Consider the following 57396-nt stretch of genomic DNA (forward strand, 5'->3'; position numbering starts at 1 on the left):
GTAAATCAGCGATTGCAGGCAAAACCTCGTGCGCATTGGCCACTGACAGTGTTGTGAACCAAACCACTACGGCGCTTGACAAAACCCGAAGAAAAGCCACCTTTGCGGCAGTCAAAAAGGAAGTTCTCATGCGTCTTCTTGCCCTCATTTTTAGCATTGTTGCTCTGCCAGCGGTGGCCCATGAATTTTGGATCGAACCGTTGCAGTATCAGATTGAGGCGGACGGTAGCCTTGAAGCCAATATTGTCAATGGGGAGGAATTTGCAGGCGGCGATTTAGCCTTTCTGCCGAACCGCTTTGTGAATTTCGTCCTGTTTCTTGGTGATGATGCGGAGCAGGTCAGCGGCCGCCCCGGTGATATTCCAGCATTGCAGCAACAACCGCTTGGCGAGGGGCTTCATATCGCGGCCTATCAGGCGACCAATGCAACGGTTACCTATGAGGAATGGGAGAAGTTTCAGAAGTTTGTCGATCACAAGGATTTCGGTGACATCCGCAGCCAGCATATCGAACGCGGCATCTCGCTTGATGGCTTTCGCGAGGTCTATTCGCGCCATGTCAAAACCCTGATTGCCGTGGGCAACGGTGAAGGCAGTGACCGGCGCGTTGGCCTTGAGACAGAGATTGTCGCCCTCAAAAACCCATATACTGACGATCTGTCTGAAGGGATGAAGGTACAGGTTTATTACCGTAACGAATTGCGCGCCGATGTGCAGGTCGAGGTTTTTGAAAAAGGGCCCGATGGGCGGGTTGGCATTGGCCTTTACCGGACCAATGCCGAAGGCATTGCGACCTTCCCGGTGCGCCCCGGCTATCGCTACATGGCTGACGCGGTTGTCCTGCGTGCCCCAAACATTGAACTGGCGGCGACGTCCAATGCGTCCTGGGAGACGCTTTGGGCCAATCTGACGTTTGCTGTGCCTCAGTAACGGGTATTGCCCTTGTCTAGGCGCTGCGCCAGAAGGCCGGAATGAATAAGACACCTGATATTATATGCATTGGATCGGTCCTGTGGGATGTGATCGGGCGTGCGGCCAGCCACATGCGCGTGGGTTCAGACGTGCCAGGCCGGATCACCCGCCTGCCCGGCGGAGTGGCGATGAACATCGCGATGACGCTGCGCCGCTTTGGAATGACCCCTGCCCTGCTAACCACAATTGGGCGCGATGCCGAGGGCGAAGAACTGATTGCCGAAGTGCTGCGCATGGGCATGATCTGTGATCATATTTACCGCTCGGAAGATCTGCCCACCGACGTCTATATGGCGGTTGAAGGTGCCAACGGATTGATTGCGGCGATTGCTGACGCGCATTCGCTTGAGGCAGCGGGCGACAAGATCTTGCGTGCAATGTCAGATGGCGCGCTTGGCCGTGAAGATGCACCCTTTGCCGGACCAGTCGCCTTGGACGGCAACCTGACCGAGGAATTGCTGCAACTGATTGCCGCCTCGCCTCTTTTTGCGGCCGCTGATTTGCGCGTGGCGCCTGCCTCTCCGGGCAAGGCAGAGCGTTTGCTGGCGTTGCTGGGTCACCCGTCCGCGACACTTTACGTAAACCTCGAAGAGGCGGGTTTGCTGTGCCAGACGACATTCACTGCCTCTGCGACGGCAGCAGAGGCGTTGATTGCACGCGGCGCGCACCGTGTGCTGGTTACTGACGGCGGCCAATCTGCCTCCGAGGGCACCAAAGGCGATATCATCACCCAAACACCGCCCTCTGTTATGGTGACCCGTGTGACCGGCGCAGGCGATACCTTTATGGCGGCCCATATCGCGTCAGAGGCGCAAGGCATGGATCGCACCTCAGCCTTGACCCGCGCGCTGAATGCCGCCGCCACCTATGTTTCCGGAGAGACCCCACTATGATCCCTATTCGCTATAGCGCCGAAGTGACCCAAGCGCGCAACGAGGGCACAGCCATTGTCGCCCTTGAAAGCACGATCATCACCCACGGTATGCCGTTCCCCCAAAACGTGGAAACCGCCCGATTGGTCGAAGCCGATGTGCGCGCCGCAGGGGCCGTGCCGGCCACGATTGCGGTACTGAACGGAACACTGCACGTTGGTCTAGAAACCGGCGAGTTGGACCTGTTGGGACAGGCGCAGGATGTGGCCAAACTGTCTCGGGCAGATATGGCCGCCTGCATTGCCACGGGCGGCACAGGCGCGACAACCGTTGCGGCCACGATGATTGCCGCACATCTGGCGGGCATCCACGTCTTTGCCACAGGTGGTATCGGTGGCGTGCATCGCGGCGCGGAACACAGCTTTGACATCTCCGCCGACCTGCACGAGTTGGCGCAAACACCGGTGACGGTGGTGGCAGCGGGTGCCAAGGCGATCCTTGATCTGTCAAAAACCTATGAGGTGCTAGAGACGCTTGGCGTGCCAGTCATCGCCTACGGGCAAGACATGTTGCCTGCGTTCTGGTCTGCGACCTCTGACATGGCGGCCCCGTTGCGGATGGATAGTGCGGCCCAGATCGCCAAGGCGCAAATGACGCGCACAGCGATGGGGCTTGCGGGCGGGCAGTTAGTCACAAATCCAATTCCCATGGCGGATGAAATACCCGCAGATCACCTGCAACCCATCATTGATCAGGCACTGGCCGAGGCAGACGCACAATCCGTCAGCGCCAAGGCGGTCACGCCTTTCCTGTTAGGGCGCATTTTTGAGCTGACAGAGGGGCGATCCCTGACTGCCAATATCGCACTTGTACGCAACAACGCCCGACTTGCTGCACAAATTGCGGTCGCAATGGGGGAATTGCGCGCGGCATCATGAGCTTGCGCTTGCTGTGTGCCTCACCAGTGCATAAGTGTGCGTTAACGAAACACTTGGAAATGCGCGATGCTTGATCCCAACGCACCTGACGGCAAACGGCGCAATAAGCCGGGCATGATTTCGCGGATGCGGAGTAACTTTCTGGCCGGTCTGATCATCGTTGCCCCAATCGGGATGACGGTCTGGCTGATCTGGACGGTTGTGGGCTGGGTTGACAGTTGGGTCTGGCCGTTTGTGCCGGACGCCTATCAACCAACCGAATTGCTGAACCGGATCATGGGCCGCGAGCCGGGCAATGAGATCAACGTGAACGTCCGTGGCGTTGGTGTTGTGATTTTCCTGATCTTCACCATGCTTGTCGGCTGGGTTGGTAAAGGCCTGATCGGGCGATCATTTCTGGGCATGGGCGAACGCCTGGTGGACCGCATGCCGGTTGTTCGGTCGATCTACAATGCAGTCAAACAGATATCCGAGACCGTCTTTTCGCAGCGCGACACCTCATTCGACAAGGCCTGTCTGGTGGAATACCCGCGCCGGGGCATCTGGGCGATTGCCTTTATCTCGACCAATGCCAAGGGCGAGATTGACGCAAAGTTGAACGATGGCGAACCCATCGTGACGGTGTTCCTGCCCACAACGCCAAACCCCACGTCGGGGTTCTTGCTGTTCTTGCCGCAGCGCGATGTGCAAGTGCTGGATATGACGGTCGAGGATGCGGCCAAATTGGTGATCTCCGCGGGCCTTGTTTATCCCAATGGGGTTGAGGCCAAAGACCCGCCAGCGGTCGAAGACTAGACGATGATTGCGGCAGGACTGACCGGCTTTGCTACGGCCTTTGCCCTGATCCTCGCCATCGGCGCCCAGAACGCCTTTGTGTTGCGCCAAGGGTTGGCCAAGGCACATGTGTTTTGGCTCTGCCTACTTTGTGCGGTGTCCGACGCATTGCTGATCACCGCAGGTGTGTTGGGCTTTGGCATCATTGTAGAGCTTTACCCCCTGTTGCCCCAGATCATGGCCTGGGGTGGTGCTGCGTTCCTATTTGTCTACGGGGCGATGCGGCTTTGGGCGGCGTGGCAGGGCAATTATGCGATGCAATTGTCCGGGCAATCTGCCGGGCTATGGGCGACGCTGGCGACGGGGGCCGCGTTTACTTGGCTCAATCCGCATGTCTATCTGGACACGTTGGGGCTGGTTGGTGCGGTATCCACGCAATTTACTGACATCGCTGAAAAAACAGCCTTTGGAATTGGCGCGGTGACATCGTCATTCGTCTTCTTCTTCAGCCTTGGTTATGGCGCGCGTCTGCTTGCCCCCGTCATGCAATCGGCGCGCGCATGGCGCATACTGGACGTGTTGATCGGCGTTGTGATGTGGGCATTGGCGGTCAAACTGCTTAGCTGAACATCTCGGTCAGGTTAACTGAACTGCGCTTGCCAATGTCCTTTTTGTGGTCTTTGAGGAAAGTATCCGCCGCAGCCTCGCCCGCTTGCTTTAACCGCGCGAGGATGACCGGCGATGGAATGGTCTTTGTCGCGACATTGAGGTCATTCATCAGATCATCATCCGCAATCATATGGACCAGAACATTCTTCATCGTGCCCCGTTTGATCGCGCCGTCTTCAAGCAGCCGCCTGACAAATTCAATCGCGCGCAATTCGCGCAAGAGCGAACTGTTAAAGCTGATCTCATTGATCCGGTTCTGGATCGATTGGCTGTCCCTGGGCAAGGCATCACGATGAAGCGGATTGATATTTACGACTAGAATATCGTCTGGTAAATTACTGACAAATAAAGGGAAAAGTGCAGGGTTTCCTGTATAACCACCGTCCCAGAACGCCTCGACCTTGCCGGTCTTGGGGTCCTCAAATTCCACCGCCTTAAACAGGCTGGGCAGGCAGGCAGAGGCCATAATGGCGTCTGGCACGATCTCTTCACCTGCAAAGACGCGGATCTTGCCAGAGCGGACGTTGGTAGCGCAGATGTGCAACGCAGGCCCTTCGGTCGCGCAGACAGCATCATAGTGGAATTTCTCGACGATCCGGCTGAGTGGGTTTTGCATTGCCGGGCCGTAGGCATAAGGCGACATCAGGCGCGTTGTCATGTCCAGGGCCGCGTAGATTGGCGAAAATTCCATCGCCTTGGCCCAAAGCTGGGCCGTTGGTGTTGCCGCACTCATCCACGGCGCAAAAAGCGGGTCAGTGATTGCCCCGATTTGTGTCCACAACCAATCAAGGTTTTCGCGCGCACCCTCGCGCCCGCCTGCAACCCAGCCGGATTTCAGCGCGGCAGCATTCAACGCACCCGCAGATGTGCCTGAAATCGCTGCGATTTCAATATCTTCGTCTTGTAGAAAGCGACACAGCACACCCCATGTAAAGGCGCCGTGCGCGCCCCCACCCTGCAGTGCCAGATTGATCCGCTTCACAGTGCTGTCCAGCCGCCATCAACCGAAATCGTCGTACCAGTGATCTGTGCGGCGGCGTCAGAAGCAAGGAAGGCAACGGTGCCACCCAATTGTTCGACTGTGGCAAATTCCTTGGATGGCTGGCGTTCCAGCATGACGTTCTTGATCACGTCCTCGCGGGACATGTTGTATTCTTTCATGGTGTCGGGGATTTGCGCCTCGACCAATGGGGTCAGCACATAGCCGGGACAAACCGCGTTGCAGGTGATCGGTTCCTGCGCGGTTTCCAAACCGATGGTCTTAGTCAGGCCGACGATACCGTGTTTGGCCGCGACATAGGCGGATTTATAGGGCGATGCAGTCAGCCCGTGGGCAGAAGCAATGTTGACGATCCGGCCATAGCCTTTTTCGCGCATGCCAGTCACTGCAGCGGCGATTGTGTGAAAGGCAGAACTGAGGTTAATCGCAATGATCGCGTCCCATTTGCCTGTTGGAAAATCCTGCACCGGGGCCACGTGTTGGATGCCCGCGTTATTCACCAGAATATCGCATCCACCCGCAGCGGCGATCAGGCGCCGGCAGTCATCCGCCTTGGACATGTCGGCTTGCACGTACTTCGCATCGACCCCGGTCGCCTTGGCGATTTCGGCGGCCAAAGCGTGATCTTCTTCGGTGTCAGTGAATGAGTTGAGCACCACATTGGCACCCGCCTTGGCCAATTCACGGGCAACGCCCAGACCAATGCCAGAGTTGGATCCGGTGATAACGGCGGTTTTTCCTGCAAGTGACATGATTTAGCTCCCGATTCTCTTGCGTTCGACTCACAGTATATGCTGCAACTGCGAAAGCCACGTTACGGTTCCGTGAGCCATAAAAAAAACGCCCGCACAAGGCGGGCGTAAAGTTATTGAGGCAGGTTTCATACAGGCAAGAAACCTATCGAGCAGTGACCTCTTTATAAGCAATGACTTGCCCGTCTCCAAGCTAAAAGTTTGAAAAGGCTCAAAACCCTCTTTACGGTTATGGCCAACGAACAAACAATATGCAGGGGCAACTACCGATGAAGGTTAAATTTTCATTAATGCTGAAGGCATCGGCGACGATCATCGCCCTAGCCATAGGCGCGCAGGGCGTGTTTGCACAGCCCCAGCATGGCATAGCTATGTATGGCGACCCGGCCCTTCCACCTGATTTTGTGTCCCTGCCCTACGCCAATCCTGATGCGCCAAAGGGCGGCCAGATCGTCACGGCAGAGGTGGGCAGCTTTGACAGCCTAAACCCATTCATCCGCAAGGGGTCGGTGCCGTGGCAGTTGCGGTTTTTTCTGGGCGAAAGCTTCATGGGCCGCTCACTGGACGAACCGTTTTCGCTCTACGGTGTTTTGGCCGAATCGATTGAAACCGGACCGAACCGCGAATGGGTGGAATTCACCCTGCGCGAAGAGGCCCGGTTTTCCGACGGCAGCCCAGTCACGATTGAAGATGTGCTGTGGTCATATGAAACCTTGGGCACTGTCGGGCACCCCCGCTATCTGGGTTTCTGGGCCAAGGTGGACAGCCTAGAACAGACAGGTGACCGCTCGGTGCGTTTCACCTTCAATGTCGAAGACCGCGAATTGGCCTTGCTGGCTGGTCTGCGCCCGATCCTGAAAAAAGATCAATGGGAAGGCGTCGATTTCGCCGAAAGCACAACAGAGATCGTGCCGATCACGTCCTCGCCTTACGTGATTGATGATTTTGATCCCGGTCGGTTTGTATCCCTGCGCCGTAACCCTGACTATTGGGGTGCGGATGTGCCGTTCCGGGTTGGCACCAACAACCTTGACGAGGTCCGGCTGGAATTCTTCGGCGATGAAACTGCCGCGTTTGAGGCGTTCAAGGTGGGTGAAGTGAATGCCACCCGCGAGTTCAACGTCGTGCGTTGGGACACACGTTACAATTTCCCGGCGATTCAAGACGGTGAGATCGTCAAGGAAGTCATCGAACATCAGCGGCCCTCTGGGATGACAGGGTTTGCGATGAACACCCGACGCGCACATCTGGCCGACTGGCGTGTGCGCGATGCGCTGATCCATGCGTTCAACTTTGAATTCATCAATGAGACGATGACCGGATCGGCCCAACCGCGCATTACCTCTTACTGGTCGAATTCCCCGCTGGGGATGGACAGTGACCCCGCCACAGGCCGTGTTGCTGAATTTCTTGAACCCTTCGCGGCTGATCTGATCCCCGGAACCATCGAAGGCTACGCCCTGCCCGTCAGTGATGGTAGCGAGCGTAACCGCGCAGGCAGTGCGGCCGCGTTCGAGATGTTCGAGGCGGCAGGCTGGACCATTCAGGATGGCGCAATGCGCGATGCAGATGGCAATGACTTTGCGCTTGAAATCCTGCTGGATCAGGGCGCAACCGAAATGCAGTCCATCATCGACCTCTATATGGAATCGCTGGCGCGGATCGGGATCACGCCGGTGATGACCGTGGCAGACAGCGCGCAGTTCAAAGAACGCACCGACGCCTTTGATTTTGACATGGTTTACTATCGGCGCGGTCTGTCGCTGTCGCCGGGCAATGAACAGTACAACTACTATGGCACGGAACGCGCCAACGAAGTGGGTGGTCGCAACTTGATGGGTGTGCAATCTGCCGCTGCTGACGCCATGATTGGCCGCTTGCTGACGTCGGAAAGTCAGGATGATTTTCTTGCCGCTGTCAAAGCGCTGGACCGTGTGCTGACCGCCGGTCGCTATGTGATCCCGATTTATCAGTGGAATATCAGCCGGATTGCCCAAGCCAAAGAGCTGCAGCATCCTGACTATGTTCCGATCTTCGGGGATTGGCCCGGCTGGCAGCCCGATGTCTGGTGGTACGAGCAATAAGCGCGTCGAAGGTTCGCCTTGTCGTTGAATTGTTACATTCAACGACTAAGCGGGCCTGACATGACGCAAAGGGCCCACTATGAATATCCTTGTACTGTGTACCGGCAATTCTGCCCGTTCTATCCTGCTTGAATCCATACTTTCCCACCGCTCTGACGGGCGGATCAATGCGTGGTCGGCGGGGTCCAAACCTGCCGGCAAAGTGCATCCGCAGTCGTTGGAACTGCTCGCCAAAGAAGGCTTTCCAACCGATGGGCTCAGCTCGCAAAGTTGGGATGATTACGCCAAACCGGGCGCGCCAAAGATGGATGCGGTGATCACCGTTTGCGGGTCTGCTGCCGCCGAAGAATGCCCCTATTGGCCGGGTACGCCCTTGCGCGCGCATTGGGGTGTCGATGATCCCGCCGCTGCCGCACCGGACAATCAGCCCGCCGCTTTTGCAGAAGCTATGCGCTTTTGTCCGACAAAGCCCGCATCTTGCTTGCGCTTCCTTTCGAGGAAATGACACAAGAGGACGTGCAGGCGATATTCAACCGGATTGGGGCATAAGATGCAGAAACTATTGGCCGAAGGGTTAGGAACGGCGTTTCTGCTGATTGGCGTTGTGGGCTCGGGCATCATGGGGGCCGCGCTTGCGGACGGAAACGTGGCGATTGCGCTTTTGGCGAATGCGATTGCGACGGGCTGCATTCTTTATGTGATCATCACCACACTTGGCCCCATTTCCGGCGCGCATTTCAACCCTGCCGTCACGCTGGCCTTTCTGCTGCGAGGCGAGATCAAGATCAGCGACGCCATACCCTATGTCATCGTGCAGATCATCGGAGGTATCCTTGGCGTCTGGGCCGCGCATGTGATGTTTGACCTCACCATCTTGCAGGCCTCGACCACAGACCGGAACGGCGTGTCGCAATGGTTCTCGGAAATTCTGGCCACCTTTGGATTGCTATTTGTGATCTTTGGTGGGCTGAAAAGCCGTGCCGATGCGGTACCGACCCTGGTGGCGCTTTATATCACCGGTGCCTATTGGTTCACGTCGTCCACCAGCTTTGCCAACCCCGCCGTGACTATTGCGCGTGGGTTCAGCGATACATTTGCAGGTATCAACCCCGCCCATATCCCAATGTTCATCGTGATGCAGATTGTGGGCGTTGGGGTTGCGGCTGTGATCTTGCCCCGCGTTTTCAAGGACTAGCTTAGCGATGTGACCCAGAGGATCATGGCATCCTCGGCACTGGTCGAAATCACGTTGTGCCCCATGGTGGCGTCATAATAGGCGCTGTCGCCACGCTTGAGCGTAACGGGTTCGTAAAACTCCGTATACAGCATGATCTGGCCGGTAAGCACATAAAGGAACTCTTCGCCATCGTGGCGGACCCAGCCCTCAAAATCCTCGATCCCGCGAGCGTGGATCCGAGCGCGATAGGGCAGCATCTTTTTGGTGGTCAGGGCTTCGGCCAGCAAGGCGTGTTCATAGGTCGTTGTGACCTTGGTGGCCTCTTGGCCGCTGTGGGTTACGGCCATGCGGCCATTCACCTGGCCCTTGGAAGGCGGCGTAAACAGTTGCGGCACCGAGATTTGCAACCCGACCGCCAGTTTTTTCAGTGCGTCATAGGTGGGCGACATCTGCCCATTTTCGATTTTGGACAGGGTTGAGCGCGCAAGCCCTGCCTGCTGCGCGGCTTGTTCCAACGTCCAATTCTGCGCTTTGCGCAATTCCCGGACGCGCGCGCCCAGATCAAGGGGTTGCGCGATATCGGCATCGCCGTCTTCGCGGGCGATACGGATCAGGTTTGAGGGGTCGCTGTCGGCCATGGGCCTGTCATAGGCGGCAGGGTTTCATCTTGCAAGCTGAGTGCAGACGACCATGTGCGCCCGCGCACAGGGATTTCTGACGCCTTGGGCTTTCACCTTCGATCAGACGTGGTAGAGGATAATGGTAACCCCCCAGTGTCGGAGCCTTCTATGGTCAAACTTGATATCATCTCTGATCCTATTTGCCCTTGGTGTTTCATCGGCAAAACCAATCTGGACAAGGCGCTAGAGCAGTTCCCCGATCACCCGTTCACGATCGAGTGGCATCCGTTCCAGTTGAACCCTGACATGCCAAGCGGCGGGATGGACAGGCGTGCCTATCTAGAGGGCAAGTTTGGCGGCAAGGACGGTGCGGTAAAGGCCTATGCCCCTGTTGTTGAGCATGCTGAAAAATCCGGGGCGCATATCAACTTTGACGCAATCCAGAAAACGCCCAATACCATCGACGCGCACCGCCTGATTCATTGGGCAGGGATTGAGCAGCGCCAGTCCTTTGTCGTTGATCTGCTCTTTAAGGCGTATTTTGTCGAAGGCCGCGATATTGGCGATCACGAGGTTCTGGCCGATATCGCCGATACCGCCGAGATGGACGCGACCATGGTTACCAAGCTTTTGGCCTCGGATTCTGATGTTGACGATATCCGAAAGCGTGACAAACACAGCCGTGAGATGGGCGTGAACTCTGTCCCGACATTCGTTGTGGCCCAACAGCACGCCGTACCCGGCGCGCAGCCGCCCGAAATGTGGGTGGGTGTGATCAAGGAAATCATGGATCAGATCGCGGCAACTGAATGACAACCACGACAGGGCCACGGCAGCTGCCGCAGACGGAATTCATCGCCCTCATGGCGATGGTCGCTGCAACGGTGGCCTTTTCCATCGATGCCATGTTGCCCGCCTTGCCAGAGATCGGGGCGGCCCTTTCCCCCAACAACGTCAACAATGCCCAATTGATCATCACCAGCTTTGTGTTTGGGATGGGCATTGGCACGATGTTCACTGGCCCCTTGTCTGACGCCTTTGGGCGCAAACCGGTGATGGTGGGCGGCGCCATTGTCTATGTGATCGCCTGTGCCGTGGCCTGGGCCGCACAATCGCTTGAAGTTATGCTGGCGGCACGTGTCGTTCAGGGGCTGGGTGCCGCCGGGCCGCGTGTGGTTGCGATGGCACTGATCCGCGATTTGTATTCTGGTCCCAACATGGCGCGCATCCTGTCGTTTGTGATGGTTGTCTTTTCGCTGGTGCCGGCACTGGCACCAACCATGGGGCACTACATTATCGAAGGCTTTGGCTGGCGCGCGATTTTTGCGGCTTTTATCATCTTCTCGGCGATTTCACTGATCTGGCTGTTGGCCCGGCAGCCAGAGACACTCACCCCCGAAAACCGCCGACCACTAAGCTTGATTGCCCTGGGTGCAGCCATCAAAGAGATGTTCGCCCATCGCACAGCACGCCTGTCGATCTTTGTGCAAACGCTGACATTCGGAATGTTGTTTATGGTGCTGTCATCGACGCAACAGGTGTTCGATATCACCTTTGATCAGGGCGACACGTTCCATTTCTGGTTTGGTGGCATTGCCATTGTCGCGGCCTCGGCCAGTGTGCTGAATGCACGGATTGTGGTGCGGTTGGGGATGCGGGCGATTATTCGAGCGATGTTCACAGTGCAGATTGCAGTGACCTTAATTATGATTGCTGTCACAGCCGCCGATGCGCCCTATTGGCTGGCGTTTGGCACTTATGTCGTCTGGATGACGTCGAATTTCTTTCAGGCCGGGCTGGCGATTGGCAACCTCAATGCGCTCGCCATGGAAGAGATGGGCCATATCGCAGGGATGGCCGCGTCAATCATTGCCGCTGTATCCACGATTGGTGCTGTTGTTCTGGCGGCACCGGTCGCCTTGCTTTTTGACGGCACACCGATGCCGATGGCCATCGGTACGCTGATTTTTGCGTCGCTGGCGTTGTGGCTGACAACCATGATCAAGCGGCCGGGTGATCTGCTGGATTAAGCCGCTCTGATCGTTAAGCCTTGGCCTTCTTCTCTTCCGCCAGTTTCTGCGCCAGATCCCGTGCAATGTTGAACGCACCCTGGATCTTGTCGCGCTCCTTGGCCCAATCACGCCGCACGACGATCTTATTGTCTTTGACCTTGGCGAGCCCCTTTTGCGCTTCGATGAATTCGACCAGCCCCTTGGGTGACGCGAATTTGTCGTTGTGGAACTGAAGGGTTGCGCCCTTTGGTCCGGCATCCAGCTTGGCAATGCCTGCGCGTTTGCACATCGCTTTGATGCGCACCACCAACATCAGTGTGTTCACCTCACGCGGCAGTTTGCCAAAGCGGTCGATCAGCTCGGCGGCGAAACCTTCCAGTTCGACCTTCGTGGTAAGCTCTGACAGGCGACGGTAAAGGCCCAGACGCACATCCAGATCAGGGACATAATCGTCGGGGATCAGGACCGGCACACCCAGGTTGATCTGTGGCGCCCATTGGCCGTCATCAATGATGCCCTCGGCCTGGCCTGATCGGATCGCGGCGATCTGATCCTCCAGCATTTGCTGGTACAACTCATATCCCACTTCGCGCATCTGCCCTGATTGTTCTTCACCCAGCAGATTGCCCGCCCCCCGAATATCAAGGTCCTGACTGGCCAGTGTAAACCCGGCCCCCAGCGTATCGATGGACCCCAGTACCCGCAGACGTTTCTGGGCCGTGTCCGTCAGCTTCTGACGCGGTTTGGTGGTAAGATAGGCATAGGCACGCGTCTTGGAGCGCCCGACCCTGCCCCGGATCTGATAAAGCTGGCTGAGGCCGAACATATCCGACCGCCAGACAATCATCGTATTGGCCGTTGGGATGTCCAATCCGCTTTCGACAATCGTTGTGGCCAGAAGCACATCAAACTTGCCGTCATAAAACGCGTTCATCCGATCATCGAGCTCGCCCGCGGCCATCTGGCCTGTGGCCGAGATATATGACACCTCCGGCACCTCGCGTTTGAGGAAGTCCTCCATCTCTTCCATGTCGCTGATCCGTGGCACAACAACAAAGGACTGCCCGCCGCGATAGTGTTCGCGCAAGAGCGCCTCTCGCACCGTAATCGTGTCGAACTCACTGACATATGTGCGGATCGCCAAACGGTCGATGGGCGGTGTGCCAATGATCGACAGATCGCGCACGCCGGAAAGGGACAGTTGCAGCGTGCGCGGGATCGGCGTTGCCGTCAGCGTGAGCACATGCACATCCGTGCGCAGTTGCTTTAGCCGTTCTTTGTGCTGCACGCCAAATTTCTGTTCTTCATCAATGACTAACAGGCCAAGGTTCTTAAAGCGCACGCCTTTGGCCAAAAGCGCATGGGTGCCCACCACGATGTCAACTGTGCCCTTGGTCAAACCGTCGCGGGTCAGATTGGCATCTTTCGCCGATACAAACCGCGACAGCGGGCGCACATTGACCGGAAAGCCGCGGAACCGTTCAGCAAAGTTCTGATAGTGCTGACGCGCCAGCAAGGTCGTCGGGGCGATGATCGCCACCTGCACACCTGACAAGGCGGCAATAAAGGCCGCACGGATCGCGACCTCTGTTTTGCCAAAGCCCACGTCGCCGCAGATCAGCCGGTCCATGGGTTTGCCCGCCCCCAAATCGGTCAGTACGTCCTCAATCGCGGCCAATTGATCATCAGTTTCCACATAGGGAAAACGCGCCAGAAACTGATCCCACAGCCCATCAGGCGGGTCCAACGCCGGTGCGGTGCGCAGCTCGCGCTCTGCCGCGACCCGGATCAGGCGTTCGGCAATCTGGCGGATACGTTCCTTGAGCTTGGCTTTTTTGGCCTGCCATGCGCCGCCGCCCAGTTTATCCAACAACCCGGTCTCATGACCGTATTTCGACAGCAGTTCGATATTCTCGACAGGCAGATAGAGTTTGGAGTCTTCGGCATATTCCAGCAGCAGGCATTCATGTGCCGCACCCAGTGCCGTTACAACCTCCATGCCTATGTAGCGCCCGACGCCATGGTCTACGTGAACCACCAGATCACCGGGGGATAGGCTGTTGGCTTCGCTTAGGAAATTCTCGGCCCGCCGTTTGCGCTTGGTCTGGCGGATCAGACGGTCGCCCAGCACATCCTGTTCGGATATGACGGTGACACCGGGGGCTTCGAACCCGTGATCAAGCGCCCAGACAGCCAGATGCACACCACGCTTGCCGACCCGGCTGAAGTCAGACACCGGGATAACCTCGGCCACGCCTTCGTCTTCGATCAGCCCTTCCAGACGCTCGCGCGCGCCTTCGGAATATGAGGCGATGACAACAGGTCCGTCGTTCAATTTCGCGCGGATATGATCGGCCAACGCGCCGAACAAGCTGATCTGTTCCTGCTGCCGTTCGGGCGAGAAGTTGCGGCCGATCCGCCCGCCTGCATCAATCACTCCCGGCCCGGTGGCTTGCTTGAGCGGGGAAAGTTGCATGATGCGACGGTCAGCAACCGCCGCTTCCCAGGCCGCGTCGTTCAGATAAAGCAAGTCGGGTGGTGCGGGTTTATAGACACTGTCCATGCGCCCCTTTTGACCAAGGGCGTGCATGCGCGTGCCATATTGATCGGCAATGCTATCCCAGCGGGTCAAGCGCATCGGCGTTGTCTGATCATCAAGTGTAACGGTGGCCTTGGGCAGATAGTCAAACAGCGTTTCCAGATCGTCCTGAAAGAACCCCAACCAATGTTCCACACCGGCATGTTTGCGACCCGCCGACACGGCCTCGTACAGCGGATCATCCGTGCCTGCGGCACCAAACTCCAGACGGTAATTCTGGCGAAACCGGGTAATGGCGGCCTCATCAAGGATCACCTCAGAGACCGGGGCCAGTTCCACTTCGGTCAGTTTTTCGGTGGTGCGCTGTGTTGCAGGATCAAAGCGGCGGGCGCCGTCCAACACGTCACCAAACAGGTCCAGCCGTACCGGCCCGCTTTGACCGGGTGGAAAGATATCAATGATGCCGCCGCGAATGGCATAGTCGCCAGGTTCCATCACGGTGGGGCTTTGGGTAAAACCCATACGGACAAGGAAGTGACGCAAAGCATCTTCGTCCAACCGCTTGCCCACGGTGGCGGTAAAGGCCGCTTCACGTAGCAAGCGACGCGCGGGCACACGTTGCGTGGCAGCAGACAGCGTTGTCAGCAGGATGAACTGTTCGGGCATCCCATGGACCAGCCCCGCCAGCGTGGCCATACGTGCGGCAGAGATGTCAGTGTTTGGTGAAACCCTGTCATAGGGTAGGCAATCCCATGCGGGAAACACAAAGACGGGCGTGTTAGGTGCAAAGAAACGCAAAGCGGCCTGCATCGCGGCAAGCCGTTTGTCATCGCGTGCGACATGCAGCACCGGCTGACCCTTGGCCAGTTCGGCAAGGATCAACTGCGCGTCATATCCCTCGGGCGCGCCGGAAACGGTGATGTGTTTGGGATTAGCCATTGCGCTCATCTATCCTGCGGGCCTTGAGTGTCAACAGACCTAGAAGAATTGCAGCTTGGCGAGGCTGAAGTACATCCCGTACATCGCCGTGAAAAACATCGTCACCATAGCGATGATCTGGGTCCACAAACGCACTCGAAACAGGCGATGGACCAAATCCTTGCCCGCCAGCGGCGTCTGGTTCAGTTCCAGCGCAAGCCGGACATTGATAGCCCCAATCAGGCAAAGCGGTGCGCCCAGTACAAACAACCCCTGCCCCAGTTCCAACCCATAGTAAAAGCCGGCAAAGCCCACACCACTAAGTACAAATGCGATAAGACCGATCAACCAGTGCCCAAAGCTGTGGTGATAGGCCGCGATCCGCCGGACGTGAATATCCACCAGCCCTTCGACGTCGGCAAGCTCTGCCGTGCCATAGCGGCGCGCGCGAAACAGCATGTCGAAGGGCACCCCGATCAACCAGTTGCTGACCACCGACCAGATGCCGACCACGATCAGCCAATACCAGACGTTTGAAAATGTATTCAGTTCGATGATGCGAACAATGCCATCGGTCCAGTCCAAACCTGTGTCTTTCCAATTGGTTCCCAGTTAAGCCGGAACCTAGCGGCCCGACAGCCACTTGCCCAGACTTGTGATGTCGCAAAATCCATGCAACCAAGAATAAGTGACGCGAAAAAGGCCTGCACGATGAAACCGACCCTTGCCCCCTTCCCCGCAACCCGGCTGCGCCGCCTGCGCAAAAATCCTGCCATGCGTGCATTGGCCCGGCAGAACACATTGACGGTCGATGATCTGATCTGGCCGGTTTTTGTGATGGACGGCAAGGATGATGAAACGCCAGTCGCCTCAATGCCCGGCGTAGTTCGGCGCACGGTTGATCGTGTGGCCAAAGCAGCCGTTGAGGCGCAAGCCCTTGGTATTCCCGCCATTTGCATCTTTCCTTACACCGGGATGGACGCACGCACCGAAGATTGCGCGATGGCATGGGACCCCAACAACCTGACCAATCAGGCGATCCGTGCGATCAAGGATGCAGCCCCTGATATCGCTGTGATGACCGATATCGCGCTTGATCCCTATAATATCAACGGCCACGACGGCTTTGTCGAAAACGGTGAGATCGTGAATGACCGCACGGTTGAGGCGCTGGTTAAAATGGGCCTCGCACAGGCCGAGGCTGGCGCCGATATCCTTGGCCCCTCTGACATGATGGACGGGCGTATCGGGGCGATCCGTGCCGCACTTGAAGCTGAAGGCCATCAGAACGTCGCGATCCTTAGCTATACCGCCAAATACGCCTCCAGTTTTTATGGTCCATTCCGCGATGCGGTCGGCGCGTCCTCGGCGCTGACGGGCGACAAAAACACCTATCAAATGGATCCCGGCAATAGTGATGAGGCCTTGCGATTGGTCGAACGCGACCTGCGCGAGGGCGCTGATATGATCATGGTCAAACCGGGCATGCCTTATCTGGATATCTGCCGACGGGTCAAAGATAGCTTTGGGGTGCCAACCTACGCCTATCAGGTGAGCGGCGAATACGCGATGATGCAAGCGGCGGCGCAGAACGGCTGGCTGGATGGCGAGAAGGTGATGATGGAAAGCCTCTTGGCGTTCAAACGCGCGGGCTGTGACGGGATATTGACGTATTTCGCGCCTGAGGCGGCGAAGGTGTTGCAGGGGTAGCAATACGCATCGCGTCTGGGTCGATTTTGCGGGACTTGCTGACGTGGTTCGCGCACAGCCTCACCTGCACCGACACGCTATGAACGGGGTCATGGTCCAATGAATAAGCACCATGACCGAATAACCTGCTAAGCCTCACGACTTGTCAGATTGCATTTTTTGAACAACACTTCTGCATATGTTGTGTTGGCTTCGCATTATTTTGGCGATGGAACACGCAGCAAGATGCAATTCGGAGGGATTTCCTATGACGAATTCGGTCTTAGTAGCAGTGGATGGTAGCGATGGTGGCGCGCGCGCGCTCCAATACGCAACTGAACGCGCAAAACTGGGAGGGGCGAAACTGATTGTGACATATGTCATCGAATGGTCCCCATACTCATTCAACACACCTGAAGAAAACGCAGAGCGGCACAAACGCAGAGAGGAAGAAATCGATAGGGCGACATCCGGTGTCGTGGAGCCGGCCGCCGCTCAGTTGGCTGCCGCCGGCATCGAATATGAAACGGTCGTGCGCCACGGCCCACCTGCCGAAACACTGATCAAACTCGCTGAAAAATTTGGCGTGCAGCAGATCGTGATCGGACGGCGTGGTCAGTCGGGTATCAAGAACCTGTTGTTTGGAAGCGTCGCGGGCAATCTGGTGCAAACCTCTCCGGTGCCTGTCGTCGTCGTGCCCTAATACGGCGCACAAAAGTTTGCCCCTTGTTGATGGGTGAACCAACAAGAATATGAAGGGACATGTTATGATGAGATTCTTCACAGCGCTGACAGCCATGCTGTTCTTTGCGTTGCCAGCATATGCTGGCTTTGACGATACGATCAATGAAATCACTGCACCCATCGCGTCAGCGGTCGGCAGTTTTGTGTTCTTTAAGATAAACGTTTTTGGTGCTGCGCTTCCGCTGGTTGTCTTGTGGCTTGTCATCGGTGCTGTGTTTTTTACCGTCTACCTTGGCTTTGTGAATGTCAGCGGTTTCAAACATGCGATCCAACTGGTCCGTGGGGACTATGCCGACCCAGACAGCCCCGGTGAGGTGTCGCACTTTCAAGCACTTGCCACAGCGGTTTCAGGCACGGTCGGCATTGGTAACATCGGTGGTGTTGCTGTTGCGGTGACCATCGGCGGTGCGGGGGCGACGTTCTGGCTGATTGTGGCCGGTTTCCTGGGCATGTCGACAAAGTTTGTCGAATGTACACTGGGCGTCAAATACCGGCAGGAAAACCCAGATGGGTCTGTGTCCGGTGGTCCGATGTACTACATGCGCAAAGGGTTCGAAGAACGCGGCATGGGTGGCTTTGGCAAGTTCATGGGCACCTTCTATGCGATTGGTATCTTTATCGGCGCCTTGGGCATCGGCAATATGTTCCAATCCAATCAGGCCTATGTGCAGCTTAATACCGTTGCCGGTGGCCGGCTTGATGGGCTTGGCTGGCTCATCGGTCTGATCCTTGCGGCGGTCGTCTTTATGGTGATCATCGGCGGTATCAAATCCATCGCCCGCGTGACCGAAAAGATTGTGCCATTTATGGCGATCTTTTATTGCGTGTTTGCGATCATCGTCATCTTGATGAACTTCTCCTCGATCCCTGCTGCAATCGGCAACATCTTCTCTGGTGCCTTTACAGGCGCGGGCGTTCAGGGTGGTGCAATCGGTGCGCTGATCATCGGGTTCCAACGTGCTGTGTTCTCGAACGAAGCTGGTATTGGTTCCGCATCCATCGCGCATGCCGCAGTAAAAACGCCAGAACCGGTGACAGAGGGCTACGTTTCGCTGCTGGAACCTTTCATTGATACCATCGTTATCTGTACGATCACGGCGCTGGTCATTGGCACAAGTCAGGTGGCCGATCCAAACTTTGCCGGAGACGCGACAGGGGTTGCAATGACGTCGGCGGCCTTTGAACGTCAGATTGGCTGGTTCCCACTCCCGCTGGCCTTTGGCGCACTGCTCTTTGCGTTCTCGACCATGATCTCTTGGTCATATTACGGGCTGAAGGGTTGGACCTATCTGTTTGGAGAAGGTCAGATGGGTCAGACGATCTACAAGCTGATATTCTGCGCGTTCGTGGCGTTGGGTTGCATGGTACAGCTTGGGCCAATTCTGGATATCTCTGACGCGCTGGTCTTCTTGATCTGTGTGCCGAACATTCTGGGTCTGTATTTCCTTGCGCCAATCGTGCGCCGCGAAATGATCAGCTACAAAGAACGTTTGGACCGCGGTGAGATCAAGAAATACAGTCACTAAACAAAACAGACAGCAGCGAAATGCTCCTTCGAACAATTCGCTGCTGCCGATGACTGATTTCACAGCCGTGTGGGTTCAACCCGTCTGAACCTTCCCACGTGACACAGCTGCCCCTCTCACCTATACTGCAGGCATAAAGGGCGGCAAACGTCCCAAACAGGCATATAGGCGGATATCAAATGACCGATTTTTCACGGCGCAGCTTTGCGCTTGGCGCGCTGGCGACATCGACGCTCGCAGCATGTAGCAATGGCATTGGCAGCGGTGGTGCAGCGACAATCGACGCCCGTGTCGATCGCACGCTCAACACGATGTATTCAGAGTTTCCCGGCACGCGTGACCTGTCATCGCGCGCCGCAGGTGTGCTGGTGATGCCACTGGTTACCGAAGTGGGCTTGGGCCTTGGCGGCTCTTATGGCCGTGGCGCGTTGCGCGTTGGCCAGTCCACGGTTGACTACTATTCGGCGACCTCTGGCAGTGCCGGTCTGCAGATTGGGGCGCAGCAGTTCAGCCATGTCTTGTTCTTCCTCTCATCAGACGCCTTGCTTGAGTTCCGCCAGTCCCCCGGTTGGGCCGCAGGTGCCGACGTTGAATACGCTGTCAGCAACAACAGCGAAATGCTGCGTGCTGAGACAACGACATCGCTTTCGCCCGTGGTCGCAGTGGTCTTTGGCCAAACGGGGTTGCGCCTGGGTGCCACGCTCGAAGGCACAAAATACTCGCGCATTATTCCTTAAGCGCGCAGCTTCTCTCCGGCGGGGTCAAACGGCGGCTCCGCCAGAACCACACCACGATGCGGCTGGCCAAGGATCATCACGTCCACAGCATCGCCAGCCGCAACCCCTTTGAGATATCCAAGGGCCAGTGATTTTCCGACGCTATAGCCATATGTCCCCGACGTGACCCGACCAACCGGCGTGCCATCGGGCAGAAAAATCGGCTCACCTCCGGTCGCGTCAGCGTTGGTCACTTCCAGTACCTCGATCAAAGACAGCACCTCGCGAGGTACATTATCTTTGATCTTCAAGTATTTGTCTTTGTTCAAAAAATCCTTTTCAAGCTTGATCAAACGGTCCAATCCAACCTCTTGCGGCCAGTATTCGGGTGAATACTCCCGGCTCCAACTGCCATAGCCTTTTTCAATCCGCAGCGACATCAGCGCACGTGATCCCACCGGCCCCGCATTGACCGCCTGACCAGCCTCTAGCAAGGCCTCGTAAAGGTGCTGCTGATCGCCCGCATCGCAATGCAGCTCCCACCCCAGATCACCGGTAAAGGACACACGCAGCGCGATGACATCGACCCCCGCGACGGTGATGCGCTGCGAGCGCATGAAGGGGAATGCATCGGTGCGCAGGTCCGCATTCGTCAGGCGCGCCAGCAATGCACGCGATTGTGGGCCCGCAACGTTGAAACCACACATCGTGTCGGTCCGGCTTTCAAACGTGGTGCCTTCTGGCAAGGGTACGTCTTTCCAGAAACGCTGGTGATAGCGTTCTGCTGCCCCGCCCCCGATGATCATGAATTCGTCCTCGGCAAGGCGCGTCACGGTAAAATCACCCGCAATCCCGCCATTGACGCCAATCAGCGGCGTCAGACAGGACCGTCCCACTGCCTTGGGCATGTTGTTTGCGAAAACGGCGTTCAGCCAATTCGCTGCCCCCGGCCCGCGCACGAAATACTTGGCAAAGTTCGAGATATCGATGATCCCAGCAGTGTCACGCAGCATGCGCGCCTCCTGCCCCACCGGTTCAAACCAGTTCTGACGCGTGAACCCGTTTGTATCCTGCGTACCCGGCGTGTCGGCAAACCACGCAGCGTGTTCCCAGCCGTAGTTCAAGCCAAAGACAGCGCCCATCCCTTTTTGCGTCTCATAAATGGGCCGTGTGCGCACTGGTCGCCCTGCCTCGCGTTCCTCACTGGGAAAGTGAATGGCAAAGCGTTTCGCATATTGGTCGCCCACCCGCGCCTTGGTAAATTTCGCGTCGGCCCAAGGCCCAAAGCGGGCCACATCCCAGGCGAACATGTCATAGTCGCTTTCGCCATTGATGATCCATTGCGCGGCCATCAGACCCATGCCGCCGGACTGACTGAACCCTGGAATGATCCCGTTGCAGCAAAAATAATTGCGCAGATCAGGGTGTGGGCCATAAAGGACGTTGCTGTCGGGCGACCAGATCATCGGGCCATTGATCACCCGCTTGATCCCGGCCTCGCCGACGGCGGGTACACGGTCAATCGCCCGCATCATGTTGTCTTCGATGCGTTCCAGATCATCGGCGAACAACTCGTGACCAAAGCCCTGCGGTGTCCCGTCTTCGGCCCAGAACCGCACGTCTTTTTCGTAGGCCCCAACCAGCAGCCCCTGCCCCTCTTGGCGCAGGTAATACTCACCATCGCGGTCAGCGACAGACGGCAGGCGGCGATCCATCGCCGCAATCTCGGCAATGGTTTCTGTCACAAAATACTGGTGTTCGGTCGGCAAGAGCGGCAGTTCAATCCCTGCCAGCCGCGCCACCTCGCGCCCCCAAAGGCCCGCCGCATTGATCACCCATTCGGTTTTGATATTACCTTTTGGCGTCTCAACTATCCACGACCCATCAGGTTTCGGCACGGTGGCCGTCACAGGCGTGAACCGGTAAATCTCTGCCCCCCGCTGGCGCGCGCCAATGGCGTAAGCGTTCGTGACCCCCGAGGGGTCCACGTTGCCGCCGTCAGGTTCATACATGATGCAGCGGATGCCATCATAATCGACCAGTGGGTGCAGGCGTTCTGCCTCGGCCCGGTCGACCTCATGAAAATTCATACCGTAAAACTTGGCTTTTGCAGCCTGCAAACGCAGTTGATGCTCGCGCTCTTCGGTCTGTGCAAGATACAGCGAACCGGGCTGGAACACCCCACAGGATTGTCCCGTTTCCGCTTCCAGCGCGTTGTAAAGGTTCATCGTATAGTGCTGAATGCGGCTGATATTGGTGCTGTCATGCAGCCCGTGAATATTCGCCGCAGCGTGCCACGTGGATCCGGACGTGAGTTCATCCCGCTCTAGCAGCACCACGTCCGTCCAGCCCAGTTTTGCCAGGTGATAAAGGATTGAGCAGCCGATGACGCCGCCTCCGATGACAACGGCCTGGGCATGGGTGCGCATCTGGAAAAACCTTTCGTTTGATGACGCTCTCACCGTCTGCAATGGTGAACCGAAGCGATAGCCATTCACCGACACCACGTGTCGTTTTTTGAACCGACCGCCAGTTTTTGAACGCCATATTGGCGAAAGCAAGACAGGAGTACGCAGCAATGAAAACCACCACCCAAGCCCTGATCATCGGCGGCGGCGTTGTCGGCGCGTCGGTGCTTTATCATCTCACCAAATTGGGCTGGTCTGATGTGATGCTGGTGGAACGCTCAGAGCTGACGTCCGGGTCCACGTGGCACGCCGCGGGCGGGTTTCATACGCTCAATGGCGATACGAATATGGCGGCGTTGCAGGGGTACACGATCAAGCTGTACCGTGAATTGGAAGAAATCACGGGCATGTCTTGCGGGCTGCACCATGTAGGTGGTGTTACCCTCGCCGACAATCAGGACCGGTTTGATATGCTGGTCGCAGAGCGGGCCAAGCACCGTTACATGGGGCTTGAGACCGAAATTGTCGGTCCATCCGAAATCGCGAAGATCGCACCAATCACGAACCTCGATGGCATTGTGGGTGGGCTATATGATCCGCTGGATGGGCATCTGGACCCGTCCGGTACGACCCACGCCTATGCCAAGGCGGCCCGCACGGGCGGGGCCACGATTGCATTGCACACCAAGGTTATCGAAACAAACCAGCGCCCGGACGGCACATGGGATGTGGTGACGGACAAGGGTACGATCCATGCGGAACACGTTGTCAACGCCGCTGGCCTTTGGGCGCGTGAGGTCGCGGCAATGGCAGGCAGTTATGTGCCTCTGCATCCGATGGAACATCAGTATATCGTCACCGATGATCTGCCCGAGATTTATGAACGTGATGCAGAGCACCCGCATGTCATGGACCCCGCAGGCGAAAGCTATTTGCGTCAGGAAGGGCGCGGGCTGTGCATTGGGTTTTATGAACAACCCTGTGAACCGTGGGCCGTTGACGGCACGCCATGGGATTTCTGGCACGAACTGCTGCCCGATAACCTTGATAAGATCACGGATTCGATTGATTTCGCTTACAAGCGGTTCCCTGTGTTGGAACGCGCCGGCGTGAAATCCGTGATCCACGGGCCCTTCACATTTGCCCCGGATGGCAATCCGTTGGTTGGCCCGGTGCCGGGTCTGCGCAACTATTGGTCTGCTTGCGGCGTCATGGCAGGCTTTAGCCAAGGCGGAGGCGTCGGCCTGATGCTGGCGCAATGGATGACGACGGGTGAATGCGAACGCGATGTGACCGCAATGGACGTGGGCCGTTATGGCAAGTGGATTACGCCGGGATACACACGGCCCAAGGTGATTGAGAATTATCAGAACCGCTTTTCGGTCAGCTACCCCAATGAAGAACTGCCTGCCGCCCGGCCCCACTGCACTACTCCGATGTACGACATCTTCAGCGATCTGGGGGCTGTTTGGGGACATCAGTTTGGGCTGGAAGTGGCGAACTACTTTGCCCAAGATGGCGAGCCTGACTATGAAACGCCAACCTTTCGCCGTTCCGATGCCTTTGCCGCGACCGCACGCGAGGTAAAGGCGGTGCGCCGCAGCGTCGGCATCAATGAGGTGCAGAACTTTGGCAAGTTCGCCATCACAGGCACCGGTGCGCGTGCTTGGCTTGATCGGATCATGGCAGGCCGCATACCGCAGCCGGGCCGGATGTCGCTGACGCCAATGCTGTCGCCCAAGGGCCGCCTTTGGGGGGATTTCACCGTGTCCTGTCTGGCCGAAGACGATTTTCAGATTACGGCAAGTTATGGCGCGCAAGATATCCATCACCGCTGGTTCATCCAAAACGCCAGCCCGGACGCGCAGGTCACAAATAACTCTGACAGGCGGACCGGTTTCCAGATTGCAGGGCCAAAGGCGCGCGATCTGCTGGCCGCTTGTACGCGCGACGATGTGGCGGGGATCAAGTTCATGGACGTGCGCCGTATGACCGTTGGACAGGTCGCCTGCATTGTGCAGCGGGTCAGCTATACCGGCGATCTGGGCTATGAGATTTACTGCGACGCGATGGATCAGCGCCAACTTTGGTGGACGTTGTGGGATGCGGGTCAAGGGATGGGCATCACACCCTTTGGGATGCGCGCGATGATGTCACTGCGGCTGGACCGGTTCTTTGGCTCTTGGCTGTCAGAGTTTTCGCCGGATTACACCGCCGCAGAGACTGGCATGGACCGCTTTATCAGTTTCAAGAAGAACGTCGATTTCATTGGACGCGCTGCGGCCGAAGCCGAACGCGCCAATCCCCCAGCCCGCACCGCTGTGGTTTTTGAGGTGGATGCGGATGATGCTGACGTCGTGGCCTATGAGCCGGTGTTTATCGACGGCAAAGTGCAAGGGTTCTGTACCTCTGGCGGCTATTCCCACCATGCGGGCAAGTCGATTGCGCTGGCACTGGTGCCGCGCGCCTTGGCCGCTGATGACCTAAAAGTTGAGATCGAAATCATGGGACAGCTGCGCAAGGCCAAGCGGATAACGACACCGCTGTTTGATCCTGACGGCAAAGTCATGCGCGCATGATCCCCATTCTGATCCTTGCCGCAGGACAATCAACGCGCATGCGTGGGGCAGATAAACTGCTGGCGGATGTGGGCGGGATACCCTTGCTGCGCAAACAAGTGCAGATGGCGTTGGAGGTCAGCACGGATGTCTTTGTCGCCCTGCATCACCATGCAGCGTCGCGGCAGGCCGTGCTGGATGATCTGCCGGCCACACCTATCCTTGTGGATGAAGCGGCCGAGGGGATGTCTGGCACGATGCGCGGCGCTGTCAGGCAGCTTCCCGACGGGCAAAGTTTCATGATGGTTCTGGGCGATCTGGTAGCGCTTGAGGTATCAGATCTGCAGGCCATTTTGCAGGCCCATGACGATCACCCAGACCACCTTATCTGGCGGGGTGCCACGACAGATGGCAAAGCCGGGCATCCGATTGTCTTTGACGCCAGCCTCAGGCCGGGGTTCGAAAACCTACGCGGTGATGGCGGTGGTGAGGCATTGGTGAAGCCATTGCAGGCGCAAACCTGCCTGGTGCCCTTGCCGGACAACCGGGCGCGGTTTGATCTTGATACGCCCGAGGATTGGGCGGCGTGGCTCAGCTTTACCTCTGCCTAAGCAGAATATCGGCCTCGTGCTTTTTCAAGGTGCGGCGCGCGGCGTTATACTCCTGCACACCGTGATCGGTTTTCAGGTCGGGAAATAAGGTAAATATTTCTTGCCGCTGATCCTCGTCCAGCCCTTTTAGCGAAAAATCACTGGGCTGATAGCTTTCGCTCCAAACCCCGTTTGACAGTACGATTTCATGCTTAGCACACATGAAATGAATGTAGGTGATGTAGGGAGCTTTATCGATCTCGACCCCGTCCATGGCCAACATATGCTTAGCCGAGACCAGCACCTCGGACTGATCAAAGTAAAGCTGAGCCAATTCCGACGTGATCAACAGGCGATGGGTTGGCGACACAAGCATGTCCTGCTCTGGCAGGCCATCGCCTAAGGCGCCCGCCTTGATCCGAATGGGGCGCAGTTCGGGGCGGCCCTGCAGGTGGCGATGCGCCAAACGGCGGGCGCTGGCCCAGGTGATGGTTTGAATGCCATTGTCGCGGGTGATGACACGATCACCGATTTTCAGGCTTTCAACAGGCACTTCGCCGCGCGGGGTCGCAATGGCGGTGCCGGGGGTGAAACACGGGACCAGCCGGTCAATCTCGGAGACAGCAAGCGACTTACCATCGGCAAAAGAGATTGCACGCACATTTGGCTGAGAGGCTTGATGGACGATGTCGTCAAACGATGTGTTTGCGTCGAAACGGGGTACAAGGGAAACGGCGTCGTTGACCGACGCAGCATCTGGCTCCTCAGAGGCAAGTCTATTGGGCAATGTATCTGTCATCGAATGATGGCCCCTGACGTCACTTGCATTCGTCTTCATTACCTTCTTAACACATTGGCGGACCGAAATCTGCCTCTACTCGTTCTGACCCACTTCAGGGGCATATACCCAACCCATTAAGCCTGCGCTAAGTCCCTTCCAGACCTCATAAATATGAAACGTCTTCGCGTTCAGCCCAGAGCATTACAAGTATAAAGCCGCGTAACCTTACTTTGGTATAGGTTCAGCGCTGGATAAAGGCCATTTGTGGCCAAATCGCGCTCATTTTGTGCAGACGGCAGGGCGTGACGCAACAATTGGTGGCGATTGCACATCATCATCCCCAAACAAGCGCTCCAGATGACTGATCGGAATACGTAGATTCCATAGGGATGATCGGCACCAGAAAGTAACAGGCATTTGAATTGTGACACGCCAAGGTACGCTATGCGGACCAAGAAGACCTTGACCATTTCGAAACAAACGACAGTCTGGCACATCTTATGCGGGATTTAGACGTGCGCAATAAAACCAAGACTTGACTGAGTTGGCCCGTTACTGGCACCTTTTCCAAACTCTCGAAATGGAGTTGGAATGCCGACAATCGTCATCTATGAAATTAGCGGTGACCCGCTGGGCGCTGGGAGCGTTGATGTCGATGCAGCCTTCACTGTCGATATCACAGACGATGACACGACAATTGAAGATCCCGATGCCGACGGCACGCCCCAGTTTGATGTAAGCGGAATTCCAGGGTTATCAGATTCGACCAACTTTCAGGTTTTCGAATCTTATGATGCGACTGTTGGGGGGGTACCGGTCACATTTACACTGCTTCAGTTCTCCGGCACGCAATACATGTTTGTGACCGCCGGGACTGTCAGCGTCGGAGATACCATTGACGCGCCGACCCTCGATACCTTTTCGGCACCACCAAGCGTCTATGAGGATTTGCCGACCTATGTGTGTTTTACCAACGGAACAATGATACTTACCCGCAGTGGCCAAGTCGCAGTTGAAGACTTACAAGTTGGTGACGAGGTCTCAACAATGGACAACGGCTACCAACCGATCCGTTGGATTGGTTCACGTGCATTGGAAGCGACCAACTTGGCTGATCATCCCAACTTGAAGCCAATTAGAATTAAGGCTGGCGCGCTTGGCTCAGGATTACCAGAAAGCGATTTGATTGTGTCTCCGCAACATCGGGTATTCATTCGATCGATTGTGGCCAAGCGAATGTTCGATGCTGATGAAATTTTGATACCTGCCAAAAAGCTGGTTGAACTTGATGGTATCGATGTGGACCAGTCAGCCAGCAGCGTGACCTACAATCACTTCCTACTGCAGCGCCACGAAATTGTATTCTCGAATGGAGCGCCGACAGAAAGCATGTTCACGGGTACCGAGGCACTAAAGTCAGTTAGCAAAGCTGCGCGAAGAGAGATCACGGCACTTTTCCCAGAGATTGTGTCTCCTGACTTTTTGCCTCGACCGGCTCGACCCATCCAACAGCGAGGGAGAGTAGTGCGACAGTTCGTGGGCCGAATATCGAAGAATAAGAAGGATCTTGTCGAGGCAGTGAACTGACGGCCAGATTGTGGTCAGTCTTTAGTCAGGCACCGCGCGTCGCGGCGGGTTTAGACATAGATAGCCCACATTCGTACCAAGCGCAGCATCTTGCACTATGGGCTCAAACCGGTCACTGGCGTTTCGGCCGGGAGCATCAGCCTCAGGGTCGACAACCGCCCCGATCAAGAATGGGGCGATCTGCAATGCCCTCAGCGATCATATGACCAATGTGTGCCGCTCAACTTCAAATCTCATTGGGGGAAGGATTGGGGGAAGGAAAGAGCCAGTGACGCCTAAATGTCATATAAATAAGGCGCACTACGCTAAATATTGGTGCCGATGGAGAGACTCGAACTCTCACGATGTTGCCATCGGGGGATTTTGAATCCCCTGCGTCTACCATTCCGCCACATCGGCCGCCCGCACCTCCTACTGTGCGCATAAACCCTCGTCAATCGGGTTTTACTACAATTGGTTGGTCGAGAACGTATCGCAATCCGCGATGTTCCCGCTTTCCAATCCGCGCTGGAACCACCGCTGCCTTTGGGCACTTGTTCCGTGGGTAAAGGTATGGGGCTGTACCCGCTGCCCGGCGTTGCGTTGCAAGGTGTCATCGCCGATCTGGGCTGCGGCATTCATCGCTTCTGCGATGTCGCCGCGTACCAGGCTGCCAAAGCGTTCCTGAGCGGCCCGTGTCCATATCCCCGAGAAGCAATCGGCCTGCAGTTCAACGCGTACAGACATGGCGTTAGAATCGGCCTCGCTCATCTGTGAGCGCAACTGATTGACCTGCCCCAGAATGCCCAATTCGTTCTGCACGTGATGGGCAATTTCATGCGCAACAACATATGCCGCTGCAAAATCACCCGACGCGCCAAGGCGTTGGTCCAATGTGACAAAGAACTCTGTATCCAAAAACGCCTTGCGTTCAGGTGGGCAATAAAACGGACCAGTCGCGGCAGTGGCCCCGCCACAGGCCGAACGCGTTTGCCCTTTGAACAGGACCAGCGTTGGTGGCGTATAGGGCTGGCCCACTTGCCTGGCAAAAATATCGGTCCAGACATCCTCTGTATCGGCCAATGTCACCGACACAAATTCCGCGGCACGTTCGTCCTCGGCTGTGATTTCAGCAGAGCCGCCTGATTGGACGCTACCGCCACCCAGATCAACGAATTGGCTTGTATCCACGCCAAAGTACCAACCTGCCAGCAGGATCAACACACCGGCAATCCCGCCGATCCCCCCTGCCCGGCGCGCGCCGCCACTGCGCCGCCGGTCTTCGATGTTGCTACTGCCCCGCCGTCCTTGCCATTTCATCCGATGTCCCCCGACCATTTCAAATCAGTTTACGGTTAAAACAGGCGTCCACAAGGTTGACGGTGCGCCTCGCCTATGCCCTAAGCGACAAAACGCAAGGCAGACGATGTTACGCAGGCTCTACGACTGGACAATATCATTGGCACAATCGCCGCATGCGCTTTGGGCGCTGGCAATTGTGTCGTTTGTGGAATCCTCATTCTTTCCCATCCCTCCTGATGTGCTGATGATCCCGATGATCATCGCGCGGCCCTCGCGTGCTTTCGTGATCGCAGGGGTGGCTACCATCGCCTCGGTCGCAGGTGCATTGCTGGGTTACTACATTGGCGCCGCCTTGATGGAGACCGTGGGCCAGCCGATCCTCGATATGTATGGCAAGGGCGACAGTTTCGCCGAGATGTCCGCCGTCTTTAACGAATATGGCGCATGGGCGGTTGTGGTGGCTGGTGTCACCTTCCTGCCGTTCAAAGTGATCACCATTGCGTCAGGGGTCACCGGTTTGCCGCTGACGGTCTTTATCGTCTCGTCTATCTTTGCCCGGTCGCTGCGATTCTTCCTTGTTGCGGCACTATTGTGGAAATTCGGCGCGCCGATCCGCGATTTTATCGAAAAGCGACTGGGGCTGATGTTCATCCTGTTCTGCGTGCTTTTGATCGGCGGTTTCGCTTTGATAGGTTTGCTATGACACGACAATTGATGATCATGCTTTCGGCTGGTGGGTCTGCGGCTTTGCTGGCCGGGGCGTATCTGTTTCAGGCCATGGGATATCCGCCCTGCGCGATGTGCCTGTGGCAGCGTTGGCCGCATGTGGCGGCAATCCTCATTGGTTTGTTGGCTTTACGTTTTCCGGGGCGGCTCTTGCCTGCTTTGGGTGCCTTGGCGGCAGGTACAACCGGGGCCATTGGCGCGTTCCACACCGGTGTTGAGCGCGGCTGGTGGGAAGGCCCAAGCACGTGCACTGGCGGCAGCGTTCTGAACGGGTTGAGCGGGTCGGAGCTGCTTGCCATCGAAGGGCCGCGCGTTGTGATGTGTGATCAGGTCAGTTGGGAATTTCTGTCGCTGTCGATGGCAACATGGAACGCAATCTTTTCGTTTGACTTGATGGCGGGATGGGTCGCCGCTTTTGTCCTTAGCGGCGTGTCGATAAAAGCAGGTTCGTCTCGGAACGCGTGACACCTTCCATGCGGCGGATTCCGAAAAGCACTTGATCAAAGTGTTCCAGCGTGTCGGTTCCGATTTCTGCGATCAGGTCCCAGGCACCATTTGTGGAATGCACTGCCTGCACTTCTGGTAAGCGCTGCAACTGCTTCATCGTCTTTTCAGCGCCCCGCCCCGCAATTTCCAGCATCATTAGCCCGCGCACTGCATCGGGCCGCACGTCCGCGCGTGTGAGCACGGTAAACCCTGCAATCTCGCCCCCTTGCACCAACTTATCCAACCGCACCCGCACGGTACTGCGCGTCAGCCCAAGCTGATCAGCCAACTCTGAAAGTGACGCCCGTCCATTTCGTTTGAGCGCCGCAATCAGGCCACCATCCATTTCGTCCATTTCAACTGTCCATTATGTGCAATCTGTTGACATTTTGCACAATTTGCGGGCTTAACCCACCCCTTGTTTTGCACAACACTGCGTCCATGACACAAAAACACTGCATACTTGTCGGCGCGCCCGTCGACTGCGGAAAACGCCGCCAGGGTTGCCTGATGGGGCCTGATGCCTACCGCACCGCCGGGATCGCCGAGGCGATCACCAAGCTGGGACACACGGTTGAAGATATGGGCAATCTTGCGCCAAAGGATGTGACTGTAGCGGCACCCGCCAACCCATTGGTTCACAAGCTGGCAGAGAATGTCGGCTGGACCCATACGTTGATGGCAGCAGCACAAGACACAGCACAACGCGGGTTGCCCATCTTTCTGGGTGGTGATCATGCATTGGCGGCAGGCACTGTGGCGGGCATGGCCGCACATGCGCAAAAGGAAGGCCGCCCCTTCTTTGTGCTGTGGCTTGATGCACATAGCGATATTAATACGCCACTCACCACTGACAGCGGAAATTTGCACGGAACGCCGGTCGGTTACGTGACCGGGCGCGATGGGTTTGAGGCCTATCCAGACTTGCCCGCAAAGGTCGCAACTCAGAACATCTGCATGATCGGTTTGCGATCAGTTGATGCGCCTGAACACGCGATCTTGTCGCAAGCTGACGTTATGTTGGTCGATATGCGGCGCATCGACGAAGAAGGTATCAGTGCCCCACTGAAGGCCTTTCTAGAGCGTGTGGAGGCCGTAAATGGCATGTTGCACGTATCACTGGACGTTGATTTCCTTGATCCATCCATCGCCCCAGCGGTCGGCACCACTGTTCCGGGTGGTGCGACGGTACGTGAAGGCCATTTGGTCATGGAAATTCTATCAGACAGTGATCTGGTCACATCACTTGACCTGGTTGAACTGAACCCATTCCTCGATGATCGCGGCAAAACCGCCAATCTCATGGTTGACCTGACCGCGTCTCTGCTTGGTCGCCGGGTCTTTGATCGCCCAACACGGAGTAAAGCATGAGCCTTAAAGCCTCAGAACTGGCCATGGTGCCATTTGTCAGCGTCGACAACATGATGCGCCTTGTGCATCACATCGGCATCGAAACGTTTCTGGCCGACCTCGCCAAAGAAATCGCAGATGATTTTGCCCGGTGGGAACTGTTCGACAAAACCCCGCGCGTGGGAAGCCATTCCGATGTGGGTGTGATCGAGTTGATGCCGACCTCTGATGGCAATCACTACGGGTTCAAATACGTCAACGGTCACCCCAAAAACATGAAAGAAGGCCTGCAAACGGTCACAGCTTTTGGTGTGTTATCAGATGTTTACAGTGGTTATCCGATCCTGTTTTCAGAAATGACCGTGCTGACGGCATTACGCACCGGGGCTATGTCGGCTGTTGCGACCAAACATCTGGCCTCGCCCGAGGCCAAGACAATGGCAATGATCGGCAACGGGGCGCAGTCCGAGTTCCAATGTCTTGCGATCAAGGCTGTCTGCGGGATCGAAAACATCCGCCTTTATGACATCGACAGTGCCGCAACTGAAAAATGTCTGAAGAACCTGAATGGTTTGGGCTTCAACATCACCCCCTGCACGACGCCGGAAGAAGCAATTGAAGGCGCTGACGTGATCACCGTGGCCACGGCCGACAAAGACATGCAAACCATCCTGACCGACAACATGGTTGGCGCTGGCGTCCACATCAACGCCATCGGCGGCGATTGCCCTGGCAAGACCGAGCTGCACCGCGATATCGTTGCGCGTTCATCTGTGTTTGTTGAATACCCGCCGCAAACACGCATCGAAGGTGAAATCCAACAGATGCCCGATGATCACCCGGTGACAGAGCTATGGCAGGTAATCACAGGCGCGCAAACAGGGCGGCAATCGGCCAGCGAAGTGACGCTTTTTGACGGCGTCGGTTTTGCGATCGAGGATTTCAGCGCGCTGCGTTACGTGCATCAAAAGATCAAAGATACGCCGTTCTATATTGATCTGGACCTGATTGCAGACCCTGATGATCCACGTGACCTATTTGGGATGATCAAACGCGCGCGATAGCGTCAGGAGGCCCGCCCAAAGGGAAATTCATTGCTGCGTACCGCGGCAGCTTCGGATTCAATTCGCACACAATGGTGCATGACAACCTTCAGTGCGCGCCCTGCAGCCCGGCGTTCTGGACAATCTTGGGCAACTCTGCGTCCCGGCGTTCGTTATGGGCAAGAACCCTGAAGGGCGTCAGGGCTGCATAAAGCTGCTCGCATGCCTCTGCGTCAAAATCCGCTTGCTTATGAAGCTTTCCCTCGCCCTTTGGCTGCGGTTCATCCGTCAGCGCATCATGGTTGGCCGCAATATCCGCCGCAACATGGCACATCTTGGCAATCAGCCTGTTACCCACGCTGTGTACGCTGTCACCAACGCAATAATCCGCGCGGATCTGGTGGATGATCTTGCCGGTGTCGATGCCTTCATCGATATGCATGAACGTAGCACCGACAAGGTCCAGCGCATTGTCGATCAGAGGAAAGACATTGGTGCCGCTGCCCCGATAATAGGGCGACAGGCCCAAATGCACGTTCATGAACAGCCCCACGGGCGTCTGCAGCAAAGCCCCTTTGATGATCGACGTGCCGTAGCAGACGATCACGTCAGGAGCGACAGCCTGAATTTGCGTGCTGACGTGGGCAGAGTTGATATCGCCCTTGGCAATCTGGATCGGGCGCGAGTGATCGCCCATGATCGCCGTCGCCATACCGAAAAAATCATGCTCGGATTGTGCACGGGCCTGCGTATGCGCGCGCATCAGATCGGTCGCATCAGGGTCATCAGCCACACGGCGTGTCAGGCTTTTTTCGTTACCTTCACAATAGCTTGCAACCACATCAAGACGTGGGTCAAGCGCCAGGATATGCCGGAAATATTGATGGCGCAGCTCACTGCCGGTCAGAATAACGACCCGCGTTCTGGTTTCTTCTTTTGACGTCATGATTTACCGCTAGCGCAGTGCAAAGCGCGACGCAATGGCCAGACCCATTCCAAGTGCATTCAACACGAAAATGCGCCACTGGCCGCCGGGACGCTTCCGTCGTTGCACCCCACATCAAGTGTCTGCTAGAGTGTAAATAACGATATATAGCCCAACAATAAACAGCAGGCGGATTACGTGAGCGACACCCCAGAAACCCCTGAAAACGATGATGAAATGCCGCCAATGCCCCCGGCATATGATGGCCCCTCAGTCACCATCGAACACGAGCTGAAAACCAGCTACCTTGATTACGCGATGAGCGTGATCGTGTCGCGTGCGATTCCAGACCTGCGTGACGGGCTGAAACCCGTGCATCGCCGCATTATCTACTCGATGTACGAAAAGGGTATTACGGCCGACAAATCGTACCGCAAGTCAGCCAAATCCGTGGGCGATGTCATGGGTTCCTACCACCCGCACGGTGACAGCGCGATTTATGACGCGTTGGTGCGGATGGCGCAGGATTTCTCGATGTCGCTGCCTCTGATTGATGGGCAAGGCAACTTTGGGTCGATGGACGGCGATGGCGCTGCCGCGATGCGCTATACCGAATCCCGCTTGGATAGTGTTGCCAAGTACATGACGGATGATCTGGGCAAAGACACCGTCGATTTTATGGACAACTACGACGGCAAAGAACGTGAACCTTCCGTTCTGCCATCGCGTTTTCCCAACATGCTGGTCAATGGCGCTGGTGGTATTGCGGTCGGTATGGCCACGAATATCCCGCCACATAACCTTGGCGAGGTGATTGATGGCACGCTTGCGCTGATCGACAGCCCTGACATGTCCATAGAAGAGCTGATCGACTACATCCCTGCCCCCGATTTCCCCACAGGCGGTATTATTCTGGGCCGCTCTGGTGCGCGTAAGGCGTACCTTGAAGGTCGCGGGTCCGTCATCGTCCGTGCAAAAACGGCAGTCGAAGAGATCCGCAAGGACCGCTATGCCATTGTGATCAACGAAATTCCCTATCAGGTGAACAAGGCCGCGATGATCGACAAAATCGCCGAGGCCGCCCGCGACAAAAAGATCGAAGGCATCGCCCACGTGCAGGACGAATCTGACCGCAACGGCGTGCGTGTGGTTGTTGAGCTCAAGCGCGATGCGACAGCTGAGGTTGTCCTGAACCAGCTGTTCCGTTTCACCCCAATGCAGACCTACTTTGGCTGCAACATGCTGGCGCTGAACGGTGGCAAGCCGGAACAGCTGACGCTGCGCGCCTTCCTGACGGCATTCGTCGATTTCCGTGAAGAGGTTGTCGCCCGTCGCACCGCGTTTGAACTACGCAAAGCGCGCGAACGCTCGCATGTGCTGTGTGGTTTGGCGGTTGCTGTGACCAATATTGACGAAGTCGTCGCCACGATCCGTTCTTCTGCCGACGCGGCAACAGCGCGCGAAAAACTGATGACACGGCGCTGGCCTGCGGAATCGATCCTTGAGTATATCAAGCTGATTGATGATCCGACCCATACCGCCAATGACGACGGCACCTATAACCTGTCCGAAACGCAGGCCCGCGCGATTCTTGAGTTGCGCCTGCAACGCCTGACGCAGATCGGTGTGAAAGAAGTCACGGACGAGTTGCAGGAACTGGCCCGGAAAATCCGCGAGTACCTCGAAATTCTGGGATCGCGCGAACGGATCATGCAGATCATCCGTGATGAGCTGCATGAAGTCCGCGAGCAGTTTGCCGTGCCGCGTCGCACCGAGATCGTCGATTGGTCCGGCGACATGGAAGACGAAGACCTGATCGAAAAAGAGGACATGGTCGTGACCGTGACCTCTGGCGGTTACATCAAACGGACCGCACTTGCCGATTTCCGCGCGCAGCGGCGTGGTGGCAAGGGGCTGTCGTCGATGGCCACCAAGGAAGAGGACGTGGTCACCACCCTCTTTGTGGCCAACACCCATACGCAATTGTTGTTCTTCACAACCGACGGGATGGTTTACAAGCTCAAGACATGGCGTTTACCACTGGGCAGCCGCACGGCAAAGGGCAAGGCGATTGTGAATATCCTGCCGATCCCGCAGGGCGTTTCTATTGCTGCAATCATGCCTGTGGACAGACCAGAGGATGAATGGGACGACCTGCAAGTTGTCTTTGCGACCTCTGCGGGAACTGTGCGCCGCAACAAGCTGTCGGATTTCACCAACGTCATGCGCAACGGCAAGATCGCGATGAAATTCGAGGATGATCATGCGGAAACCACGCTGATCAATGCGCGGATTGCATCGAATGATGATGATGTGATGCTGGTCACGGATAGCGGCCGCGCCATCCGCTTCCCGGCCACAGATGTGCGTGTCTTCAATTCGCGGAGTTCCGTGGGTGTGCGCGGGATCAGGCTGCAAGGCAACGACAAGGTCGTGTCGATGTCGATCATTCGCCATTTCAAAGCCGAAGCGGAAGAGCGTGCCGCCTACCTCAAGATGCGCCGCGCGATGGCGGGTCTGGCAGATGACGCCGAGAACGAAGATGACGACGATGTTGTTGCCGGGGCGATCGGTCAGGAACGCTATGCAGAGATGTCAGCGGCCGAAAATCTGATCCTGACGATCACCTCAAAAGGGTCCGGCAAATTGTCTTCCAGCCATGACTATCCGGTGCGCGGGCGCGGTGGCATGGGTGTGGCGGCGATGGACAAGGCAATGCGCGGAGGACCGCTTGTCACGTCCTTCCCGGTTGAAATGTCTGACCAAATCATGCTCGTTACCTCTACGGGCCAGTCGATCCGGGTACCGATTGAAGGGATTTCCTTTCGGTCGCGCGGGGCGGGTGGTGTCAAAGTCTTTGACACCGGAAAAGGTGAAACCGTGGTTAGCGTCGCATGGATTGCTGATCAGGGTGAGGACGAAGAAGCAGCGGAAGACTAATTTCAGGCTTTCGCAATATCAGGGCGCGACACGCGTTCGCGCCCCAAAACACGGTGAGGGAGTGTTGATATGTTAAATAAATTTGTTTTGTCAGCGGCATTGGTCGTTGCAGGCTCGGCCGGATTTGCCCAAGGATTCTCTGGCGCAGAGTTGGAAATCGAGTTCACAGATGGAACGGACGTCGAGGACATTGGCGGCATCAGCTATAGCGGTGCTGTAGAGGCTGAAGTCGGCTATGGTATCTCTGTCGCGCTGGGTGCAACTGCGTATAATTTTGATGTTGGCGAGGACAGCATCTCGAACCTGACGCTTCATGGTATCTATGCCATTGATAACGCGACATCGTTCGGCCTTTTCTTTGGGCAAGACCGCCTTGATGGTGAGGCTGGTGAATTGTTTGGAGCAGAGGTCGCATACGACTTTGGCTTGGGCGACTTTCAGGCCTATGCAGGCCGGGCGAACGATACAAGCGACGATTTGACCATCTTTGGTGTCAGCGGCACATATGATCTGGGCAGCGGCTTTTCCTTTGGGGGCACTGTTGATCGCTTCTCTGGCGATGGATTTTCCGCATCAGCGCTTGAGCTGGGCGGCTATTACACGCTGGCGCAGGGCCCACAGTTTGGTGTCACCTTTGGCCAGTCGAACCTCGATTCTGGCGGCTCTGACGTAAGCGAGAACTTCTTTGGTCTGCAGGCAAGCGTGGCCATCGGTCCAAATGGCGGCACAACCTTCGACCGTCGCGGTATTTATGAGATTATCAAGATCGGCCCGTCGCTCTGATCACTCTCTGACGAATGACGAAAAGGCCCGGTCCATGGCGACCGGGCCTTTTTCTTTGCGCTCAGGAAAACTGTGCCACAAAGAACACAACCTTAACGATTTGTAAATCTCTCTTTGAAGTCCCTAAGCGGGCGGACTATCGAGCGCGCATTGACTTCACTCATACGGATTTTTTCCCATGTATAAGACCACCACGATTGCGGCATTAGCGATTGCATCTTTCGCCACGCCCACCATCGCACAAGATATCAACGCAGCTTCGGTTTCTGCGGCCTACACGTCCTACACCGACGATAATTTTGACAGTTCCTTCACCAACCTTGAAGCAGGTATTGAAGTTGGCTTGGCTTCCGCATTTGCCATTGGTGGTAACCTCGCCGTCTATGGTGGCGACCTCGATGATGGGGCGGCGAATGCGACAGTGCATGGCATGTATATGATGTCGCCAGACACAGCCCTTGGTGGCTTTGTGGGGCTGGACAGCAAAGGCGATTTTGATGCCACACTCTACGGCATTGAGTTCGGCACAGGTTCTGAAAGCACACGCGCCGAAGCCTATTACGGTGTTATTGACAGCGATGATCTGACGGGCGATTTCTCGGTCGCTGGGTTCAGCTTTGAATTTGCGATTGCCCCCAGCTTTACGCTCGGCATTGGTTATGAAGCGTTCACAATTGCCGATGGGTTCACACCACCAGGCACAACCGTTTCTGAAGACCTGACATACAGTGATACATCGTTGATCGCCCGCTATCTATTCGAAGGCGGTACCTCTGTCTTTGCAGAGATTGGCCAAGTCGGCTTTTCGGCCGCAACAGACGATACTCTTTATGTCTCGGCCAATGATCTGGAGTATTTTGCCATTGGTGCGGAATATGCCTTTGGACGTGCGACAGGCACATTGCTGGGTGAGCGTACATTCGTCGGCTGGGGTCTGTAATACCAACGCGACATAATCACCTAAAGGCCTGCAGATCACTGCGGGCCTTTTCTTTTGCGCCCCTCCCAACTACATCACCGAACATGCAAGATACATTGAACATCATCGGCGGCGGTATGGCCGGATCAGAGGCCGCCTGGCAGGCCGCAAATGCGGGCCTCAAGGTTGTCATTCATGAGATGCGTCCAAAGGTTGAAACCTTCGCGCACCGCACCGGCAATCTGGGCGAGATGGTTTGTTCAAACTCCTTCCGGTCGGATGACAATGAACAAAATGCTGTGGGCCTTTTGCATTGGGAAATGATGCAGGCCAATGGGTTGATCATGCAGACAGCGTACAAACACCGCTTGCCTGCGGGTGGTGCGCTTGCGGTCGACCGTGATCCCTTTGCGGAAAGCGTCACAGCTGCGCTGAAGTCACACCCTAACATTTCTGTTTCTTATGATGAGGTTACAGAACTGCCATCAGATGGTCAGTGGATCATTGCAACCGGGCCATTGACCTCTGGCGCGCTGGCCAAAGCGATCCAGACAGAAACCGGGTCAGAGGCGCTGGCCTTTTTCGATGCCATTGCCCCTATCGTTTACCATGAAAGCATCAACATGGACGTCGCATGGATGCAGTCGCGCTATGACAAAGGCGAAACAGAGGCCGAACGGACCGCCTACCTCAACTGCCCCATGACCAAAGACCAGTACGAGGCGTTTATTGACGCGCTGCTGGCCGCAGATAAGACCGAGTTCAAAGAAGGCGAAACCGCTGGGTACTTTGACGGTTGCCTGCCGATTGAAGTGATGGCCGAACGCGGGCGCGAAACCCTGCGCTTTGGCCCGATGAAGCCGGTTGGGCTAACCAACGCCAACGATCCTGAAAACAAACCCTATGCCGTCGTCCAGCTGCGCCGCGACAATGCGCTGGGGACTTTGTTCAACATCGTGGGTTTCCAGACCAAGATGAAGTACGGCGCACAAAAGACTGTTTTCAAAATGATTCCTGGATTGGAAGATGCCGAATTCGCCCGCCTTGGCGGTATTCATCGCAACACATTTTTGAACTCACCAACGCTGTTGGACGCAGAAATGCGGCTGCGCTCCAAACCCAACATCCGCTTTGCAGGTCAAATCACCGGCGTTGAAGGCTATGTCGAAAGTGCTGCCATGGGCCTTTTGGCCGGGCGCATGGCTGTGGCCGAAATGAACGGCAAGGCCCTGCCTGCCATCCCACATACCACAGCGATGGGCGCATTGGTGACACATATTACCGGCGGCGCTGAGGCGAAGACGTTTCAACCGATGAACGTCAACTTTGGCCTCTTTCCGCCGCTTGATGGGGTCAAAAGCGGGCGACGTGGCCGGAAAGAACGCTACAAGGCCTATACCGACCGTGCCAAGGTGGACTGGCAGGCGTGGCTTGGCCAAATGGCGCTGGACGCGGCTTAACCGCTGGCTCTAAACTGCCCCACATGACCAAGAAGAAAGACGTCCTGCAACCATCCCTCTGGACCGCGCGGCCTGTGGAAGAGACGATCTCTGTCTATGCTGCATGGGCCGACACCTATGATGCAGAGGTGCAGGCGCGTGGCTATCGCACCCCTGCCCGGCTTGCGGCGGCTTTGGCCCAGCACGCCCAGCTTGATGCGGAAATTCTGGACTTTGGTTGTGGTACAGGCATTGGTGGAGCAGCCCTGCACAAGGCCGGATTTGCGCAGATGGACGGCACCGATGTGACGGTTGAAATGCTGGAAATTGCTGCTGAAACAGGGCTTTACGACAAGACATGGCTCTCTACACCGGGCGCGCTGAGCTTTGCCAAGGGCGACTATGACGTCATTGTCGCGGTTGGCGTGATCAGCCTTGGGGCGGCACCACCCGAAACGCTGGCACCGCTAGTAGCCAAGCTCGCCACCGGCGGGTTGCTGGCGCTGTCGTACAACGGACCGACGCTAGAGGACGAAAGCTATGCTAATGCATTGGGCACAGAAGTGAGCGCCGGCCATGTCGAGGTGATCTTTCGCGAGCATGGGCCCCATCTGGAAGACGTCGGTATGGGCTCTGACGTGATCATTCTGCGCCGCCGGTGATCACCCGCTTTGCACCTTCGCCGACGGGGCCGTTGCATCTGGGGCATGCGTATTCGGCAATGCTGGCGCATGACATGGCGATGGAACACAACGGAACCTTTCTGTTGCGCATTGAAGACATCGATCGGTCGCGCGCGCGTCCGGCGTGGGAACAGCAAATTTACGATGACCTGAAATGGCTAGGGCTTTGGTGGCCTGATCCAGTCATGCGTCAATCACACAGAAGTGCCGCATATCAGGCAGCGTTGGATCAACTATGGAACGACGTCCTTCTTTATCCATGCCACTGCTCGCGCAAAGACATCGAGCAAGCAGCCAATGCGCCGCAAGAAGGTGCAACAATCGGACCCGATGGGATTGTTTACCCTGGCACATGTGCTGGCTCTGTCAATCCATATGAACCCGGCGAACGCCCTTTTGAACTTCCACTTCGATTGAACATGGAGAAGGCGACACGTCTGACTTGCACACACGAGATTGCACCCGATCACCCATGGGCGAGCGTCTTGTCCTTCGATGAGCACCAGCATGAACCAAATGGGATCAGAACGGTGACCGCAGAGCACCTGATTGAACACGTTGGAGATGTCGTTGTGTCGCGGCGCGACATGGGAACGTCATATCACCTGAGCGTTGTAGTTGATGATGCAGCCCAAGGCATCACCGATGTTGTGCGCGGCGAGGACCTCTTGGACGCAACACCAATTCACGTCATCCTTCAGAAATTGCTGCGGCATCCCACGCCTCGATACCATCATCACCGTCTTATCAGGGACAACCAAGGGAAACGACTTGCAAAACGTGACGACGCGCGCGCCTTGACCAAGTATCGATCCGAAGGCGCAACACCAAACGACATCAGGCGTCTGGTTGGGATTCCTGAAGTGTGACGGTCTCTACCTCTTTGCCATCCTGCACAGCCGTATAAAAACAGGTCCGTCGCCCGGTGTGACAGGCCGCCCCCTGCTGTGTGACTGTCAGCAACAGGCAGTCACGGTCGCAATCAAGGTGAAACTCCACCAGCGCTTGGGTGTGCCCGCTGGTTGCACCTTTGATCCAGAATTCCTGCCGGGAGCGCGACCAATAGGTGACCTGCCGCGTCTCCAAAGTACGTGTCACTGCCTCGGCATTCATCCATGCCATCATCAAGACCTCACCGGAGGCCGCATCCTGTGCAATAGCGGGGATCAGACCTGCCTCGTTATATCGCAGGGTGGTTGGGTCGAAGGGCATATCAAAAACCTTTGCAAGCGGTGGCGTGATGACTATCTAGAAGGCGTAAGCGCGAAGGGCAACGCTATGTCAGCCGAAAATGATCTGATCAAACTCTATTCTGGGCGTATTCTGGCGCTGGCAGCTGATATGCCGCGCGCCGCGCGTCTGGATCATCCAACGGCGACAGCCAAGAAACGCGCGCCACTTTGCGGATCGACCGTCACCGTGGATGTGACAGTGCAGGACGGCGTGATCACCGACTATGGGCAAGATGTGAAAGCCTGCGCGCTTGGGCAGGCCGCGGCCGCCGTGGTGGGCGCAAATGTAGTGGGCTTGACGGTGGCACAGGTGCAGGACGGGCGCGATGCGCTTAATGCGATGCTCAAATCAGATGGCCCCGTTCCAGCGGCCCCTTTTGACGGTCTTGAGGTGTTGCAACCGGCCAAGGACTATAAGAACCGCCACGCTTCTATCATGCTGGCCTTTGATGCCACGCTTGATGCCTTGCAGGCCAACCAAGCCACCGCATAAAAAAACCGCCGCACATCCGGGACAGGATGGCGGCGGCAGGAAAGCGCGATTCAACCCGATCCTTGTTCATTGGGGAGAGGCAAAACCCCCGCGATGGACATCAGACAGGCAGGTCACCGACATTGCATTCTTGGGACAGGGCAATGTGGGAAGACCGGGCCAAACCGGCAGGCAAATCAGATTAGTCCGGGCAGGGACAATCCGACAATCAGCATGACCATCAAAGCAGCCACACCAAGGGCATCAGCAAGGATCGTATCGCGCGAGCGGGAGATAACGGATCTGATCTCTTGTGCCATTGTGCGTTCCTCTAATGTTCTGTTGCTACTTTGTTCTCATATCATTAACACTCTGTAAAGAACTTTTTAAGAACATTTGCGAACATTTTGGAACGCGTTCGCTTAACCTACTGATATTAAACGGATTGCCTTGTCCTGCTCCATCAGCCAAAGCAGCGTCCGCGCGGCCTGCCCCCGGTCACTTTCCAGCTTGGGATCATCCGCCAGAAGGGCGCGCGCATCGGTCTGTGCCACGGCCATCTGCGCAGCTTGCCGTTCCAGATCCGCAATCCGAAAGCGCGGCAGGCCTGATTGCGCCGTGCCGATCACATCCCCTGCCCCACGCATGGCCAGATCTTCCTCGGATATCGCAAACCCATCTTCGGTTTCGCGCAGAATTTCCAGCCTGCGCCGCCCGCTTTCGCTAAGCGGCGATTGATAAAGCAGCAAACAAGTCGAGGCCGCAGTCCCGCGCCCCACGCGCCCGCGCAGCTGGTGCAGTTGTGCCAGTCCAAACCGGTCCGCATGTTCCACCATCATGATCGAGGCATTGGGAACATTCACTCCGACCTCAATCACGGTTGTGGCAACCAGCACTTTGGTTTCGCCCGCCACGAACCGGGCCATCGCGGCGTCTTTATCCGCCGGGGGCATTTGACCGTGAACCAAGCCAACAACGCCCTCGCCCAAGGTTGCGCGCAACCGTTTGAAACGTTCTTCGGCGGCAGTCATATCAACCACTTCGCTTTCTTCGACCAATGGGCAGACCCAATAGGCCTGCCTGCCGTCAGCGACGGCTTTGCGCAGTTTCTCAACCACTTCGTCCATGCGCGCGATCGAAACCAAGGCGGTCTGCACTGGGGGTCGGCCCGGTGGTTTTTCGTCCAGGACAGACACGTCCATATCGCCATATTGCGCCAGTGCCAGCGAGCGCGGGATCGGTGTCGCGGTCATGACCAGCACATCCACAGCACGGCCCTTGGCCCCCAGCTCCATCCGTTGGGCGACGCCAAAACGGTGCTGCTCGTCGATCACGGCAAGGCGCAGGTCATTGAAAACAATATCTTTTTGAAACACAGCATGGGTGCCAACCAGAATATGGATATCACCCCATGCCAGCGCCTTTAGCTTGGCCGCGCGCGCAGCACCTTTGTCGCGTCCGGTCAGCACCTCTAGCGTGATCCCGGCATTCTCGGCCAAGGGGCGCAGGCCATCCAGATGCTGCCGTGCCAGAATTTCGGTCGGGGCCATCATGACGCCCTGCCCGCCTGCTTCGACCACGCCCAGAAGCGCCATCAGGGCCACAAGTGTCTTGCCAGAGCCGACATCACCTTGCAGCAAACGGTTCATTTTCAAAGGCGTCTTAAGATCGGCAGCGATTTCTGAGATCGCGCGAGTTTGCGCGTTTGTGGGTTTGTAAGGCAGCGCGGCCAGCACCTTATTGGACAAAACGCCCGTTGGCGCCGACGCCACGCCAGTGGCTCGCCGTGATGCGGCCCGCGCGAGGGCCAATGTCAGCTGATGGGCAAGCAGTTCATCATAGGCCAAACGCGCCCGCGCCTGCGCATGGGGCGACAGATCAGAGGTTGCTTGCGGTGCATGGGCCAGCGCCATCGCCGCATGCCAATCGGGCCAACCTTCGCGTTTCTTGAGGTTCGGATCAATCCATTCAGCCAGCCCCGGCGCATCCGTTAAGGCCGAGCGTGTGGCCTTCCACATCGCCTTTTGCGTGATCCCTGCATGCAGCGGATAGACCGGTTCAAAGGCAGGAATGTCTTCGGCCTCAGCCACGGGCACCACATGGTCGGGATGCACGATCTGCGCGATCCCATCAAAAATCTCAACCTTGCCTGACACGATCCTGCGTTGTCCGGTGGGCAGCAGTTTCTGCAAATAATCGCCACGGGCATGAAAAAACACCAACTGAAACGAGGATTGCGCATCTTCCACATGCACGCGGTAGGGCCTGCCCCGCGTGCGCGGTGGGTGGTGCTCTCCGATGGTGACCTCAACCGTGGCAACGGCGGGCGGCACTACATCGCGAATGCTGGCACGGCGGTGCCGGTCAACGCCCGACACCGGCAGTGTCATCAGCATATCGCGCGGGGTGACAACGCCTGCATGTTCAAGGGTTTGCGCCGTCTTGGGGCCGATCCCATCCAGTTTGGTCAACCCCGCAAAAAGCGGAAACAGGATTTCGGGGCGCCCGCTCACGCGGTGTCAATCAGGGCCAACCAACTGGCCTCATCCATAGTTTTGATGCCCAGATCGGTCGCCTTTTTGGCTTTGGACCCGGCACCGGGACCGGCGACCAGAATATCGGTCTTGGCGCTGACGGACCCCAATACTTTTGCCCCCAAGGCTTCGGCGCGTGCTTTGGCTTCGGCCCGCGTCATCTGTTCCAGCGTGCCGGTGAACACCACCGTTTTACCCGCCACGGGGCTGTCGGTGACGCGTTGTTCCGTGTCCTGCACATCAAGCTGCGCAACCAATTGGTCAATCGACGCGCGCTCTGCGTCTTGCTGGAACGTGGTGATGACAGACCCCGCCATGACGGCCCCGACCCCATCAATGCTGATCAAATCCTCCCACGCGGCGCCTTTGCCAACCGTGGCTCTGGTCATCGCAACCTCAAATCCTGCCCAAGAGCCATAGTGGTTGGCCAAAAGCGCGGCACCGCTTTCACCCACGTGCCGTATGCCCAACGAAAAAATCAAACGCGCCAGCGGGATGGTGCGTTTTTCGTCAATGGCATCAAACAGATTGCCTGCGCTCTTATCGCCCCAGCCCTCGCGGTTTTTCAGCTGCTGCATCCCCACACCAAAGCGCGCGCGCAGAGTGAAGATATCGGCAGGCGTCGCAATCCAGCCGTCAGTATAGAATTGCTCAACCTGTTTTGCGCCCAGCCCTTCAATGTCAAAGGCCGCGCGGGATACGAAATGTTTGAGCTTCTCAACAGCCTGCGCAGGGCAAATGATCCCGCCACTACAGCGGCGGATGGCATCACCTTCTTCGCGTATGGCGTCGGACTGGCATTCGGGGCAGATCTGCGGGAACGCGTAAGGCACTGCATCCGCTGGCCGGCGCGCAATATCCACGTCCTTGATCTTGGGGATTACGTCGCCGGCCCGATAGATCTGAACCCAATCACCAACCCGCACATCACGGCCTTCGCGGATTGGGGCACCATTGCCATCGCGCCCTGCGATGTAGTCTTCGTTGTGCAATGTGGCGTTTGAAACAACGACGCCGCCCACAGTGACGGGACGCAAGCGCGCCACAGGCGAAAGCGCACCAGTGCGCCCGACCTGAATGTCGATCGCCTCGAGCACAGTCCAGGCCAGTTCGGCAGGGAATTTATGGGCGATGGCCCAGCGTGGCGTCGTAGAGCGGAACCCCAACCGCGATTGCAACGCCAGATCGTCAACTTTGTAGACAACACCGTCAATGTCATAACCCAGACCGGCGCGCTGTTCTTCGATATCGCGGTAGTGCGCGATCAGGGCCTGTGGGCTGGCGCAGGTTTTTGTCAGCGGATTTGTTGCAAAACCAAGTGCAGCCAAGCGGGAAATCGCACCCGATTGCGTGTCTGCCAAAGGGGCCGACAATTCGCCCCAGGCATATGCAAAAAACCGCAACGGGCGGCTCTTGGTGATTTGCGCATCCAGTTGCCGCAGCGATCCCGCAGCGGCATTGCGTGGATTGGCAAAGGTCTTTTGCTCCGCCGCCGCCTGACGTGTGTTGAGTGCTGCGAAATCCGCGTGGCTCATATAAACCTCGCCGCGCACCTCCAGCACATCGGGTGCGCCGTTCAGTTGCGTGGGGATGTTTGCGATGGTGCGCGCATTTGCGGTGACATTTTCGCCGACGGACCCGTCGCCGCGCGTGGCCGCCTGCACCAATGCGCCACCTTCATAGCGCAGCGACAGCGAAAGCCCGTCAATCTTAGGTTCTGCGGTGTAGGTGAGTGGTGCGCCACCTGCCAGACCTAGGTATTTGCGAATCCGCTGGTCGAAATCGGCAACATCCGCATCATCAAAAGCATTGCCCAATGACAACATGCGCACCGCATGTTGAATCTTTCCGAACCCTTCTGCGACGGCCCCGCCGACCTGTTCGCTGGGGCTGTCTTTTCGTTTCAGTGCGGGGAATCGTGCTTCAATCTCTGCATTGCGGTGCTTGAAGGCGTCATATTCTGCGTCGCTGATGTCGGGATCATCATCACGGTGGTACGCCGTGTTTGCCGCAGCAAGCGTGCCCGCAAGCCGGGCCAGTTCCTGTCTGGCCTGCGCTTCCGTCAGGTCGGCAACCGCGATGTCGCCAGTTGCTGATTGCGTTGCATCTTCTGGCTTTGACAAAGCCGCCTCCCCAAAAATTAAGCGCCACCCCACCATGGGGGTGACGCAATAATTAGGCGGGCAGCGCATCGTCGTAAAGCGGAGTTTCCCACGCAAAAGCCGTCCGGGCACCCGCTCAGGCAGGTATCTGAACCTAAGCCCCTACCGCAATCTTTTCTGGAATGGCCACCGGATCCGGGTCACGCAGAACATAGCCACGCCCCCAGACCGTCTCGATGAAGTTTTCGCCATGCGTTGCTTCGTTCAATTTCTTGCGCAGCTTGCAGATGAAAACATCAATGATTTTCAGTTCAGGTTCATCCATGCCACCATAAAGGTGGTTGAGGAACATTTCCTTGGTCAGGGTTGTGCCCTTGCGCAGGCTGAGCAGTTCAAGGATTTGATATTCCTTGCCGGTCAGATGCACAGTGCTGCCTTCAACCTCAACCGTTTTGGCATCAAGGTTGACCGAGATATTGCCGGTCTTGATGATAGATTGCGCATGACCCTTAGAACGCCGGATGATCGCGTGGATACGCGCCACCAGTTCTTCGCGATGGAACGGTTTGGTCAGGTAGTCATCAGCACCGAAGCCAAAGCTTTTCAGTTTGCTTTCCGTATCATCATCGCCCGACAGGATCAGAATTGGCGTTTCAATCCGCGAAAGACGCAGCTGGCGCAGCACCTCGTGCCCGTTCATATCGGGCAGATTGATATCAAGCAGGGTCAGATCGTAGTCGTATAGTTTCGCAAGATCGATCCCCTCTTCACCAAGGTCCGTCGCATAGACGTTCAGGTTGGCATGGGTCAGCATCAGTTCGATGCTTTTGGAGGTGGTTGGGTCGTCTTCAACCAGTAGGACGCGCATTCGAGTTCTCCACTCTTTGTTTGATGCCGTTAACCTAAACCCGCAAAGGTTAATCACACGTTACCATATACATAACTCGTCGCATTGCTACTTATGGTTGTCTATAGCGTTGCAGTGTGGTGGCTTTCAACGCAGCCTCTCCATGGGTCCCCACGGCCTGCTCCCACGCCGTAAATTCCTCTTCTGACAGGTTGTAGCGTTCCAGCGCTTCCTTGCGGGTGATCAGCCCTGACAGAACCGCGCGCAGCACGGCGGCCTTGCGTGAGGCAACCCACCGCCGGGTGTCCTTGCCGGGCAAATCGGCCCGTGTCATGACCGATCCATCCGGCAGTGTGACAGACCGTGGTCCTTCCACCTTCCTAAGGTACATTTCGCGCCCCTTTCCATTTACTCCGCCAAGTCTTATGCAGTGCAGTGCTTAAAGAGTGGTGTAGCGCCCCCTTGAGAGTACGTTGCATTTTCCTATATTTCATCGCGAACCCAACCCATCTGGACAGATCATGCCGCTTGATACGCCTTTAAACTCGCTTGGTTTTGCCAAACCACCAGCGCAAACCCGCGTTGTCGTGGCCATGTCTGGTGGTGTCGACAGCTCTGTTGTGGCGGCAATGCTGGCAGAGGAAGGCTACGATGTGGTTGGTGTCACATTGCAACTTTATGACCACGGTGCCGCGCTTGCCAAAAAAGGTGCCTGCTGCGCTGGTCGCGATATTCACGACGCGCGCCGCGTCGCCGAAGAGATGGGTTTTCCACACTACGTTCTCGACTATGAAAACACCTTTCGCGAGGCGGTCATGGATGAGTTCGCCGACAGCTATCTGGGTGGTGCCACGCCCGTGCCCTGCATTCGTTGCAATGAACGGGTAAAGTTCAAGGATCTGCTGGAAACAGCCAAGGATCTGGACGCCGATTGCATGGCCACGGGGCACTACATTCAGCGCAAGATGGGTGTGCATGGGGCAGAGCTGCATTCGGCCGCTGACGACGCCAAAGACCAAAGCTATTTTCTGTTTTCCACCACGCAAGAGCAGTTGGACTACCTGCGCTTTCCATTGGGCCATCATGCATCCAAGGAAGAAACCCGCGCCTTGGCCGGCAAATACGGGCTAAGTGTCGCGGACAAACCCGATAGTCAGGATATCTGCTTTGTGCCCAACGGTGACTATGCCGCCGTGATCGAAAAGCTGCGCCCCGGTGCGGCCGAACCGGGCGATATCGTCGATACAGATGGCAATGTGCTGGGCGTCCACAAAGGTGTGATCCACTATACGATCGGCCAACGCCGTGGATTGGGGATTGGTGGTCTGGCGGACCCGCTTTATGTGGTGAAACTGGATGTGGATGCCAAACAGGTGGTTGTTGGGCCCAAGGACCTGCTTGCCACCCGCCGTGTGCCAATCCGCGAAATCAACTGGATTGGAGATGGCAAGCTGTCCGATATGGGCGAGCGGCAAATCGCGGTGCGTGTACGCTCAACTCGTCCCCCCACTGACGCGATCCTGCGGCCGATCTCTGACACAGAAGCAGAGGTTGAATTGCTTGTGGCCGAACAAGGTGTGTCGCCGGGACAGGCCTGTGTGTTCTATGACCCTGACAGCACGCGTGTGCTGGGCGGCGGCTGGATCTGGCGCGGGGCCTAAGCGCACCAAACACCTTTGCAACATGTCTCACATGTCTGTGTGGTCTCTAGATTTTGCACGGCGATTGGCCCCATCTGGGATCAAAGCAACGCAAACCAGACCCGGAGACCGACATGCCTATCACACGCCGCCACCTGCTTACCCTTGCCATCGCCGCTCCTGCGGTTGCGGCTTTTGCCCCAAGTGCTATGGCCGCAACACCAGATATCTACGCAGAAGACGGCATCGCCATTGATGGCACTGATGCAGTCGCCTATTTCACTGAAGGCGCACCGATAGCAGGTGATGAAGCGATCACCTTCGACTACATGGGGGCTACATGGCGCTTTGCGTCTGAGGAAAACCGCGACATGTTCGCCGCAGACCCTGCCGCCTATGCCCCACAATACGGTGGCTACTGCGCATTTGCAGTCAGCAAAGGTGCCACCGCCCCCACAGCACCTGACGCCTGGACGATTGTCGATGACAAGCTGTACCTGAACTTCTCCACCAGCGTGCGCGAACGCTGGCGTCAGGACATCCCCGGCAACATCGCAGCGGCTGATGCGAATTGGCCGGGTGTGTTGGCCTAGGGCCAAAAGCCACAGTGAGCGCCCGACGCACGGGCGCTCTTAAAAAAGCACTGGCGCAATTTTTGCGGCAAGGTTACCCACAGCGCCATGATCTACGCATCCGCATCAGATTGGCGCAACGCCCCGCAGAAACGTGTTCTGTTCTTTGCCATGTCCGGCTTAGGCAAAACCTATCTGTCGACCATGCTACGCAGCACGGGCGATTGGTTTCATTACTCGATCGATTACCGCATTGGCACCCGCTACATGGGCGAAAAAATCGCCGATAACGCCAAGCGCGAGGCGATGAAAGTGCCGTTCCTGCGTGATCTGCTGCGCTCCAACTCGATCTATATCGGCTCTAACATCTCTTTTGATGATCTCAAGCCGATGTCGTCCTATCTGGGCAAACCCGGTGATCCGGCCAAGGGCGGGCTCGCGTGGGATGAATACACGCGCCGGCAGGATGAATTTCAGGCCGCTGAAATCGCAGCCCTGCACGACACCAGCTATTTTATTGATCGCTCGGTTGACCTTTATCAGTATCCGCATTTCGTTTGTGACACCGGAGGGTCGATCTGCGAATGGGTGGATGCATATGATCCCAGTGACCCGATCATGACAGAACTTGCGTCCAAGACCCTCATGGTCTGGATCGAGGGGACCGACGCCCATACAGCCGAGTTGATCCGCCGTTTTGACGAAGAACCCAAGCCGATGTCCTATGATCCGGTGTTCCTTTTGAACACATGGCGGGCCTATCTGGCTGAATTCAAGATCACACCCGAAAAGGTAGACCCCGATGATTTCATCCGCTGGGCCTTTGCTAAGGCGCTGGCGCATCGTCAACCACGCTATAAAGCGATGGCGGATAAATGGGGGATCACCGTCCCGCAGGCTGCTGTCGAAAAGGTCAAAGATACGGAGGGCTTTGTTGGCATGATCGCCGACGCACTTGAGATGCGCAGCTAAGCGGCCTATCTCTGCCCTCTGATCAGGAATTGCCAAATGCCGATTAAACTGCCCTCTGCCCTGCCCGCCTACGACGTGTTGAACCACGAAGGTGTCATGGTGCTTGATGAAGATAGCGCCGCCCAGCAGGATATCCGCCCGCTGCGGATTGCGTTGCTGAACCTGATGCCCAAGAAAATCCAAACCGAAAACCAATTTGCCCGTCTCATTGGGGCGACGCCATTGCAGATTGAACTGTCACTGGTGCGCATGTCCGAGCATCAGACAAAGAATACTGCCGCCGAACATATGGCCGAATTCTATCAACCGTTCTCGGCAGTGAAGGACCAGAAATTCGATGGGCTGATCATCACCGGCGCGCCGATTGAGCATCTGCCCTTTGCGGATGTGACCTATTGGGAGGAGCTGTGCGAAGTATTCGCATGGACCCAGACCCATGTGCATTCCACCTTTGGTGTTTGTTGGGGCGGCATGGCGATGATCAACCATTTCCACGGCGTGAAGAAACACATGCTGGATCATAAGGCGTTCGGCTGTTTTCGTCATGTGAACAAGGCATCCGCGTCGCCCTATTTGCGCGGCTTCTCTGACGATTGCGTCATCCCTGTCAGCCGCTGGACCGAAATGCGGCAGGATGAGATCGACGCAGCCGGGCTGAAAACCCTGATCACCAGTGAAGAGGCAGGCCCCTGTCTGGTTGAGGATCCGGCCCATCGGGCGCTTTATATCTTTAACCATTTTGAATATGACAGCGGCACGCTGAAGCAGGAATATGATCGCGATGTGGCAAGTGGCACGCCGATCAACGTGCCGACGAACTATTATCCCGGCGATGACCCAACGGAACAGCCGCAAAACCGCTGGAGAAGTCACGCGCACCTCCTATATGGAAACTGGATCAACGAAATATATCAAAGCACACCGTTTGAGTTGGAAAAAATTGGCAGTTAAGGCGCTTTCATACACCGCACTTGCCATTGGCGTGGCAGCCATGGCCACAGGGCTGGCGGCCAGCTACCGTGCTGCACAGGCCGAAGCGGCCTATCCGCCATTGGGCCAGTTTGTTGAAGTGGCCGGCGGTCAGGTTCATTATGTGCAGGAAGGTTCCGGGCCCCATCTTGTCTTGTTGCATGGGGCCGGTGGCAACTTGCGTGAATTCACCTTTGATCTGATGGGGCGGCTGACCGATCGCTATACCGTCACCGCCTTTGACCGCCCCGGTTTGGGTTACACGGACCGAGTGCCGGGTGTTGCACAGGGATTGACCGCGACCGAGGGTGACAGCCCGCAGGATCAGGCGGCGATGCTGCGCGAGGCTGCGGCAAAGATCGGCATCACCGATCCGATTGTCGCGGGCCATAGCTTTGGCGGCATCGTATCTTACGCATGGGCTGTTGCAGGGTTGGACGAAGACAGCCCCGTCAATGCGAAAGCGGTTGTTTCATTGGCTGGGGTGACGATGCCTTGGCCCGGTGATCTGGACCGATACTATCAGGTGAATGGCAGCGCCTTTGGCGGTGTTGTCACTATTCCGGCCATTTCAGCCTTTGTGCCGTCATCCGTCGTGGACAGCAGCATCGCAGCGACCTTTGCGCCTCAAAACCCGCCTGAGGGCTATGCAGACTATATCGGTGCAGGTCTTACCCTGCGGCCCGACAGTATGCGCGCCAATGCGCGGCAGGTGAACACCTCGCGTCCGCAGGTGGTGGTCCTGTCAAAGCGGTATCCTGAACTGACCCTGCCAATTGAAATTGTGCACGGTGAAGAAGACAAAACCGTTCCAATCCATGTACACGCCGAAGAAATTGAAAAAATCGTCCCGCAGGTCAATACCACCCGCCTGCCCGGTGTTGGCCATATGCCGCACCATGCCGAGCCGCAGGTTGTGATCGCGGCAATTGATCGTGCAGCACGCAATGCTGGCCTGAACTAGGCTGTGAAACGCTGCTTGCAGTGCGTGTTGATATTGCTGCCGCGTCAACCGTATCTCAATGACAAACAAACCATAATTGCGCTTCACCCAACAAACCCCCATATATAATCCAAGAGATCAGGAGAGTTTTCATGGCGTTACCCTTTGATGGCGGGATCAGCCGGTATTTTACCGAAGGCGCTCCGGCGGAGGTGCGCGCGGCGGTGGAAGCTGCCGACAAAGGCAAAATCATCAACGCCAGCTATCCTTACGCCAAACGCTGGAAACGCAGCGAATACGAGGATGCGCTGGCCACCCTGCAAATCGAACTTGTGCGGATGCAAGCCTGGGCACGCGAAACCGGGCAACGTGTCGCCATCGTTTTTGAGGGTCGTGATGCGGCAGGCAAAGGTGGCACAATCAAGCGCATCCGCGAGAACCTTAACCCGCGCGGGGCTAAGATTGTCGCGCTGTCTAAACCGACGGACGTGGAAGCAGATCAATGGTATTTTCAACGTTATATCGCGCACTTACCAGCCAAAGGTGAAGTAACAATCTTTGACCGTAGCTGGTACAATCGCGGCGTGGTAGAGCATGTTTTCGGGTTCTGCACCCCTGATCAGCGTAAACGCTGGTTCGCCCAAACGCCGGAATTCGAGGATATGTTGGTTAACGAAGGCATCAAACTGATCAAGATCTGGCTGAACGTCGGACGTGCCACGCAGCTAAAGCGGTTTCTGGACCGAGAAAGCGATCCGCTTAAGCAATGGAAGCTCAGCTGGATTGATGTGGAAGGCCTTGGCAAATGGGATGAATATACCGATGCCATCGGTGAAACACTTGAGCGGACCCACACAGACCATGCGCCATGGACTATCGTGCGCTCTGACGACAAGCGCCGCGCGCGGGTGCAGGTGATCCGCCATGTGCTAAGCCAACTGGACTACACCCACAAAAACCCTGACGCATTGGCCCCGATTGATGCGCAAGTTGTCGGGGGTCCTGACCTCTGGAATGCCTAAACGCGGTTATCATCACGGCAATCTGCGCGAGGCCCTGATTTCAGGCTGTCTGACGCTGATCGAAAAACGCGGGCCGACGGGCTTTACCCTGTCAGAGGCTGCGCGCGAAGCAGGCGTGACCCCCGCCGCCGTCTATCGCCATTTCGAAGGGCGCGAAGACCTGATCGCCGCCGCCGCCCAGCAAGGCTATGTGCTCTTTGGTGATTTGATGGAACACGCCTATGGCAATGGCCAACCCTCTGCCCTCGCCGCGTTTGAGGCCACAGGCCGCGCCTATCTGGCCTTTGCCCGCAAACATCCCGGCTATTACATCGCGATGTTTGAATCAGGTATCTCGGTCAATCGCACGCCAGAACTGAACGCCGTCGCGACCAAGGCCATGGGCGTGTTAGAAAAGGCCGCCGAAGAGCTGTCACAGCATATCCCAGCCGAAAAACGCCCGCCGCCGCAGATGTTTAGCGCCCATATCTGGGCCATGTCGCACGGCGTGGTCGAATTATTCGCGCGCTCCAACCCCGGCACGCAAAGCCCGTTTCCACCTGAGGACTTGCTCGAATCAGGGATAGGGATTTACCTGCGCGGGCTGGGCCTGATCGAGCCTGATAACTAAGGAATAACAAATGGATAGTCGGTTTGCGGTGTTCTTTTTTATGGTGGGTTGGTCGGACACTTACCTGAACGACTGCCCGACCGACTGTTTGCAACAGACGCAAGCGCCAGAGCGGGTCCATGTGCAATACGGCGATACCTATTTTCAGGAAGATGTCATCGGCGATGAGTATTTCGTCAGCTACGACCTGCCCAAACGCTATGGTGCGGTCCAACCAACAGTTGGCGCAAGCCTAACGAATGACAACGATCTATGGATTGGCGCCGGTGGGAAATGGTCCAGTGAACGGATTTCCGACAGTCCGATCTTTATCGAACTCTCGCTAATGCCGGGGTTCTATGTGCAGGGCGACGGGCCTGACCTTGGCTTTCCGGTGCAATGGCGAGGTTCGCTGGGGGCCGGTGTGAACTTTGGCGACACTGGTAGCCTGTCGGTGGTCTTTGATCATCGATCAAACGCCAACGCCAGCGAGGTGAACCCGGGGATTGAGACACTGGGCATTCGGCTGTCTTATCAATTGGATTGAACTGGCGTTGGGCCAAAGGGCCAGTGGCCTGAATGAAACGTTGATCTATCCCAACAAGGCTAGAAACTAGTCAAAAATCCAGAACTACCGCCGAAATCAGACTTTCCGATCACCCAATCCCACGCCTAACATCCAAGCCTGGAGCCAATTAGCCAAATGAGCTACGCCAGTTCGCGTAACATGTGATCCGTCATAAAACAGAGCATTACCGTCTGCGAAAATGCGACAAGCGCCGTCCAGACAAAAGATGTCACTTGGATCAATGAACCTTTGACCTGCAACCTCCTTAAGTAACTGATTAATATCGTTTTTTTCTCCATGTGGAGGAACGCTTAGGTCAAACAGGTCGTCGAAACCTTCATCGTATAATTGCCGCTCTGAAAAACTGATATTCTTAGCGCCAAAGACGTAGAATTTTTCACCGAAATCTTGCTGCAATCGATCCCAGCTTTCCGAAAAATATTCAGCTTCAAATGCGCGCCAAGAAGACGCCAAGAAAACGTAGTCGGCGCTTTCTATTAGCGCAATTGTATCAGCATCGAACCTGTCGCTGCTCAAGCATTCGGTTGCCGGCCTGACAGTCTCATGGTGAGCGAATACATCGCGGTCCAGATACAGGTTTCCACATCCAACTTTTACCGTAACAGACGAAAAGTTGAATTCTTCATTGAACCCAAAAACAAGAGCATTTAGCAGATCACCGCTATTGCTGTCTCCGATCACCAGAATGTTTTCTTTGCCGTTGTCGTCAAACTGACGAAACCGCAAATCTTTCTTGTTCTGCCACGTATAGTTTCCATCGTGCATTTCAGCGATCAGATCAACAATCCGCTGATCATATCTATTCAGAATGTTTCCTCCGCTCAGAAAGCCGACTAGACCTACGGCAACAAAGGCTGCTCCAAACGCGCCACCTGTCGCAAACAAGCGCCACCGTGTAGCCAACAACGGCCTTGGGTTTCGTCTGAATGGCTGCTCTACAAAGCGCCACGTTGCCCATGCCAATAGAAGCGCAACAACAGCAAGCAACCCCATCAACAAATGACCAGGTTCTGCGTCACTGCGCAGCCGCCCAAATGCGAACAATGGCTGATGCCACAAATATGCGCTGTACGAGATTAGCCCAATGCCCACAAAGGCGCGCATCGACAGCAGCTTTGCAACCCAGGTCCCCTGCCGAGCATACAAAATGATCAATGCCGTACCGACAACCGGGATAAGTGCATAAACACTCGGAAAAGGTGTTTCGCCATCAAAGGCAAAGATCGCAAACACAATCGCCGCTAGCCCAATGCTACTTAGGACGTTACTCGATTTGGTGGGTTGGCCAACAGTGAGGTAGGCGCAGATTGACCCCACCAACAATTCCCAGAAACGCGAAAATGTAAAAAAGAAATTGATGTCAGGTTCATTTCGCCAGCCCCACTCGCTTAGTAGTAGGCTAGAGGACGCCAGTGCAACAAAGATGACCCCAACAAATCTCAGACCAAGGCGCCAGATCGCCATCATAAGTATGGGAAACAGCAGGTAATACTGCTCTTCCACTGCCAGACTCCATGTATGAAGAAGCGGTTTTAGCTCCGTTGCGGTTTCGAAGTAACCAGATTGCGACCAAAATAGCCAATTTGACAAGAATAGGCTGACAGCAACGACGCTTTGCGCGAACTCTTCCATCTGCGACGGCAACATCCACATATATGCGAACGGTAAACACGCCAGCATCACGACAAACAGCGCAGGTAAGATGCGTCTTGCCCTACGTTCATAAAAATGAACGATCGAAAATGTCTCTTTGTTGAGTTCTGCAATAAGTATGCTGGTGATGAGGTGGCCGCTGATGACAAAAAATACGTCAACGCCGATGTAGCCGCCGCTAAAAATGCCAAATCCAGCATGAAACAAGATCACAGGTAGAACCGCGATGGCGCGCAATCCGTCAATTTCACGTCGGTACTGCATGCTTAACTCCGCCTCTGTCGTCACAGCGCATGACTAACCAATACGTACCAACTCCACAAACTGAGATTGTTGATCCTGAATGAAAAGAGTGACGATGTTTGGGGAATGCGACACAAAAGAAAAGGCGCAGTAAAAAACCGCGCCTTTTCCAATACTTATGCGTTTCAACTTCCGAGAAGCGATTAACGCTTGGAGAACTGGAAGCTACGACGCGCCTTGCGCTTACCGTATTTCTTACGTTCAACCACACGGCTGTCGCGTGTGAGGAAGCCAGCGGCTTTCAACGCGGCACGCAGTGTCGGATCGTACAGCTGCAGCGCTTTGGACACACCGTGCTTAACCGCACCAGCCTGACCAGACAGGCCACCACCAGCAACCGTTGCCATCACGTCGAATTGGTCAACGACACCGGCAACCTGAAACGGCTGACGCAGGATCATCTGCAAAACGGGACGCGCGAAATATGTGTCCATGTCTTTGCCGTTCACGGTCACTT

General features: G+C 56.5%; 55 protein-coding genes and 1 tRNA gene (2 of these 56 running past the window's edge). 36 read left to right on the forward strand and 20 right to left on the reverse strand.

The genetic code is table 11. The annotated features are described in order from the left end of the window. On the reverse strand, nucleotides 1–82 hold the start of the coding sequence (locus DHN10_RS05560; RefSeq protein WP_234417039.1) for a HupE/UreJ family protein. 1247 nt of this gene lie to the left of the window's left edge; the window shows 82 of its 1329 coding nt (coding positions 1–82); the start codon lies at nucleotides 80–82; the stop codon falls past the left edge of the window. A gap of 46 nt (nucleotides 83–128) precedes the next feature. Here DHN10_RS05560 and DHN10_RS05565 point away from each other — a divergent pair, with 46 nt between their 5' ends. From DHN10_RS05565 to DHN10_RS05585, 5 genes are all read left to right on the forward strand, one after another. Beyond that, nucleotides 129–929: a DUF4198 domain-containing protein gene (locus DHN10_RS05565; RefSeq protein WP_108814242.1), complete on the forward strand. Its 801-nt coding sequence runs from the start codon at nucleotides 129–131 to the stop codon at nucleotides 927–929. Nucleotides 930–970: 41 nt separating this feature from the next. Then, complete coding sequence (locus DHN10_RS05570; protein ID WP_108814243.1) at nucleotides 971–1864, forward strand: PfkB family carbohydrate kinase; 894 nt, start codon at nucleotides 971–973, stop codon at nucleotides 1862–1864. Further along, on the forward strand, nucleotides 1861–2781 hold the full coding sequence (locus tag DHN10_RS05575) for a pseudouridine-5'-phosphate glycosidase (protein WP_108814244.1): 921 nt from the start codon (nucleotides 1861–1863) through the stop codon (nucleotides 2779–2781). Before DHN10_RS05570 ends, DHN10_RS05575 begins: the two co-directional genes overlap by 4 nt. Before the next feature lie 66 nt (nucleotides 2782–2847). After that, nucleotides 2848–3576, forward strand: a complete 729-nt coding sequence (locus tag DHN10_RS05580; protein WP_108814245.1) for a DUF502 domain-containing protein — start codon at nucleotides 2848–2850, stop codon at nucleotides 3574–3576. A gap of 3 nt (nucleotides 3577–3579) precedes the next feature. Further along, the gene (locus tag DHN10_RS05585; protein ID WP_108814246.1) at nucleotides 3580–4182 is read left to right on the forward strand and encodes a LysE/ArgO family amino acid transporter; all 603 of its coding nucleotides are present in this window, start codon (nucleotides 3580–3582) and stop codon (nucleotides 4180–4182) included. Here the strand turns inward: DHN10_RS05585 and DHN10_RS05590 are convergent. Then, a complete protein-coding gene (locus DHN10_RS05590) occupies nucleotides 4175–5206 on the reverse strand; it encodes a patatin-like phospholipase family protein (protein ID WP_108814247.1) in 1032 nt (343 codons plus the stop codon). The two genes, DHN10_RS05585 and DHN10_RS05590, sit on opposite strands and share 8 nt — an antisense overlap. Next, nucleotides 5203–5976 (reverse strand): 3-hydroxybutyrate dehydrogenase, encoded by a 774-nt coding sequence (locus DHN10_RS05595; protein WP_108814248.1) that lies wholly within the window; start codon nucleotides 5974–5976, stop codon nucleotides 5203–5205. The genes DHN10_RS05590 and DHN10_RS05595 overlap by 4 nt, the downstream gene beginning before the upstream one ends. A gap of 290 nt (nucleotides 5977–6266) precedes the next feature. Between DHN10_RS05595 and DHN10_RS05600 the strand changes: the two genes are divergently transcribed. The 3 genes from DHN10_RS05600 (at nucleotide 6267) to DHN10_RS05610 (ending at nucleotide 9255) form a co-directional block, all read left to right on the forward strand. Further along, nucleotides 6267–8060: an extracellular solute-binding protein gene (locus DHN10_RS05600; protein WP_234417068.1), complete on the forward strand. Its 1794-nt coding sequence runs from the start codon at nucleotides 6267–6269 to the stop codon at nucleotides 8058–8060. A 79-nt stretch (nucleotides 8061–8139) separates the two neighbouring features. Beyond that, nucleotides 8140–8565, forward strand: a complete 426-nt coding sequence (locus DHN10_RS05605; protein WP_306419252.1) for an arsenate reductase ArsC — start codon at nucleotides 8140–8142, stop codon at nucleotides 8563–8565. Nucleotides 8566–8610: 45 nt separating this feature from the next. After that, on the forward strand, nucleotides 8611–9255 hold the full coding sequence (locus DHN10_RS05610; protein ID WP_108814250.1) for an aquaporin: 645 nt from the start codon (nucleotides 8611–8613) through the stop codon (nucleotides 9253–9255). Here the strand turns inward: DHN10_RS05610 and DHN10_RS05615 are convergent. Beyond that, nucleotides 9252–9875: a helix-turn-helix domain-containing protein gene (locus DHN10_RS05615; protein WP_108814251.1), complete on the reverse strand. Its 624-nt coding sequence runs from the start codon at nucleotides 9873–9875 to the stop codon at nucleotides 9252–9254. The two genes, DHN10_RS05610 and DHN10_RS05615, sit on opposite strands and share 4 nt — an antisense overlap. A gap of 150 nt (nucleotides 9876–10025) precedes the next feature. Here DHN10_RS05615 and DHN10_RS05620 point away from each other — a divergent pair, with 150 nt between their 5' ends. Together DHN10_RS05620 and DHN10_RS05625 are read left to right on the forward strand one after the other, a co-directional pair. Beyond that, nucleotides 10026–10670: a DsbA family oxidoreductase gene (locus DHN10_RS05620; protein WP_108814252.1), complete on the forward strand. Its 645-nt coding sequence runs from the start codon at nucleotides 10026–10028 to the stop codon at nucleotides 10668–10670. Then, entirely contained in the window at nucleotides 10667–11887 is a 1221-nt protein-coding gene (locus DHN10_RS05625) for a multidrug effflux MFS transporter (RefSeq protein ID WP_108814253.1), read from the forward strand. The genes DHN10_RS05620 and DHN10_RS05625 overlap by 4 nt, the downstream gene beginning before the upstream one ends. A gap of 13 nt (nucleotides 11888–11900) precedes the next feature. Here the strand turns inward: DHN10_RS05625 and mfd are convergent, their stop codons facing one another. Further along, nucleotides 11901–15347: a transcription-repair coupling factor gene (gene mfd, locus DHN10_RS05630; RefSeq protein ID WP_108814254.1), complete on the reverse strand. Its 3447-nt coding sequence runs from the start codon at nucleotides 15345–15347 to the stop codon at nucleotides 11901–11903. A 39-nt stretch (nucleotides 15348–15386) separates the two neighbouring features. Next, nucleotides 15387–15911, reverse strand: a complete 525-nt coding sequence (locus tag DHN10_RS05635) for a hypothetical protein (RefSeq protein WP_108814255.1) — start codon at nucleotides 15909–15911, stop codon at nucleotides 15387–15389. Nucleotides 15912–16037: 126 nt separating this feature from the next. Here DHN10_RS05635 and hemB point away from each other — a divergent pair, with 126 nt between their 5' ends. The 4 genes from hemB (at nucleotide 16038) to DHN10_RS05655 (ending at nucleotide 20022) form a co-directional block, all read left to right on the forward strand. After that, the gene (hemB, locus tag DHN10_RS05640; protein WP_108814256.1) at nucleotides 16038–17036 is read left to right on the forward strand and encodes a porphobilinogen synthase; all 999 of its coding nucleotides are present in this window, start codon (nucleotides 16038–16040) and stop codon (nucleotides 17034–17036) included. A gap of 247 nt (nucleotides 17037–17283) precedes the next feature. Continuing rightward, on the forward strand, nucleotides 17284–17718 hold the full coding sequence (locus DHN10_RS05645) for a universal stress protein (protein WP_108814257.1): 435 nt from the start codon (nucleotides 17284–17286) through the stop codon (nucleotides 17716–17718). Between the two features lie 64 nt (nucleotides 17719–17782). After that, complete coding sequence (locus DHN10_RS05650; RefSeq protein ID WP_108814529.1) at nucleotides 17783–19285, forward strand: alanine/glycine:cation symporter family protein; 1503 nt, start codon at nucleotides 17783–17785, stop codon at nucleotides 19283–19285. Nucleotides 19286–19464: 179 nt separating this feature from the next. Then, nucleotides 19465–20022 (forward strand): YSC84-related protein, encoded by a 558-nt coding sequence (locus DHN10_RS05655; protein ID WP_199910636.1) that lies wholly within the window; start codon nucleotides 19465–19467, stop codon nucleotides 20020–20022. On the opposite strand, the gene DHN10_RS05660 is transcribed toward DHN10_RS05655, so the two are convergent. Next, a complete protein-coding gene (locus tag DHN10_RS05660) occupies nucleotides 20019–22430 on the reverse strand; it encodes a GcvT family protein (protein ID WP_108814258.1) in 2412 nt (803 codons plus the stop codon). The two genes, DHN10_RS05655 and DHN10_RS05660, sit on opposite strands and share 4 nt — an antisense overlap. 149 nt (nucleotides 22431–22579) lie before the next feature. Between DHN10_RS05660 and DHN10_RS05665 the strand changes: the two genes are divergently transcribed. Together DHN10_RS05665 and DHN10_RS05670 are read left to right on the forward strand one after the other, a co-directional pair. Beyond that, the gene (locus DHN10_RS05665) at nucleotides 22580–24988 is read left to right on the forward strand and encodes a GcvT family protein (RefSeq protein ID WP_108814259.1); all 2409 of its coding nucleotides are present in this window, start codon (nucleotides 22580–22582) and stop codon (nucleotides 24986–24988) included. Further along, a complete protein-coding gene (locus DHN10_RS05670; RefSeq protein WP_108814260.1) occupies nucleotides 24985–25578 on the forward strand; it encodes a nucleotidyltransferase family protein in 594 nt (197 codons plus the stop codon). Before DHN10_RS05665 ends, DHN10_RS05670 begins: the two co-directional genes overlap by 4 nt. Here DHN10_RS05670 and DHN10_RS05675 read toward each other — a convergent pair. Beyond that, on the reverse strand, nucleotides 25565–26356 hold the full coding sequence (locus tag DHN10_RS05675; RefSeq protein ID WP_159086931.1) for a Hint domain-containing protein: 792 nt from the start codon (nucleotides 26354–26356) through the stop codon (nucleotides 25565–25567). The genes DHN10_RS05670 and DHN10_RS05675 overlap by 14 nt on opposite strands. 573 nt (nucleotides 26357–26929) lie before the next feature. Between DHN10_RS05675 and DHN10_RS05680 the strand changes: the two genes are divergently transcribed. Continuing rightward, nucleotides 26930–27925: a Hint domain-containing protein gene (locus DHN10_RS05680; protein ID WP_234417041.1), complete on the forward strand. Its 996-nt coding sequence runs from the start codon at nucleotides 26930–26932 to the stop codon at nucleotides 27923–27925. Nucleotides 27926–28238: 313 nt separating this feature from the next. On the opposite strand, the gene DHN10_RS05685 is transcribed toward DHN10_RS05680, so the two are convergent. Both DHN10_RS05685 and ypfJ read right to left on the reverse strand, forming a co-directional pair. Then, nucleotides 28239–28324 (reverse strand) — tRNA-Leu (locus DHN10_RS05685). 48 nt (nucleotides 28325–28372) lie between these two features. After that, entirely contained in the window at nucleotides 28373–29224 is an 852-nt protein-coding gene (gene ypfJ, locus DHN10_RS05690; protein ID WP_108814262.1) for a KPN_02809 family neutral zinc metallopeptidase, read from the reverse strand. Between the two features lie 106 nt (nucleotides 29225–29330). On the opposite strand from ypfJ, the gene DHN10_RS05695 reads away from it, so the two are divergent. Together DHN10_RS05695 and DHN10_RS05700 are read left to right on the forward strand one after the other, a co-directional pair. Next, complete coding sequence (locus DHN10_RS05695) at nucleotides 29331–29909, forward strand: YqaA family protein (RefSeq protein ID WP_108814263.1); 579 nt, start codon at nucleotides 29331–29333, stop codon at nucleotides 29907–29909. Further along, nucleotides 29906–30397, forward strand: a complete 492-nt coding sequence (locus DHN10_RS05700; protein WP_108814264.1) for a disulfide bond formation protein B — start codon at nucleotides 29906–29908, stop codon at nucleotides 30395–30397. Before DHN10_RS05695 ends, DHN10_RS05700 begins: the two co-directional genes overlap by 4 nt. Here DHN10_RS05700 and DHN10_RS05705 read toward each other — a convergent pair. Further along, on the reverse strand, nucleotides 30354–30773 hold the full coding sequence (locus DHN10_RS05705) for an Lrp/AsnC family transcriptional regulator (RefSeq protein ID WP_108814265.1): 420 nt from the start codon (nucleotides 30771–30773) through the stop codon (nucleotides 30354–30356). The two genes, DHN10_RS05700 and DHN10_RS05705, sit on opposite strands and share 44 nt — an antisense overlap. Nucleotides 30774–30859: 86 nt before the next feature. Here DHN10_RS05705 and rocF point away from each other — a divergent pair, with 86 nt between their 5' ends. Continuing rightward, nucleotides 30860–31789 (forward strand): arginase, encoded by a 930-nt coding sequence (rocF, locus tag DHN10_RS05710; protein WP_108814532.1) that lies wholly within the window; start codon nucleotides 30860–30862, stop codon nucleotides 31787–31789. Further along, nucleotides 31786–32832, forward strand: a complete 1047-nt coding sequence (locus tag DHN10_RS05715; protein WP_108814266.1) for an ornithine cyclodeaminase — start codon at nucleotides 31786–31788, stop codon at nucleotides 32830–32832. The genes rocF and DHN10_RS05715 overlap by 4 nt, the downstream gene beginning before the upstream one ends. An 88-nt stretch (nucleotides 32833–32920) precedes the next feature. Here DHN10_RS05715 and DHN10_RS05720 read toward each other — a convergent pair whose 3' ends face one another. After that, a complete protein-coding gene (locus DHN10_RS05720; protein ID WP_108814267.1) occupies nucleotides 32921–33757 on the reverse strand; it encodes a formyltransferase family protein in 837 nt (278 codons plus the stop codon). Between the two features lie 177 nt (nucleotides 33758–33934). Between DHN10_RS05720 and gyrA the strand changes: the two genes are divergently transcribed. The 6 genes from gyrA (at nucleotide 33935) to gluQRS (ending at nucleotide 41369) form a co-directional block, all read left to right on the forward strand. Further along, nucleotides 33935–36676, forward strand: coding sequence for a DNA gyrase subunit A (gyrA, locus tag DHN10_RS05725; RefSeq protein ID WP_108814268.1), 2742 nt, complete (start codon nucleotides 33935–33937; stop codon nucleotides 36674–36676). Between the two features lie 69 nt (nucleotides 36677–36745). Continuing rightward, the gene (locus tag DHN10_RS05730) at nucleotides 36746–37459 is read left to right on the forward strand and encodes a hypothetical protein (RefSeq protein ID WP_108814269.1); all 714 of its coding nucleotides are present in this window, start codon (nucleotides 36746–36748) and stop codon (nucleotides 37457–37459) included. A gap of 178 nt (nucleotides 37460–37637) precedes the next feature. Beyond that, nucleotides 37638–38399, forward strand: a complete 762-nt coding sequence (locus tag DHN10_RS05735; RefSeq protein ID WP_108814270.1) for a hypothetical protein — start codon at nucleotides 37638–37640, stop codon at nucleotides 38397–38399. Between the two features lie 83 nt (nucleotides 38400–38482). After that, complete coding sequence (gene trmFO / locus DHN10_RS05740; protein WP_108814271.1) at nucleotides 38483–39838, forward strand: methylenetetrahydrofolate--tRNA-(uracil(54)-C(5))-methyltransferase (FADH(2)-oxidizing) TrmFO; 1356 nt, start codon at nucleotides 38483–38485, stop codon at nucleotides 39836–39838. A gap of 23 nt (nucleotides 39839–39861) precedes the next feature. Beyond that, a complete protein-coding gene (locus tag DHN10_RS05745) occupies nucleotides 39862–40479 on the forward strand; it encodes a class I SAM-dependent DNA methyltransferase (RefSeq protein ID WP_108814272.1) in 618 nt (205 codons plus the stop codon). Next, on the forward strand, nucleotides 40476–41369 hold the full coding sequence (gene gluQRS / locus DHN10_RS05750) for a tRNA glutamyl-Q(34) synthetase GluQRS (protein ID WP_108814273.1): 894 nt from the start codon (nucleotides 40476–40478) through the stop codon (nucleotides 41367–41369). The genes DHN10_RS05745 and gluQRS overlap by 4 nt, the downstream gene beginning before the upstream one ends. Here the strand turns inward: gluQRS and hisI are convergent. After that, on the reverse strand, nucleotides 41338–41712 hold the full coding sequence (gene hisI, locus DHN10_RS05755; protein ID WP_108814274.1) for a phosphoribosyl-AMP cyclohydrolase: 375 nt from the start codon (nucleotides 41710–41712) through the stop codon (nucleotides 41338–41340). The genes gluQRS and hisI overlap by 32 nt on opposite strands. 66 nt (nucleotides 41713–41778) lie before the next feature. Between hisI and DHN10_RS05760 the strand changes: the two genes are divergently transcribed. Further along, nucleotides 41779–42225 carry an iron-sulfur cluster assembly scaffold protein gene (locus DHN10_RS05760; protein WP_108814275.1) on the forward strand — a complete coding sequence of 149 codons (447 nt, stop codon included), beginning with the start codon at nucleotides 41779–41781 and terminating at the stop codon, nucleotides 42223–42225. 176 nt (nucleotides 42226–42401) lie between these two features. Here the strand turns inward: DHN10_RS05760 and DHN10_RS20090 are convergent, their stop codons facing one another. The 5 genes from DHN10_RS20090 to sciP form a co-directional block, all read right to left on the reverse strand. Continuing rightward, on the reverse strand, nucleotides 42402–42524 hold the full coding sequence (locus DHN10_RS20090) for a hypothetical protein (protein WP_267895710.1): 123 nt from the start codon (nucleotides 42522–42524) through the stop codon (nucleotides 42402–42404). Between the two features lie 102 nt (nucleotides 42525–42626). Then, on the reverse strand, nucleotides 42627–44717 hold the full coding sequence (recG, locus tag DHN10_RS05765) for an ATP-dependent DNA helicase RecG (protein WP_108814276.1): 2091 nt from the start codon (nucleotides 44715–44717) through the stop codon (nucleotides 42627–42629). Beyond that, entirely contained in the window at nucleotides 44714–46819 is a 2106-nt protein-coding gene (ligA, locus tag DHN10_RS05770) for an NAD-dependent DNA ligase LigA (RefSeq protein WP_373456674.1), read from the reverse strand. Before ligA ends, recG begins: the two co-directional genes overlap by 4 nt. Nucleotides 46820–46994: 175 nt before the next feature. Continuing rightward, on the reverse strand, nucleotides 46995–47708 hold the full coding sequence (gene ctrA, locus DHN10_RS05775) for a response regulator transcription factor CtrA (RefSeq protein WP_108814278.1): 714 nt from the start codon (nucleotides 47706–47708) through the stop codon (nucleotides 46995–46997). 91 nt (nucleotides 47709–47799) lie between these two features. Further along, nucleotides 47800–48078, reverse strand: a complete 279-nt coding sequence (sciP, locus tag DHN10_RS05780; RefSeq protein WP_108814279.1) for a CtrA inhibitor SciP — start codon at nucleotides 48076–48078, stop codon at nucleotides 47800–47802. A gap of 130 nt (nucleotides 48079–48208) precedes the next feature. On the opposite strand from sciP, the gene mnmA reads away from it, so the two are divergent. From mnmA to DHN10_RS05820, 8 genes are all read left to right on the forward strand, one after another. Continuing rightward, the gene (mnmA, locus tag DHN10_RS05785; RefSeq protein WP_108814280.1) at nucleotides 48209–49348 is read left to right on the forward strand and encodes a tRNA 2-thiouridine(34) synthase MnmA; all 1140 of its coding nucleotides are present in this window, start codon (nucleotides 48209–48211) and stop codon (nucleotides 49346–49348) included. A 113-nt stretch (nucleotides 49349–49461) separates the two neighbouring features. Then, nucleotides 49462–49920 (forward strand): YHS domain-containing (seleno)protein, encoded by a 459-nt coding sequence (locus tag DHN10_RS05790; RefSeq protein ID WP_108814281.1) that lies wholly within the window; start codon nucleotides 49462–49464, stop codon nucleotides 49918–49920. Nucleotides 49921–50007: 87 nt separating this feature from the next. Then, nucleotides 50008–50871 carry an ATPase gene (locus DHN10_RS05795; RefSeq protein ID WP_108814282.1) on the forward strand — a complete coding sequence of 288 codons (864 nt, stop codon included), beginning with the start codon at nucleotides 50008–50010 and terminating at the stop codon, nucleotides 50869–50871. Nucleotides 50872–50907: 36 nt separating this feature from the next. Next, nucleotides 50908–51822, forward strand: a complete 915-nt coding sequence (gene metA / locus DHN10_RS05800; RefSeq protein ID WP_108814283.1) for a homoserine O-acetyltransferase MetA — start codon at nucleotides 50908–50910, stop codon at nucleotides 51820–51822. Between the two features lie 40 nt (nucleotides 51823–51862). Next, on the forward strand, nucleotides 51863–52804 hold the full coding sequence (locus tag DHN10_RS05805) for an alpha/beta fold hydrolase (RefSeq protein WP_108814533.1): 942 nt from the start codon (nucleotides 51863–51865) through the stop codon (nucleotides 52802–52804). Nucleotides 52805–52935: 131 nt separating this feature from the next. Next, the gene (gene ppk2, locus DHN10_RS05810) at nucleotides 52936–53805 is read left to right on the forward strand and encodes a polyphosphate kinase 2 (RefSeq protein WP_108814284.1); all 870 of its coding nucleotides are present in this window, start codon (nucleotides 52936–52938) and stop codon (nucleotides 53803–53805) included. After that, nucleotides 53798–54415 (forward strand): TetR/AcrR family transcriptional regulator, encoded by a 618-nt coding sequence (locus tag DHN10_RS05815; protein WP_108814285.1) that lies wholly within the window; start codon nucleotides 53798–53800, stop codon nucleotides 54413–54415. The genes ppk2 and DHN10_RS05815 overlap by 8 nt, the downstream gene beginning before the upstream one ends. A 10-nt stretch (nucleotides 54416–54425) precedes the next feature. Next, nucleotides 54426–54941 (forward strand): acyloxyacyl hydrolase, encoded by a 516-nt coding sequence (locus tag DHN10_RS05820; protein ID WP_108814286.1) that lies wholly within the window; start codon nucleotides 54426–54428, stop codon nucleotides 54939–54941. A 96-nt stretch (nucleotides 54942–55037) separates the two neighbouring features. Here the strand turns inward: DHN10_RS05820 and DHN10_RS05825 are convergent, their stop codons facing one another. Then, nucleotides 55038–56900, reverse strand: a complete 1863-nt coding sequence (locus DHN10_RS05825) for an acyltransferase family protein (RefSeq protein WP_108814287.1) — start codon at nucleotides 56898–56900, stop codon at nucleotides 55038–55040. Between the two features lie 182 nt (nucleotides 56901–57082). After that, nucleotides 57083–57396 carry the 3' portion of a 30S ribosomal protein S9 gene (gene rpsI, locus DHN10_RS05830; RefSeq protein ID WP_108814288.1) on the reverse strand. Its footprint extends 187 nt past the window's final position, so the window shows 314 of its 501 coding nt (coding positions 188–501); the start codon falls outside the window, past its right edge; its stop codon occupies nucleotides 57083–57085.

It is taken from the genome of Loktanella sp. Alg231-35 (assembly GCF_900143545.1).
In the GTDB taxonomy this organism is placed as follows: domain Bacteria; phylum Pseudomonadota; class Alphaproteobacteria; order Rhodobacterales; family Rhodobacteraceae; genus Yoonia.

Bases quoted from the DNA above. Each gene is read 5' to 3' on its own strand.
- DHN10_RS05565 (WP_108814242.1), top strand. From the start codon at position 129: ATGCGTCTTCTTGCCCTCATTTTTAGCATTGTTGCTCTGCCAGCGGTG.
- DHN10_RS05570 (WP_108814243.1), top strand. From the start codon at position 971: ATGAATAAGACACCTGATATTATATGCATTGGATCGGTCCTGTGGGAT.
- DHN10_RS05575 (WP_108814244.1), top strand. From the start codon at position 1,861: ATGATCCCTATTCGCTATAGCGCCGAAGTGACCCAAGCGCGCAACGAG.
- DHN10_RS05580 (WP_108814245.1), top strand. From the start codon at position 2,848: ATGCTTGATCCCAACGCACCTGACGGCAAACGGCGCAATAAGCCGGGC.
- DHN10_RS05585 (WP_108814246.1), top strand. From the start codon at position 3,580: ATGATTGCGGCAGGACTGACCGGCTTTGCTACGGCCTTTGCCCTGATC.
- DHN10_RS05595 (WP_108814248.1), bottom strand. From the start codon at position 5,976: ATGTCACTTGCAGGAAAAACCGCCGTTATCACCGGATCCAACTCTGGC.
- DHN10_RS05600 (WP_234417068.1), top strand. From the start codon at position 6,267: ATGCTGAAGGCATCGGCGACGATCATCGCCCTAGCCATAGGCGCGCAG.
- DHN10_RS05605 (WP_306419252.1), top strand. From the start codon at position 8,140: ATGAATATCCTTGTACTGTGTACCGGCAATTCTGCCCGTTCTATCCTG.
- DHN10_RS05610 (WP_108814250.1), top strand. From the start codon at position 8,611: ATGCAGAAACTATTGGCCGAAGGGTTAGGAACGGCGTTTCTGCTGATT.
- DHN10_RS05615 (WP_108814251.1), bottom strand. From the start codon at position 9,875: ATGGCCGACAGCGACCCCTCAAACCTGATCCGTATCGCCCGCGAAGAC.
- DHN10_RS05620 (WP_108814252.1), top strand. From the start codon at position 10,026: ATGGTCAAACTTGATATCATCTCTGATCCTATTTGCCCTTGGTGTTTC.
- DHN10_RS05625 (WP_108814253.1), top strand. From the start codon at position 10,667: ATGACAACCACGACAGGGCCACGGCAGCTGCCGCAGACGGAATTCATC.
- mfd (WP_108814254.1), bottom strand. From the start codon at position 15,347: ATGGCTAATCCCAAACACATCACCGTTTCCGGCGCGCCCGAGGGATAT.
- hemB (WP_108814256.1), top strand. From the start codon at position 16,038: ATGAAACCGACCCTTGCCCCCTTCCCCGCAACCCGGCTGCGCCGCCTG.
- DHN10_RS05645 (WP_108814257.1), top strand. From the start codon at position 17,284: ATGACGAATTCGGTCTTAGTAGCAGTGGATGGTAGCGATGGTGGCGCG.
- DHN10_RS05650 (WP_108814529.1), top strand. From the start codon at position 17,783: ATGATGAGATTCTTCACAGCGCTGACAGCCATGCTGTTCTTTGCGTTG.
- DHN10_RS05655 (WP_199910636.1), top strand. From the start codon at position 19,465: ATGACCGATTTTTCACGGCGCAGCTTTGCGCTTGGCGCGCTGGCGACA.
- DHN10_RS05660 (WP_108814258.1), bottom strand. From the start codon at position 22,430: ATGCGCACCCATGCCCAGGCCGTTGTCATCGGAGGCGGCGTCATCGGC.
- DHN10_RS05665 (WP_108814259.1), top strand. From the start codon at position 22,580: ATGAAAACCACCACCCAAGCCCTGATCATCGGCGGCGGCGTTGTCGGC.
- DHN10_RS05670 (WP_108814260.1), top strand. From the start codon at position 24,985: ATGATCCCCATTCTGATCCTTGCCGCAGGACAATCAACGCGCATGCGT.
- DHN10_RS05675 (WP_159086931.1), bottom strand. From the start codon at position 26,356: ATGACAGATACATTGCCCAATAGACTTGCCTCTGAGGAGCCAGATGCT.
- DHN10_RS05680 (WP_234417041.1), top strand. From the start codon at position 26,930: ATGCCGACAATCGTCATCTATGAAATTAGCGGTGACCCGCTGGGCGCT.
- ypfJ (WP_108814262.1), bottom strand. From the start codon at position 29,224: ATGAAATGGCAAGGACGGCGGGGCAGTAGCAACATCGAAGACCGGCGG.
- DHN10_RS05695 (WP_108814263.1), top strand. From the start codon at position 29,331: ATGTTACGCAGGCTCTACGACTGGACAATATCATTGGCACAATCGCCG.
- DHN10_RS05700 (WP_108814264.1), top strand. From the start codon at position 29,906: ATGACACGACAATTGATGATCATGCTTTCGGCTGGTGGGTCTGCGGCT.
- DHN10_RS05705 (WP_108814265.1), bottom strand. From the start codon at position 30,773: ATGGACGAAATGGATGGTGGCCTGATTGCGGCGCTCAAACGAAATGGA.
- rocF (WP_108814532.1), top strand. From the start codon at position 30,860: ATGACACAAAAACACTGCATACTTGTCGGCGCGCCCGTCGACTGCGGA.
- DHN10_RS05715 (WP_108814266.1), top strand. From the start codon at position 31,786: ATGAGCCTTAAAGCCTCAGAACTGGCCATGGTGCCATTTGTCAGCGTC.
- DHN10_RS05720 (WP_108814267.1), bottom strand. From the start codon at position 33,757: ATGACGTCAAAAGAAGAAACCAGAACGCGGGTCGTTATTCTGACCGGC.
- DHN10_RS05730 (WP_108814269.1), top strand. From the start codon at position 36,746: ATGTTAAATAAATTTGTTTTGTCAGCGGCATTGGTCGTTGCAGGCTCG.
- DHN10_RS05735 (WP_108814270.1), top strand. From the start codon at position 37,638: ATGTATAAGACCACCACGATTGCGGCATTAGCGATTGCATCTTTCGCC.
- trmFO (WP_108814271.1), top strand. From the start codon at position 38,483: ATGCAAGATACATTGAACATCATCGGCGGCGGTATGGCCGGATCAGAG.
- DHN10_RS05745 (WP_108814272.1), top strand. From the start codon at position 39,862: ATGACCAAGAAGAAAGACGTCCTGCAACCATCCCTCTGGACCGCGCGG.
- hisI (WP_108814274.1), bottom strand. From the start codon at position 41,712: ATGCCCTTCGACCCAACCACCCTGCGATATAACGAGGCAGGTCTGATC.
- DHN10_RS05760 (WP_108814275.1), top strand. From the start codon at position 41,779: ATGTCAGCCGAAAATGATCTGATCAAACTCTATTCTGGGCGTATTCTG.
- DHN10_RS20090 (WP_267895710.1), bottom strand. From the start codon at position 42,524: ATGGCACAAGAGATCAGATCCGTTATCTCCCGCTCGCGCGATACGATC.
- ctrA (WP_108814278.1), bottom strand. From the start codon at position 47,708: ATGCGCGTCCTACTGGTTGAAGACGACCCAACCACCTCCAAAAGCATC.
- sciP (WP_108814279.1), bottom strand. From the start codon at position 48,078: ATGTACCTTAGGAAGGTGGAAGGACCACGGTCTGTCACACTGCCGGAT.
- mnmA (WP_108814280.1), top strand. From the start codon at position 48,209: ATGCCGCTTGATACGCCTTTAAACTCGCTTGGTTTTGCCAAACCACCA.
- DHN10_RS05790 (WP_108814281.1), top strand. From the start codon at position 49,462: ATGCCTATCACACGCCGCCACCTGCTTACCCTTGCCATCGCCGCTCCT.
- DHN10_RS05795 (WP_108814282.1), top strand. From the start codon at position 50,008: ATGATCTACGCATCCGCATCAGATTGGCGCAACGCCCCGCAGAAACGT.
- metA (WP_108814283.1), top strand. From the start codon at position 50,908: ATGCCGATTAAACTGCCCTCTGCCCTGCCCGCCTACGACGTGTTGAAC.
- DHN10_RS05805 (WP_108814533.1), top strand. From the start codon at position 51,863: ATGGCCACAGGGCTGGCGGCCAGCTACCGTGCTGCACAGGCCGAAGCG.
- ppk2 (WP_108814284.1), top strand. From the start codon at position 52,936: ATGGCGTTACCCTTTGATGGCGGGATCAGCCGGTATTTTACCGAAGGC.
- DHN10_RS05815 (WP_108814285.1), top strand. From the start codon at position 53,798: ATGCCTAAACGCGGTTATCATCACGGCAATCTGCGCGAGGCCCTGATT.
- DHN10_RS05820 (WP_108814286.1), top strand. From the start codon at position 54,426: ATGGATAGTCGGTTTGCGGTGTTCTTTTTTATGGTGGGTTGGTCGGAC.
- DHN10_RS05825 (WP_108814287.1), bottom strand. From the start codon at position 56,900: ATGCAGTACCGACGTGAAATTGACGGATTGCGCGCCATCGCGGTTCTA.